General features: G+C 71.1%; 74 protein-coding genes and 1 pseudogene (1 of these 75 cut by a window edge). 50 read left to right on the forward strand and 25 right to left on the reverse strand.

The features are described from left to right. The 10 genes from ACFY15_RS00505 to ACFY15_RS00550 form a co-directional block, all read left to right on the forward strand. A protein-coding gene (locus ACFY15_RS00505) for a hypothetical protein (protein WP_390824783.1) crosses the window boundary here: on the forward strand, nt 1-397 show its 3' portion. It extends 38 nt beyond the left edge of the window; 397 of the gene's 435 nt are visible here — the last part of the coding sequence; its start codon lies off the left edge, out of view; it ends in the stop codon at nt 395-397. Next, nucleotides 394-615 (forward strand): WhiB family transcriptional regulator, encoded by a 222-nt coding sequence (locus ACFY15_RS00510; RefSeq protein ID WP_390824784.1) that lies wholly within the window; start codon nt 394-396, stop codon nt 613-615. The genes ACFY15_RS00505 and ACFY15_RS00510 overlap by 4 nt, the downstream gene beginning before the upstream one ends. Further along, a complete protein-coding gene (locus ACFY15_RS00515) occupies nt 612-917 on the forward strand; it encodes a hypothetical protein (protein ID WP_390824785.1) in 306 nt (101 codons plus the stop codon). Before ACFY15_RS00510 ends, ACFY15_RS00515 begins: the two co-directional genes overlap by 4 nt. Beyond that, nucleotides 914-1,150, forward strand: a complete 237-nt coding sequence (locus ACFY15_RS00520) for a hypothetical protein (protein ID WP_366454911.1) — start codon at nt 914-916, stop codon at nt 1,148-1,150. Before ACFY15_RS00515 ends, ACFY15_RS00520 begins: the two co-directional genes overlap by 4 nt. Before the next feature lie 101 nt (nt 1,151-1,251). Next, nucleotides 1,252-2,238: a hypothetical protein gene (locus tag ACFY15_RS00525; protein ID WP_390824786.1), complete on the forward strand. Its 987-nt coding sequence runs from the start codon at nt 1,252-1,254 to the stop codon at nt 2,236-2,238. After that, nucleotides 2,238-2,903, forward strand: a complete 666-nt coding sequence (locus ACFY15_RS00530) for a hypothetical protein (RefSeq protein ID WP_390824787.1) — start codon at nt 2,238-2,240, stop codon at nt 2,901-2,903. Before ACFY15_RS00525 ends, ACFY15_RS00530 begins: the two co-directional genes overlap by 1 nt. Nucleotides 2,904-2,912: 9 nt before the next feature. Then, nucleotides 2,913-3,179, forward strand: a complete 267-nt coding sequence (locus tag ACFY15_RS00535; protein ID WP_390824788.1) for a hypothetical protein — start codon at nt 2,913-2,915, stop codon at nt 3,177-3,179. Nucleotides 3,180-3,229: 50 nt separating this feature from the next. Beyond that, nucleotides 3,230-3,544: a hypothetical protein gene (locus ACFY15_RS00540; protein WP_390824789.1), complete on the forward strand. Its 315-nt coding sequence runs from the start codon at nt 3,230-3,232 to the stop codon at nt 3,542-3,544. Between the two features lie 57 nt (nt 3,545-3,601). After that, complete coding sequence (locus ACFY15_RS00545; RefSeq protein ID WP_390824790.1) at nt 3,602-4,324, forward strand: hypothetical protein; 723 nt, start codon at nt 3,602-3,604, stop codon at nt 4,322-4,324. A 91-nt stretch (nt 4,325-4,415) separates the two neighbouring features. Then, complete coding sequence (locus tag ACFY15_RS00550; RefSeq protein WP_390824791.1) at nt 4,416-5,072, forward strand: hypothetical protein; 657 nt, start codon at nt 4,416-4,418, stop codon at nt 5,070-5,072. On the opposite strand, the gene ACFY15_RS00555 is transcribed toward ACFY15_RS00550, so the two are convergent. The 4 genes from ACFY15_RS00555 to ACFY15_RS00570 all read right to left on the reverse strand — a co-directional run bounded on the left by ACFY15_RS00555 (nt 5,073) and on the right by ACFY15_RS00570 (nt 6,354). Then, nucleotides 5,073-5,321: a hypothetical protein gene (locus ACFY15_RS00555; RefSeq protein ID WP_390824792.1), complete on the reverse strand. Its 249-nt coding sequence runs from the start codon at nt 5,319-5,321 to the stop codon at nt 5,073-5,075. It abuts the gene before it with no gap. 9 nt (nt 5,322-5,330) lie between these two features. Beyond that, entirely contained in the window at nt 5,331-5,588 is a 258-nt protein-coding gene (locus tag ACFY15_RS00560; RefSeq protein WP_390824793.1) for a hypothetical protein, read from the reverse strand. A gap of 103 nt (nt 5,589-5,691) precedes the next feature. Then, nucleotides 5,692-6,015 (reverse strand): hypothetical protein, encoded by a 324-nt coding sequence (locus ACFY15_RS00565; RefSeq protein ID WP_390824794.1) that lies wholly within the window; start codon nt 6,013-6,015, stop codon nt 5,692-5,694. A 111-nt stretch (nt 6,016-6,126) separates the two neighbouring features. Next, nucleotides 6,127-6,354 carry a sigma factor-like helix-turn-helix DNA-binding protein gene (locus ACFY15_RS00570; RefSeq protein ID WP_390824795.1) on the reverse strand — a complete coding sequence of 76 codons (228 nt, stop codon included), beginning with the start codon at nt 6,352-6,354 and terminating at the stop codon, nt 6,127-6,129. Nucleotides 6,355-6,485: 131 nt separating this feature from the next. Between ACFY15_RS00570 and ACFY15_RS00575 the strand changes: the two genes are divergently transcribed. The 32 genes from ACFY15_RS00575 (at nt 6,486) to ACFY15_RS00730 (ending at nt 31,350) form a co-directional block, all read left to right on the forward strand. Beyond that, complete coding sequence (locus tag ACFY15_RS00575; RefSeq protein WP_390824796.1) at nt 6,486-7,553, forward strand: hypothetical protein; 1,068 nt, start codon at nt 6,486-6,488, stop codon at nt 7,551-7,553. 78 nt (nt 7,554-7,631) lie between these two features. Next, complete coding sequence (locus ACFY15_RS00580; protein WP_390824797.1) at nt 7,632-7,955, forward strand: hypothetical protein; 324 nt, start codon at nt 7,632-7,634, stop codon at nt 7,953-7,955. Next, nucleotides 7,955-8,104: a hypothetical protein gene (locus tag ACFY15_RS00585; RefSeq protein WP_390824798.1), complete on the forward strand. Its 150-nt coding sequence runs from the start codon at nt 7,955-7,957 to the stop codon at nt 8,102-8,104. Before ACFY15_RS00580 ends, ACFY15_RS00585 begins: the two co-directional genes overlap by 1 nt. A 154-nt stretch (nt 8,105-8,258) precedes the next feature. After that, entirely contained in the window at nt 8,259-9,314 is a 1,056-nt protein-coding gene (locus ACFY15_RS00590; RefSeq protein ID WP_390824799.1) for a hypothetical protein, read from the forward strand. Next, the gene (locus tag ACFY15_RS00595) at nt 9,311-9,853 is read left to right on the forward strand and encodes a hypothetical protein (RefSeq protein ID WP_390824800.1); all 543 of its coding nucleotides are present in this window, start codon (nt 9,311-9,313) and stop codon (nt 9,851-9,853) included. The genes ACFY15_RS00590 and ACFY15_RS00595 overlap by 4 nt, the downstream gene beginning before the upstream one ends. Then, nucleotides 9,850-10,353, forward strand: coding sequence for a hypothetical protein (locus tag ACFY15_RS00600; protein WP_390824801.1), 504 nt, complete (start codon nt 9,850-9,852; stop codon nt 10,351-10,353). Before ACFY15_RS00595 ends, ACFY15_RS00600 begins: the two co-directional genes overlap by 4 nt. Beyond that, nucleotides 10,350-10,907, forward strand: coding sequence for a hypothetical protein (locus ACFY15_RS00605; RefSeq protein WP_390824802.1), 558 nt, complete (start codon nt 10,350-10,352; stop codon nt 10,905-10,907). Before ACFY15_RS00600 ends, ACFY15_RS00605 begins: the two co-directional genes overlap by 4 nt. Nucleotides 10,908-10,982: 75 nt before the next feature. Beyond that, entirely contained in the window at nt 10,983-11,156 is a 174-nt protein-coding gene (locus ACFY15_RS00610; protein WP_390824803.1) for a hypothetical protein, read from the forward strand. 181 nt (nt 11,157-11,337) lie between these two features. Further along, nucleotides 11,338-11,754 (forward strand): hypothetical protein, encoded by a 417-nt coding sequence (locus ACFY15_RS00615; protein WP_390824804.1) that lies wholly within the window; start codon nt 11,338-11,340, stop codon nt 11,752-11,754. Between the two features lie 92 nt (nt 11,755-11,846). Then, on the forward strand, nt 11,847-12,131 hold the full coding sequence (locus tag ACFY15_RS00620; RefSeq protein WP_390824805.1) for an HNH endonuclease: 285 nt from the start codon (nt 11,847-11,849) through the stop codon (nt 12,129-12,131). Nucleotides 12,132-12,296: 165 nt separating this feature from the next. Beyond that, the gene (locus ACFY15_RS00625; RefSeq protein WP_390824806.1) at nt 12,297-12,542 is read left to right on the forward strand and encodes a hypothetical protein; all 246 of its coding nucleotides are present in this window, start codon (nt 12,297-12,299) and stop codon (nt 12,540-12,542) included. Further along, the gene (locus tag ACFY15_RS00630) at nt 12,499-14,046 is read left to right on the forward strand and encodes a terminase large subunit domain-containing protein (RefSeq protein WP_390824807.1); all 1,548 of its coding nucleotides are present in this window, start codon (nt 12,499-12,501) and stop codon (nt 14,044-14,046) included. The genes ACFY15_RS00625 and ACFY15_RS00630 overlap by 44 nt, the downstream gene beginning before the upstream one ends. Nucleotides 14,047-14,055: 9 nt before the next feature. Next, nucleotides 14,056-15,324: a phage portal protein gene (locus tag ACFY15_RS00635; RefSeq protein ID WP_390824808.1), complete on the forward strand. Its 1,269-nt coding sequence runs from the start codon at nt 14,056-14,058 to the stop codon at nt 15,322-15,324. Nucleotides 15,325-15,334: 10 nt separating this feature from the next. After that, nucleotides 15,335-16,006 carry an HK97 family phage prohead protease gene (locus ACFY15_RS00640; protein WP_390824809.1) on the forward strand — a complete coding sequence of 224 codons (672 nt, stop codon included), beginning with the start codon at nt 15,335-15,337 and terminating at the stop codon, nt 16,004-16,006. Between the two features lie 208 nt (nt 16,007-16,214). Continuing rightward, a complete protein-coding gene (locus ACFY15_RS00645; RefSeq protein WP_390824810.1) occupies nt 16,215-17,480 on the forward strand; it encodes a phage major capsid protein in 1,266 nt (421 codons plus the stop codon). A gap of 58 nt (nt 17,481-17,538) precedes the next feature. Continuing rightward, nucleotides 17,539-17,937: a hypothetical protein gene (locus ACFY15_RS00650; protein WP_390824811.1), complete on the forward strand. Its 399-nt coding sequence runs from the start codon at nt 17,539-17,541 to the stop codon at nt 17,935-17,937. Nucleotides 17,938-17,975: 38 nt separating this feature from the next. Beyond that, complete coding sequence (locus ACFY15_RS00655) at nt 17,976-18,242, forward strand: hypothetical protein (protein ID WP_390824812.1); 267 nt, start codon at nt 17,976-17,978, stop codon at nt 18,240-18,242. A gap of 9 nt (nt 18,243-18,251) precedes the next feature. Continuing rightward, on the forward strand, nt 18,252-18,845 hold the full coding sequence (locus tag ACFY15_RS00660; RefSeq protein WP_390824813.1) for a phage gp6-like head-tail connector protein: 594 nt from the start codon (nt 18,252-18,254) through the stop codon (nt 18,843-18,845). A gap of 9 nt (nt 18,846-18,854) precedes the next feature. Next, nucleotides 18,855-19,304, forward strand: coding sequence for a hypothetical protein (locus tag ACFY15_RS00665; RefSeq protein WP_390824814.1), 450 nt, complete (start codon nt 18,855-18,857; stop codon nt 19,302-19,304). 3 nt (nt 19,305-19,307) lie between these two features. Continuing rightward, nucleotides 19,308-20,042: a hypothetical protein gene (locus ACFY15_RS00670; RefSeq protein WP_390824815.1), complete on the forward strand. Its 735-nt coding sequence runs from the start codon at nt 19,308-19,310 to the stop codon at nt 20,040-20,042. Between the two features lie 6 nt (nt 20,043-20,048). After that, a complete protein-coding gene (locus ACFY15_RS00675; protein ID WP_390824816.1) occupies nt 20,049-20,459 on the forward strand; it encodes a hypothetical protein in 411 nt (136 codons plus the stop codon). Then, nucleotides 20,459-20,962 carry a hypothetical protein gene (locus tag ACFY15_RS00680; RefSeq protein ID WP_390824817.1) on the forward strand — a complete coding sequence of 168 codons (504 nt, stop codon included), beginning with the start codon at nt 20,459-20,461 and terminating at the stop codon, nt 20,960-20,962. The genes ACFY15_RS00675 and ACFY15_RS00680 overlap by 1 nt, the downstream gene beginning before the upstream one ends. A 10-nt stretch (nt 20,963-20,972) precedes the next feature. Further along, on the forward strand, nt 20,973-21,383 hold the full coding sequence (locus ACFY15_RS00685) for a hypothetical protein (RefSeq protein WP_390824818.1): 411 nt from the start codon (nt 20,973-20,975) through the stop codon (nt 21,381-21,383). Next, nucleotides 21,380-21,535, forward strand: a complete 156-nt coding sequence (locus ACFY15_RS00690) for a hypothetical protein (RefSeq protein WP_390824819.1) — start codon at nt 21,380-21,382, stop codon at nt 21,533-21,535. The genes ACFY15_RS00685 and ACFY15_RS00690 overlap by 4 nt, the downstream gene beginning before the upstream one ends. Nucleotides 21,536-21,539: 4 nt before the next feature. Next, entirely contained in the window at nt 21,540-23,864 is a 2,325-nt protein-coding gene (locus ACFY15_RS00695; protein ID WP_390824820.1) for a phage tail tape measure protein, read from the forward strand. Nucleotides 23,865-23,879: 15 nt separating this feature from the next. After that, a complete protein-coding gene (locus tag ACFY15_RS00700) occupies nt 23,880-27,224 on the forward strand; it encodes a hypothetical protein (RefSeq protein WP_390824821.1) in 3,345 nt (1,114 codons plus the stop codon). 9 nt (nt 27,225-27,233) lie between these two features. Next, complete coding sequence (locus ACFY15_RS00705) at nt 27,234-27,755, forward strand: hypothetical protein (protein ID WP_390824822.1); 522 nt, start codon at nt 27,234-27,236, stop codon at nt 27,753-27,755. An 89-nt stretch (nt 27,756-27,844) separates the two neighbouring features. Further along, nucleotides 27,845-28,657 carry an N-acetylmuramoyl-L-alanine amidase gene (locus ACFY15_RS00710; protein ID WP_390824823.1) on the forward strand — a complete coding sequence of 271 codons (813 nt, stop codon included), beginning with the start codon at nt 27,845-27,847 and terminating at the stop codon, nt 28,655-28,657. Nucleotides 28,658-28,673: 16 nt separating this feature from the next. Continuing rightward, nucleotides 28,674-28,904, forward strand: coding sequence for a holin (locus ACFY15_RS00715; protein ID WP_390824824.1), 231 nt, complete (start codon nt 28,674-28,676; stop codon nt 28,902-28,904). Further along, nucleotides 28,901-29,155: a hypothetical protein gene (locus tag ACFY15_RS00720; RefSeq protein WP_390824825.1), complete on the forward strand. Its 255-nt coding sequence runs from the start codon at nt 28,901-28,903 to the stop codon at nt 29,153-29,155. The genes ACFY15_RS00715 and ACFY15_RS00720 overlap by 4 nt, the downstream gene beginning before the upstream one ends. 240 nt (nt 29,156-29,395) lie before the next feature. Then, nucleotides 29,396-30,577, forward strand: coding sequence for a helix-turn-helix domain-containing protein (locus ACFY15_RS00725; protein WP_390824826.1), 1,182 nt, complete (start codon nt 29,396-29,398; stop codon nt 30,575-30,577). Between the two features lie 200 nt (nt 30,578-30,777). After that, nucleotides 30,778-31,350 carry a hypothetical protein gene (locus tag ACFY15_RS00730; RefSeq protein WP_390824827.1) on the forward strand — a complete coding sequence of 191 codons (573 nt, stop codon included), beginning with the start codon at nt 30,778-30,780 and terminating at the stop codon, nt 31,348-31,350. On the opposite strand, the gene ACFY15_RS00735 is transcribed toward ACFY15_RS00730, so the two are convergent. Further along, nucleotides 31,337-31,615 (reverse strand): hypothetical protein, encoded by a 279-nt coding sequence (locus ACFY15_RS00735; RefSeq protein WP_390824828.1) that lies wholly within the window; start codon nt 31,613-31,615, stop codon nt 31,337-31,339. The two genes, ACFY15_RS00730 and ACFY15_RS00735, sit on opposite strands and share 14 nt — an antisense overlap. Before the next feature lie 41 nt (nt 31,616-31,656). Here ACFY15_RS00735 and ACFY15_RS00740 point away from each other — a divergent pair, with 41 nt between their 5' ends. From ACFY15_RS00740 to ACFY15_RS00765, 6 genes are all read left to right on the forward strand, one after another. Further along, nucleotides 31,657-31,878, forward strand: a complete 222-nt coding sequence (locus tag ACFY15_RS00740) for a hypothetical protein (RefSeq protein ID WP_390824829.1) — start codon at nt 31,657-31,659, stop codon at nt 31,876-31,878. After that, entirely contained in the window at nt 31,875-32,084 is a 210-nt protein-coding gene (locus tag ACFY15_RS00745) for a hypothetical protein (RefSeq protein WP_390824830.1), read from the forward strand. The genes ACFY15_RS00740 and ACFY15_RS00745 overlap by 4 nt, the downstream gene beginning before the upstream one ends. A gap of 135 nt (nt 32,085-32,219) precedes the next feature. Next, a complete protein-coding gene (locus ACFY15_RS00750; protein ID WP_390824831.1) occupies nt 32,220-32,492 on the forward strand; it encodes a putative ATP-grasp-modified RiPP in 273 nt (90 codons plus the stop codon). A 3-nt stretch (nt 32,493-32,495) separates the two neighbouring features. Beyond that, nucleotides 32,496-33,494 carry an ATP-grasp ribosomal peptide maturase gene (gene tgmB / locus ACFY15_RS00755; RefSeq protein ID WP_390824832.1) on the forward strand — a complete coding sequence of 333 codons (999 nt, stop codon included), beginning with the start codon at nt 32,496-32,498 and terminating at the stop codon, nt 33,492-33,494. Next, on the forward strand, nt 33,472-34,671 hold the full coding sequence (gene tgmC, locus ACFY15_RS00760) for an ATP-grasp peptide maturase system methyltransferase (RefSeq protein WP_390824833.1): 1,200 nt from the start codon (nt 33,472-33,474) through the stop codon (nt 34,669-34,671). Before tgmB ends, tgmC begins: the two co-directional genes overlap by 23 nt. A gap of 20 nt (nt 34,672-34,691) precedes the next feature. Beyond that, a complete protein-coding gene (locus tag ACFY15_RS00765; RefSeq protein ID WP_390824834.1) occupies nt 34,692-34,955 on the forward strand; it encodes a DUF6087 family protein in 264 nt (87 codons plus the stop codon). Between the two features lie 228 nt (nt 34,956-35,183). On the opposite strand, the gene ACFY15_RS00770 is transcribed toward ACFY15_RS00765, so the two are convergent. Continuing rightward, nucleotides 35,184-36,155 (reverse strand): hypothetical protein, encoded by a 972-nt coding sequence (locus ACFY15_RS00770; protein WP_390824835.1) that lies wholly within the window; start codon nt 36,153-36,155, stop codon nt 35,184-35,186. Between the two features lie 165 nt (nt 36,156-36,320). Between ACFY15_RS00770 and ACFY15_RS00775 the strand changes: the two genes are divergently transcribed. After that, a complete protein-coding gene (locus ACFY15_RS00775; protein ID WP_390824836.1) occupies nt 36,321-36,518 on the forward strand; it encodes a hypothetical protein in 198 nt (65 codons plus the stop codon). Nucleotides 36,519-36,583: 65 nt separating this feature from the next. On the opposite strand, the gene ACFY15_RS00780 is transcribed toward ACFY15_RS00775, so the two are convergent. The 17 genes and pseudogenes from ACFY15_RS00780 to proS all read right to left on the reverse strand — a co-directional run bounded on the left by ACFY15_RS00780 (nt 36,584) and on the right by proS (nt 48,784). Then, entirely contained in the window at nt 36,584-36,901 is a 318-nt protein-coding gene (locus ACFY15_RS00780) for a helix-turn-helix domain-containing protein (RefSeq protein ID WP_390824837.1), read from the reverse strand. Between the two features lie 87 nt (nt 36,902-36,988). After that, on the reverse strand, nt 36,989-38,428 hold the full coding sequence (locus tag ACFY15_RS00785; RefSeq protein WP_390824838.1) for a recombinase family protein: 1,440 nt from the start codon (nt 38,426-38,428) through the stop codon (nt 36,989-36,991). Between the two features lie 35 nt (nt 38,429-38,463). Further along, nucleotides 38,464-38,721 (reverse strand): annotated as a pseudogene (locus ACFY15_RS00790) (magnesium chelatase domain-containing protein); the annotation flags it as partial. Beyond that, the gene (locus ACFY15_RS00795) at nt 38,721-39,092 is read right to left on the reverse strand and encodes a YraN family protein (protein WP_390688956.1); all 372 of its coding nucleotides are present in this window, start codon (nt 39,090-39,092) and stop codon (nt 38,721-38,723) included. The gene ACFY15_RS00795 and the pseudogene ACFY15_RS00790, both read right to left, overlap by 1 nt. Before the next feature lie 144 nt (nt 39,093-39,236). Next, entirely contained in the window at nt 39,237-39,545 is a 309-nt protein-coding gene (locus tag ACFY15_RS00800; RefSeq protein ID WP_014675276.1) for a DUF2469 domain-containing protein, read from the reverse strand. 55 nt (nt 39,546-39,600) lie between these two features. Continuing rightward, nucleotides 39,601-40,116 (reverse strand): NUDIX hydrolase, encoded by a 516-nt coding sequence (locus ACFY15_RS00805; protein WP_390688955.1) that lies wholly within the window; start codon nt 40,114-40,116, stop codon nt 39,601-39,603. Then, nucleotides 40,106-40,867 (reverse strand): signal peptidase I, encoded by a 762-nt coding sequence (lepB, locus tag ACFY15_RS00810; protein WP_390824839.1) that lies wholly within the window; start codon nt 40,865-40,867, stop codon nt 40,106-40,108. The genes ACFY15_RS00805 and lepB (ACFY15_RS00810) overlap by 11 nt, the downstream gene beginning before the upstream one ends. Before the next feature lie 60 nt (nt 40,868-40,927). Beyond that, a complete protein-coding gene (gene lepB / locus ACFY15_RS00815) occupies nt 40,928-41,824 on the reverse strand; it encodes a signal peptidase I (protein ID WP_390824840.1) in 897 nt (298 codons plus the stop codon). A gap of 113 nt (nt 41,825-41,937) precedes the next feature. Then, entirely contained in the window at nt 41,938-42,690 is a 753-nt protein-coding gene (gene lepB, locus ACFY15_RS00820) for a signal peptidase I (RefSeq protein ID WP_390824841.1), read from the reverse strand. 238 nt (nt 42,691-42,928) lie between these two features. After that, on the reverse strand, nt 42,929-43,672 hold the full coding sequence (lepB, locus tag ACFY15_RS00825; protein WP_390824842.1) for a signal peptidase I: 744 nt from the start codon (nt 43,670-43,672) through the stop codon (nt 42,929-42,931). Nucleotides 43,673-43,716: 44 nt separating this feature from the next. Further along, the gene (rplS, locus tag ACFY15_RS00830) at nt 43,717-44,067 is read right to left on the reverse strand and encodes a 50S ribosomal protein L19 (protein WP_030227407.1); all 351 of its coding nucleotides are present in this window, start codon (nt 44,065-44,067) and stop codon (nt 43,717-43,719) included. 132 nt (nt 44,068-44,199) lie between these two features. Beyond that, complete coding sequence (gene trmD / locus ACFY15_RS00835; protein ID WP_390824843.1) at nt 44,200-45,021, reverse strand: tRNA (guanosine(37)-N1)-methyltransferase TrmD; 822 nt, start codon at nt 45,019-45,021, stop codon at nt 44,200-44,202. Further along, a complete protein-coding gene (gene rimM, locus ACFY15_RS00840) occupies nt 45,021-45,605 on the reverse strand; it encodes a ribosome maturation factor RimM (protein ID WP_390824844.1) in 585 nt (194 codons plus the stop codon). The genes trmD and rimM overlap by 1 nt, the downstream gene beginning before the upstream one ends. A gap of 85 nt (nt 45,606-45,690) precedes the next feature. Beyond that, nucleotides 45,691-45,930, reverse strand: a complete 240-nt coding sequence (locus ACFY15_RS00845) for an RNA-binding protein (RefSeq protein ID WP_042810017.1) — start codon at nt 45,928-45,930, stop codon at nt 45,691-45,693. A 2-nt stretch (nt 45,931-45,932) separates the two neighbouring features. After that, nucleotides 45,933-46,370 carry a 30S ribosomal protein S16 gene (gene rpsP / locus ACFY15_RS00850; protein WP_042810018.1) on the reverse strand — a complete coding sequence of 146 codons (438 nt, stop codon included), beginning with the start codon at nt 46,368-46,370 and terminating at the stop codon, nt 45,933-45,935. 201 nt (nt 46,371-46,571) lie between these two features. Then, nucleotides 46,572-47,168: a hypothetical protein gene (locus tag ACFY15_RS00855; RefSeq protein ID WP_390688948.1), complete on the reverse strand. Its 597-nt coding sequence runs from the start codon at nt 47,166-47,168 to the stop codon at nt 46,572-46,574. A gap of 203 nt (nt 47,169-47,371) precedes the next feature. After that, a complete protein-coding gene (gene proS, locus ACFY15_RS00860) occupies nt 47,372-48,784 on the reverse strand; it encodes a proline--tRNA ligase (RefSeq protein WP_390688947.1) in 1,413 nt (470 codons plus the stop codon). 131 nt (nt 48,785-48,915) lie between these two features. Here proS and ACFY15_RS00865 point away from each other — a divergent pair, with 131 nt between their 5' ends. After that, on the forward strand, nt 48,916-49,623 hold the full coding sequence (locus tag ACFY15_RS00865; protein WP_390824845.1) for a methyltransferase type 11: 708 nt from the start codon (nt 48,916-48,918) through the stop codon (nt 49,621-49,623). Between the two features lie 3 nt (nt 49,624-49,626). On the opposite strand, the gene ftsH is transcribed toward ACFY15_RS00865, so the two are convergent. Beyond that, a complete protein-coding gene (ftsH, locus tag ACFY15_RS00870; RefSeq protein WP_390688945.1) occupies nt 49,627-51,558 on the reverse strand; it encodes an ATP-dependent zinc metalloprotease FtsH in 1,932 nt (643 codons plus the stop codon). Nucleotides 51,559-51,688: 130 nt separating this feature from the next. Beyond that, the gene (gene ffh / locus ACFY15_RS00875; protein ID WP_390688944.1) at nt 51,689-53,263 is read right to left on the reverse strand and encodes a signal recognition particle protein; all 1,575 of its coding nucleotides are present in this window, start codon (nt 53,261-53,263) and stop codon (nt 51,689-51,691) included. Nucleotides 53,264-53,269: the final 6 nt, after the last annotated feature.

Consider the following 53,269-nt stretch of genomic DNA (forward strand, 5'->3'; position numbering starts at 1 on the left):
CGGCCTCACCGACCGGCAGATCGAGAAGCAGGCCCACGTCTGCCACACGACCGTAGCCGCTGCTCGCAAGGATCTTGGGATCCCGGTCTGCCGTGGCGGAGCCCGCACGACCGTCAGCCTCGCCGAGGCCATCCTCATGCGCTCCGAGCCCGCCGGCGACGGACACCGCCGGTGGACGGGCCAACTGTCCGCCAAGGTGCCCGTGCTCCGCTGGCACGGCCGCCGCACCACCGCCTACCGGGCCGCGTTCATCGCACATAACCACCGGGCCCCCGTCGGGATCGTCCAGCCCGGATGCGGCAAATCCTGGTGCGTCGCCCCCGCCCACATGGACGACCGGCCCGCCCGCGAGCGGAACCGCGCCACCTACGCCGCCCTGCTCGGAGGTGCCTCATGAGCTGGGAAGACAGCGCCCTCTGCGCCGAAACCGACCCCGAGGAGTTCTTCCCCGAAAAGGGCGGAACCACCCGCGCGGCCCGGACGGTCTGCATGGCCTGCGAGGTCCGCGACGAGTGCCTGGATGCCGCCCTCGCCCGCCCCGAACGGTTCGGGATCTGGGGCGGCCTGTCCGAAAAGGAACGCCTCGCGCTCCGCCACCACGAGGAGGCGGCGTGAACTCGGCGGCCGCGGCCTGGATCCGCGACACCGTCCTCGTCCAGTCCGCAGAACTCGTCGGCCCGCGAGCTGGCGGCCCGTGCCCGTGCGACGCCCGCCGCCCCTGCGCGGCGTGCCAGGTCGGCAGCCACTACCAGTGCGGCGGCTACCTGGAGGACCGCGAGAAGAGCCTCTACGGGCCCGGGCTCGCCTGGCCCCCGCGCGCCGGCGTCTGGACCACAGGCCCGACATGCCGGGCCCAGTGCACCTGCCGCTCCTGCCACCCGCCGGAGCCCCCGCAACAGCTCGGGCTGTTCGGGTGAGCGGCCGCCGTCCGCGCCGGACCCCCACCGCGCTCCCCGCCTCCGGCGTCCTGGACTGGTCCGACAAATCCCACTGGGCCCGCACCCAGGCGCCCTGCCGGTACTGCCAGCGCCCCACCTTCCTCCGTGACGACGATGGCCGCCCCGCCGACAAGGTGTGCGCCGAGGACGCGCTCCAGCAGCAGGCCGCCCGCGTTGCTGCCGCCTACCGGAACGACGCGATCCAGCCCTAGCCCTCCCACAGCCCGCCCGGATCCCGGCCGGCGCCCGCGGTTCGACGCCGCGGGCGGGCGCCAGACCCACCCCCTGCTCCACCGAACGGAGATCACCCGAGATGCCCTGGTTCAACGTGGACGACGGGTTCGACACGCACCCGAAGGTGCGCAAGGCCGGCAACGCCGCGGCGGGCCTGTTCTGCCGCCTGGGCTCCTACTCCGCCCGGCACCTCACCGAGGGCCAGCTCGACGCCGACGTCGTCCGCGACTACGGAACACCCGCCACGGTGCGCAAGCTCATCACGGTCGGCATGCTCCACCCGGTCGGCCACGGCTGCGAAAAGTGCGAGCAGCCGATGGACGGCGGGTACGTCATGCACGACTACCTCGACTACAACCGGTCGAGGAAGCAGATCGAGGCGGCCCGCGAGAACGGCAGGAAGCGGCAGCAGAAGGGCCGTGACCGGGCGCGCGACGAGCGAAACGCGAGTGATTCCGACGCGAATCTCGGCGCAAACTCGCGTGAGAATGCGCCGAGTTCCTCGCCGAACCCGCACGAAAATGAACCCCTGTTTGGGGATGAACCCGCAGGTCAGGACGGTGCGTCACAGCGTGACACCCTCCAGGGTGCTACGGGTGTCCAATCCCCTCCACTCCAATCCGAGGTTCCTCCTACGGAGGAACCTCCCCCCTACCCCCCACACGCTGACGACCGTCTCCCCGCCGTCCGTGACGCAGGCGAGGCGGCGGTAGCGGGAGCACCCGCCTGGCTCCAGCCGCTCATCAGCGCCATGGGCCAGGCCGGCATGCACGTCCCGTGGAAGTTCAAGGGCGACGACTTGATCCGCATCCACAACGACATCCACCGGCTCGGCATCCCGCTGATGATCGAACAGGCCCGGCGGGGCTGGCAGTCCGCCCGGACGCCCGTCATCTCGTCGCGGTTCTTCTACGACAGCTGGCACGCCGTTCCCACCCCCGAGCCCGCAACCGACGGCCGCCCCAACCTCCGCGCCGTCGGCGGCCCGAGCAAGACGTCCGAGTACCTCGAAGACATGGCGGCCATCGCCGAAGAGCTCCGCCAGCGAAAGACCGGAGGCGCCTGATGGAACCCGAGCAGATCCCCGAGCTGATCGCCCAGATCGCCCTCGCCGACCCCCGCGTGAAGCGGGACGACAAGGTCGAGCGCCGCGCCCAGATCCTCATGTGGGCCGGCATCCTCACCGACGTCCCATACGACTTCGCCATCCGCGCCGCGCAGCAGCACTACGCCGAGAAGGTGTGGCCGGTCCTCCCCGCGGACATCGCGACCCGGTGGGCGGCCACCGTACGAGACCGCATGAACCGCGACGCCGACCCCGAGCCCCACGGAGTCGACCCCGACGACGAGCAGGCCTACCGGGCCCAGCTCGCCGCCCGCCGCCGGGCCGTCGCGCACGGGCACACCGCCCCCGTCGAGGCCCACGAACTCACTGCCGCCCCCGACGAGGTCCAGGAGCGGCTCAGCCGGATCGGCCGCTACATCCCGGACCACGCCCGGGATGCCCTCGCCTCATACCGCCCCGTGCGCGCGGCCCGCGAACGCCTCGTCCGCACTGGCCAGCCCGACCCCCTCGCCGTCTCCTGCCCCTGGTGCGGCGCCACCGTCGACCAGGCCTGCCGCGGCCGCCGAGTCACCCCCGGCCGCGACCCCGAAAGCAAGCGTCAAGGCGCCCGCGCACCGCACCCCTCCCGCCTCGAGGCCGCCCGCAGCCACCCCAACGCCGCCTGAGGAGACCCCATGCAGCCCTGCCACTGGTACGACGACGGCCACGGCGGCCGCTACCTCGTCCCCGGCTGTGCCACCCGCGCCCACGACCCCGACGGCGAAACCTGCACCTGCCCCACCCTCGCCGACCAACTCGCCAAGGCCCGAAGCGAGATCGCAGCCCTCAGGAAGGCAAAGAAGAGCTTCGACCACTGGCACACCGCCATCCTCGTCGCCGTCCACGCCCACCCCGACGGCGTCCAAATCATGAAAAGCGCCGCCGCCCAAGCCGGAGTCTGACCGGCGCACATCCGGATCGTCTGCCCTCGCACACAAGGAGACCCGCCCACATGAGCATCTGGACCACCGCCTATCTCGCCTACGGCCTCGAAATCCCCGCCCGCGACACCGACGAACTCGACCGCACTCTCGGCCCCCTCAAGAGCAACGTCGGCCACCTCGAAGCCGGACCGTACGACCGCGATCGGCTCTACCTCGTCACCGCCTGCCACAGCGCCGACCTCCGCATGTCCGAAACCCCCGACATCCCCCGCAACGACGCCCAGTACCTCACCTGGGACGACCAACTCCGCACCGCCCTCGCCGCCCTCGGCCTGGCGACCGACCAGCAGTTCACCTGGCACCTCATCGCCAACCAGAACTGACCTGCCGGGTCCAACCTGACCCGGTTCCCGCCCTCTCGCGCGCAAGGAGAAGCCCTCATGTACCCCACCCTGTTCACCACCCCCGGCCTCGCCGCCTTCGCCGAGGAGGTCGACGCCGAGCGCTCCCGGCAGCTGGCCAAGTTCGGCGACCAGCGGCACCCCGACATGACCGGCGACGCCACCGCCCAGTGCGACGCCCGGCTGATGTTCGACGAGTGGGCCGAGCAGTACCGGCAGATCAACAACGGCCACCTCGACCAGCGGGACACCGATCCACGCCTGGACTGGACCGGGATCCTCCTGGAGGAGGTCTACGAGGCGCTCGCCGAGCCCGACCCGGCTCGGCTGCGCGCCGAGCTGATCCAGATCGCGGCCATCTGCCAGGCCTGGGTGTCCGACATCGACCGGCGGCCGCTTGCGCTCGCCTGCCAGTGCCTGCCGGCCACAGCGACCGAAGGCCCACTGCGCTGCGACGAGCACCTCGTCCAGCGGGCCAGCACCAAGGAGGCCCGGCCTGCCCGGCGCACCGCGGACACGATCACCGACAACGACCTCGACGAGCTGTACGCCCGCATCGACACCCTCACCGCCGTCTGCCGCAGCAACCGGCGGGCCTACGCCGGCGCCATCCAGGACGTACAGGCCGCCGAGCAGCGCGCCAAGCAGGCAGAGGCCGCGCTCGGCCGCGTCCGCGCCGAGCACGACCGCATCGCCGCCCTACCGACGGTCGACCGGATCCGCGCCGCCATCGACGAGCCCCAGGCGATCCGGCCTGCCTGAGCATGCGCGAGGGGCGCATCCACCGTCCGCCACAGACCGGATGCGCCCCCAGGTGGCCACCACCGTACCCCTACCGCCCCAGGAGTCTCACGTGACCGCCATTGCCGCCCTTCAGCTCGTCGTCCGCCACTGGGACGACCTCCACGAGCTGCGCACCGCCCGCCCGCACGACGCATGGCCGCCGGCCAGCCTCCAGGCCTACCTCCGCACCGTTGAGGAGTACGACCCCGCGGACCGGTCCGCGCCCGTCCGCCTGCACGTCGTCGACACGATCCGCGTCGTCGAGGCCGTCCTCGTCGCCCTCGCCGACCAGATCGCCGCCCGCGTTCAGTCCTCCCCCGTCGGCCCCGCGCCGGCCGATTGGGCCGCCCGCGGCTGGACCACCGCCGACCGCGACCGGCGCAACGCCCTGTCCGCCGCAGACGCGGCCGATCCGGCCCGCTGGCCGTTCGTCGGCACCCGCACGGGCCGGCAGGCCGCCGTCTGGCTCGCCGCCCGCGTCCGTGGCGACGTCGGCCCCTTCCGGCCGCTGACCGGGGCCGAGCTGGACGAGGTCACCCGGGTGGCCGCGGGGGCCGCCGAGCGGGTCGAGCACGCCCTCGGGATCCGCCGGCGCAGCGTGGGCACCGGCCGGGCGTGCGGCTGCGGGAACGAGCTGCTCCTCGAGGGCGGCGACGGGCGGCCGCCGAGCCTGGTGTGCAGGGCCTGCGACCGGTCGCTCACCCTGGCCGAGTCCGCGGCCGCGTAGCTACTCGGTACCGGCCCCGTCCGAACCCTCGGGCGGGGCCTTCGCCGCAGTCTTGAGCGCCTTCTCCACCTCGTGCCGCGAGAGATCCTTCTCCTTCGCGTACTTCGTCACTGCGGCATGCACCGCGTCCACCGCGTCCAGCCAGGGCTTCCACCCGGCCGGGCTGTACTCGCTGCTGGTTGCCACCTGGCGAGCGAGGTTGGCCTCGCGCTGGAGATTGATCAGTTCGCTGGGGAGTTCGATTGCCACCGCGCGATCCTACGGTCCGGCGCCCGGCGCCTCGCCGGGGCTCGCGGCCCACACCTCGGGACCGCCGCCGCGCCACTCCATCAGCGGGTCCCCGGCCGCGAGGACGGCGTCCGGATCGTCCACGCCGATTCTCCGGAGGAACTCCGCCACGTCCGCCAACGTGTACGCGGTGCCGAGGACCGAGTCCTCAGCGTGAATGTGCGCGACGACCCGCCGGCCGCCGGTCGAGGTGGGCGGGTGGACGACGATCCGAGCACGGTCGGGCATGCCTCTACGGTGCGCCCGGACGACCGCGGACGCACCCGGACAGCACGGAGCCCCCGATCCGCAGGGATCGGGGGCTGCCCTGTCATACCTGGCGAGCCCACTTTCAGCTCTGCCACCCAAAGCGAACGCTGCTACTGCCCGGCTTCGGCGGCACCTCGACCCTCGCCTCATGCTCCGAATACGGGAAGTAGTCCTCCGTCGCGGCCACGGTCGGGTGCTCGTCGAACACGGCGCTTTCCAGAGCCCTTCGCGCCTCACGCAATGCATCACCCGCCGCGCCAAGCTGCTTCGCCGGGAAGGCCCTCTCCCCTGACCGCGGGTAGGCGTTCTCCAAATCCACTTCCGCCTGCAACAACGCAACTTGAAGGCCGGCGAGGATCTGACCCAGCCGCAGATGATCGGAGTGGGAGAGACCGCGCTTAGCCATCGTGATGCTCCTCCGTTCGGGGAGCCGCAGCCTACCGCTCACCACACGGGGCCCGGCTTCGCGCAGGCAGGAAGCCGCCGACCCGCCGGGGATCGGGGCTCTGCCGTGCGACTACTCGGCGACCGGCGCCATGGCCTCAGCGTCGGCCGCGGCCATGATCTGGCGGACCCGCTCCCGCGACCACCCGATACGCCGGGCCACCTCGGCTTGGGCGCCGCGCTCATCGGTGGAGCGCAGGCAGGCGACCGCTTCGGCTGTGAGTTCGGCGCGCGCCTTGTCGAGGGCCGCCTCTGCGCGCCGGTAGCGCTGGGCGGCTGCGTCAAGGGCGGTGGTGTCCATGCCGCCATGATGCCACGCGATCAGCCAACCGAATAGGCCAACACACTTGGCCAAGCCACTTGACAACGTCAAGGCGGTTGGCCAAGCTAGTTGACGTAAGGCAGTGGAGAAGAGCCCAGGAGGACACCCTCATGACCGAGTACGGAATCTTCGAGGACAGCGCCTGCATCGAGGCTGGCTTCCACGGCGACCACGGGAAGGCGACGGCCGACGACAGGGTCAACCAGTGGGTGCAGACGAACCCCGAGATGGTCGGCGCCTACGCGGTCCTGGAGCTCTGCCCCGACCACGAGGAGCAGCCGAAGCACGGCTGCGAGGAGTGCGCCACCGACGGCGACGAGCCGGTCGAGGACGACGACGAGTCCGAGGAGGACGGGGACGCAGAGAGCGCCGCCACCGAGACTGACGCCCTCCTCAAGTCGTGGGTGCCGTCCCGTGAGGCGTGCTTGCGTGCGGCGCGCGTCGCCCTGACGGAGATGCCCGTCAAGTGGCGGGACGACCCCGCGTACTGGGTGGGCCGTCTCGGGCAGGCTCTCAAGGGCGTCATGCATCACGTGGACGCCCCGGCGGCCGAGGTTGGGGAGACGGGGGACGACCGGGAAAGTGCCAGCGAGGAAACGCCCGAGTTCGCACCCGTCGCCTTTCACGACGTGCACGAGGGCGACCGCGTCCGGTTCGTCACCGCCAACAACGGGTTCGGCGGCGGCGACGACGTGTGGCGCACCGGCACGGTGGTCAAGGTCACCGACAAGACGGTCACGGTCGAGATCACGGGCCCCAACCCGCTCGCCGAAAACGTCTTCGTGGGCGGCAAGTCTCGCAAACTGGGCCGCACCGCCAGCCTGCGCCGGACCGATTGGCAGCGCCGATGCGTGAGCAAGGCCGTCGCCGAGCAGCCCTCCCGCCGCCCCTACAACGCTGAGAACGTGCGGATCGTCGACGAGGGTGCCGTCGTCACCGCCGTGTGGGTCTCCGACCCCACCATCGACCCGTCTGCCGCCCTGGAGAACATCCTCCGCCGCGACCTCCCCTACGAGGTGGAGGTCATCGCCGAGGCCAGCCGCTTCTACAAGCGCGACGGCGCCGACTTCTCCGGCTGGGTCGTTGCAGGTAACGGGGGGAACAGCGACGGCATCCCCAACAAGCGAGAAGCCATGAAGAACCTCGGCTACGCGATCCGCGACCACTTCACCCGCTGAACACAGCGGCCCCGGCTGGAGGTGCGAACTCCGGCCGGGGCCAGGACCACCCACAACCTCACGAAGGAGCGGTCCGCCATGGACCTTACCCAGCTCAGCCAGGCCGAGGAACACCTCCGCCGCGCCCGCGAAGGCCTGACCGTCGCCGCACAGCTCCTCCACGCCGTCGCCGACCTCATCAGCGACCACCAGCCCGAGCAGCCCATCAGCACCATGGCCCTCGGACTCGCCTTCAGCGCGGCTGGCGCCGACATCCTCGCGCCGTACCCCCGCGCCGTCCGCGACCACGCGCTCCTCAAGGCCCTCGCCGTCGAGCCCATCACGGACCAGGACGTCATCACCCAGGGCATCACCGGCGGCGAGTACGCGCTCCGGCTCCGCCAGGCCGCGAGGACCGTCTGATGCAGGACTACACGCCGAGCACCACCGAGCCGGACCGGACCCCGCGCGAGAACACCGTCCTCGCCGAGCCCGCCACGGTCGACGCCTGCGCCCGCGACTACGCGGACGCCGCCGACGTGCGCGCCACCCTCACCAAGCAGGGGAGGTGACCATGCGCGCCCTCTACATCCTCGCCATGGTCTGGCCGCTGATCATCCTGGCCTACCTCGTCGGCCGCCACTTCGGCTGAGCCCCACCCTCGACCGGCCGGGCCCGCGCTGACCACCCGCGCGGCCCCGGCCCCGCACACCCCGGAGCACCCCCTTGATCAGCGACCGCCTCACCCGCGGCCAACAGTGGATCCTCGCCGCCACCGCGCTCCCCATGATCGGAGCAGGCATCGCCGGCGGCCTCGGCACCTACACCAACATCCGGGCGGAACTCGGTCGTTCCGAAACCGCCCTCGGCGTCGTCGCCGCCGGCGAGGGCGTCGCTCTCACCCTCGCCCTCCTCGTCGTCGGCCTCACCATGCTCGGCCAGGCCGTACCCGCCGTCGTCCGCCTCGGCCTGTGGGCCGCACCCCTCGTCGCGTCCGCCACGGGCATCAGCGCCGCCGACGACCTCACCGAGGTCGCCGTCTACGCCGTCACCCCCATGGCCATGAGCGCGGCCGCCGAGGGCCTCGGCCTCCTCGCCCGGCGGATCGTCATCCACCGAACCGGAATCGACGCCGAAGCCACCCGCCGCAACGCCGAGACCGTGCAGCGCCTCGCCACCCTCAGGGCCATGGCCGCCGGCCACCCCAGCAGCGTCGTCCGCTGGACGTCCGAACGGCGCGCCTGGCGGCTCATTCACCGTGTCGGCGTCGGCGATGCGCAGCTCGGCACGCAACTCGTCGGAGTGCAGCGCACCCGGCTGCACTCCGGCGCAGACGCAGCCCTCGCAGCCATGCTCGGCGGCACGGCTGCACCCGCACTCCCGCCGGTGCAGCCGCAGCCGGAGGCCGGATTCGAGGCCGCAGCCGACGAGGCGGTCGCCGTCGCTTCGCCGCCCCAGCTGCCCCCGGCGCCCGTGCCGCCGCAGCCGCCCGCCGCAGCCGCCCCGAATGCAGCAGCGCAGCCGGATGCAGCCGCACCCGCCGCAGGTCAGACCCCGGATGCAGTCGAAACCGCAGCCGCCCCGGATGCGCAGTCGGTCACCACCATCCCCAACCCGGATGCGGATGCGCAGCTTCTCGCGGACGCAGCCGACTTGAACACGGCCGCACTCGCAGCCACCGGCCGCCCCGCATCCCTGCGCGCACTCCAGTCCGGGCTGCGCATCGGCCAGCGTCGGGCGCAGCGCATCCAGGCGCAGCTCAACAAGAAGGCGGCGTCATGACTCAGGCCCACATCACCCAGATCATTCCGCCCGGCGCGCCGCTCCCCGAACGGCCGCCGGAGCCCGGCGAAGTCCCGCCCTGGCGGGTAGGCCCCCCGCCTCCTCCGCCCCCGCCGCCGGCGGAACCGCGTTGGTACTCCGCGCCCGAGCCTGACCCGGCCCCGCTCGCCGTCCGCGTCACCCTGGACCTCGTCTACCCGGAGCCCGAACCCAAGCCCCGCTACGACTGGTCCTGGCTGTGGGCCTGGGCGCGCCCCTGGGCCTCCCTCGCCGGCGCCGCCCTCGCAGTGATCCCGCTCGGGCCCCACGGCTACAGCCTCGCCACCGGCTGGGCCGAGGCCCTCACCGAGTGCCGCACCGAGGCCGGCCTCGCGCCCGCGTACATCCTCGCCCTCGGTTCCGTCGGCGGCGCCTTCCTGGTCGACCTGCTTCGGCCCCGCTTCCTGACCCGCACAGCCCTGGTCGTCGCCCTCATCGGCACCGTCGGCATGGCCCACCCGTACGACATCGTCACCGCCGTCACCGGAGTTCACCCGTGAGCACACCTCTGACCCTTGCCGGCTCGGCAATCAGCCTCGCCGTCCTCTATGCCAATGTCCGCAGCTGGAAGAAGGCCAGCTGGGACCCGAAGGCCATCGGCCCCTTCGCCTCGTACTTCGCGCTCGGCGCCCTATCCACCGTGTGCACCGGCGGGCTCCTCGGCGCGCTGGCCGGGTGCACGGTCCAAGCCTCCAACGGGGTCGGATCCCGCGCGGTACCAGGCGCCACTGGCACCCCGAGCGCCACCATCGCCGCAGGCTCCATGGGCCAGCTCAGCCCCGAGGGCGGGCTGGTGGTCTTCCTCCTCGCCGTTGCCCTCGTGCTGGCCTGGAAAGCCGCCAGCAAGATCGAGAAGAAGCGCATGGCCGGTGGGGGATTCTGCGGCGCCACCCTCTGCGCGACCGCCGGAGTGGCCGGCCTCCTCAACGGGTTGCCCGACATCGCGAACGGCATCGGAACCGCGGCCGCGGCCGCCCTCGGCGGGCAGGGCATCCTGTGACCCGCCTCCAGCCCGCCGCCGAGCGACTGTGCCGCGGCGCCGCCATCGTCCTGACCCGCTACACCTCCGGTGCGGCCGGGTGGGTGCGCGCCAGCGACTCCCCCGGCGGCCGCGCCCTCCGCGCCGCCCTCCTGGCCCTGCCAGCCCTGCTGGCGTGGCGGATCGTGCGCGCCGCCCCGGCCCTCCTGTGGCTGGCCGTCCCCTGGTGGTGCTGGGTCATCTGGCGGGCCGCCCCCAAGGCGCCGGAGGGCACCCCCGGAGAGACCGCCCCCAGCGACCCGGCGGAAGCTGTACGGGTGCTCCTCCGGGAGCTGATCGGGGACGCCCCCGGGGTCCACCTGTCCACCGTCCTGGCCCACCTCCACGAGCAGGGCCACCACCCCACCTGGCGGGTGGCCGATCTGCGCCGCCACATCGAGGCCCTGGGCATCCCCGTGGACCCCAAGCTGAAGTTGGCCGGGATCCCGACACGGGGGGTTCGCAGGGAGGCCGTCATGGCCGCTCCCCGACCGGAGCCCGTGGGTACCGCTCCCGCCCCGTCTCCCGCCGTCTGACCTGCACGTCTACTGCCTCATCTACCGCCGTCTACCGCCCGATCTCCCGGACGTCTACCACCGATTGGAACCCCCATGGACCAGCAGCAGGCCGTAGCCGCAGCCGCCCGCGCCGTCATCGAGCACGACGGACCCGCCTGCCTCACCGACCCGCGGATCCCGTGCGACGCGATGGCCCGAGCGCTCGACCTCGGCGCCACACACGAGGACATCCACGCCGAGATCCAGCGCCAGCGCGCGGACCAGTAGAGCCGCGAGGCCGCCGCTTCTGCACCCAGTTGCAAAAGCGGCGGCCGTGCCCCATCCTGAGGGAGCGCGACATCAACGCGCCCAAAAACAAACCGAGGCCCCGCCACCGTGCGGGGCCTTCGTGCGTCACAGACCCATCACGACCACCACACGCCACCGCCAGCCCCGCGAGCATGAGTCGATGCGCACACACCACGCCATCACCATCCTGGCCGCCGCCGGGATCCTCACACTCACCAGCTGCTCCAGCAGCACAGACACAAGCAAGCCCAAGGCCGACGCGAGCCCGCCCCCCGCCGCATCCCCGGCGGCGCCCAGCCCGAGCCCTGGCTCAGCCCGGAAGGCGGCCGGTCTACCCGAGGATCCCCAAGGGCCCGCCCGCGCCAGCTACCTGACCGCGCTGAAGACGATCCACCCCTCCCTCGTCACCGACGAGAAGAAGGCCGTGGACAACGGCGTGAACCAGTGCTCCAGCCTGACCGGCAAGGATCCCAACGCCTCCGCCGCATCGCGCTTCACCACGAGCCAGCACGAGGTCACCCAGCCCGAGGCCATCGCCATCAACACCGCGGTGAAGACCTTCATCTGTCCCAAGTAACAGGGGCACCAAGACCACCCGGGGCGGGTGGACGCGGGAACGGCCGCCCGGGACGAGGGCCCCGGGCGGCAACCCGCCAGAGAGGAGCGGACATGGCCGGCCGCCGCGACCTCACCACCTACCACTACCGCAAGGCCCGTGCCCGCCTCCTCGCCGAGTCCGACGTCTGCCACCTATGCGGCCACCCCGGCGCCGACGTGGTGGACCACGTCATCCCGGTCGCCAGCGGAGCCGACCCGGAGGACACCGCCAACTGGCTGCCTGCCCACGGGGTACGGCGCTGCCCGACCTGCGGGCGGAACTGCAACGGGGAGAAGGGGGCGGGCACCCGAGGTCCCGGCCTGGCCACGTCGAGAGACTGGTACACCGCCCCCTGACCCGAGCATCGCAAGCCTCCGACCTGCACAAATGCAGCGATCGCAAAGCCGCAGGTCAGCGAGGCGTCCGATTTTTTGGGGAGATCATCTTCCCAGCCCCGCGCCCAGCTTTTATTTTTCTCCCCCCGGCCCGGATGCCACCGGAATGATCTTGGAGGTGGCCGGATGGGCCCCGTCGAGAAGGCCGTCCGCGACGACGTCGAGGCGCTCGGCGACCTGGCCGGCGTCGAGCCGTCCCTGACTGAGCTGGCCTACCGGCTGGCCGCCGAGGTCGACCTCCTCCCCAGCGAGGACACCAAGCTGCTCCCCAACCTCTCCCGCGAGCTGCGGCTGACGCTCGCCCAGCTGCTGGAGGGACGGGCCGCCGATGACAACGACGACGGCCTCGGAGACCTGGCAGCCCCCGAGTGAGTTCGCCGAGCAGCTGCTCGACCGGTACGGGCTGACCTGCCCGCCGCGCTGGGGGACGCCACGCCGCCCGGAGTGGCCGAGCCTCGGGCCAGCCGCGTGCCGGGTGATGGAGGCCTTGGGCTTCACCCCCATGCCGTGGCAGCGCTACGTGCTGGATGTCGGTCTGGAGATCAACCCGGCCACCGGGTTGTTCGCGCACCGCGAGGTCGGGCTGTCCGTGCCGCGCCAACAGGGCAAGACTCAGCAGATCCTCGCGCTGATGACGCACCGCATCGCGGCGTGGCAGCGACAGAACGTGGTCTACGCGGCGCAGACCCGCGGCATGGCCCGGCAGAGGTGGGAGGACGAGTTCCTCGTCACCCTCGAAGGGTCGTCCCTGGCGCCCCGGGTCCGGGCCCGCAAGAGCAACGGCAACGAGGCCATCCTCTGGACTCGGACCCGGTCGAAGCTCGGCATCACCGCGAACACAGAGAAGGCGGGCCATGGACCGGCGCTCGACCTGGGCGTCATCGACGAGGCGTTCGCGCACGAGGATGACCGGCTGGAGCAGGCGTTCTCTCCGGCCATGCTGACCCGCCCCATGGCCCAGCTGTGGTGGGCGTCCGCCGGCGGCACCGAGAAGTCCGCCTGGCTGAACAAGAAGCGGGCTGCCGGGCGCGCCCTCGTTGAAGAGATGTGGGCCACCGGCGCCCGGCCGTCCGTCGCCTACTTCGAGTGGTTCGCTCCGGACGATATGCCGCGCGACGACCCAGCAACGTGGGCGGCCGCACTGCCCGCGCTCGGCCACACCGTCACCGAGGCCGTGATCCGTTCCGAGCTGGAGAAGCTCGACCCGGGCGAGTTCGACCGCGCGTACCTGAACCGCACGCGGAAGGCCGCGCCGCCGAGCGATCCCAACGTCCCTAAGGCGGCGTGGCCGGGTCTCGCCGACGAGCGGTCCCGCCCGGGCGCCGAGCTGGCCCTCGCGGTCGACGTGTCGCAGGACCGGAGCACGGCGACGATAGGGCTGGCCGGGCTGCGGCCGGACGGCAGGGTGCACCTGGAGGTCATCGACCGGCGGGCCGGCACGGATTGGGTGGTCCCGGCGGTCGTCCGGCTGCGGACGCTGCACAACCCGGTGGCCGTGGCCATCGCGTCTGCCGGGTCCCCGGCCGGGTCCCTGGTCGATGACCTCGTGGCCGCGGGCGTGGACGTCCCGGCCGACAAGGAGAACCCGGAGTACGGGCACCTCGTCGTCGCCCGGACCGGCGACATGGTCGAGGCGTGCGGCCAGCTCGCCGACGCGCTGAACCAGGGCACCGCCGTGCACATCGATCAGGCGCCGCTGACGGCCGCGGTGAACGGGGCGATGACCCGCCCGGTCGGAGACGCGTGGGTGCTGGACCGGCGCCGCTCCATCGCCGACGTGTCGCCGCTCGTCGCGGTGACGCTCGCCCGGTGGGCGCTGCTGACTCGAGGGCCGCTCGTCCGCGACGACTACGACGTACTCGACTCAGTGCTGTGAGGAGGACCCATGCCGACTCTCGGCCCTGACGGGGTCTGGTACCCCGGCACCCCGCCGGAGAGTTCGACCGGCGGATGGCGGCGCCTAGGCCAGGCTCTGGCGGCGCCGTTCCGGTGGATGGGCGGCGTCAGCAAGCGGGCGATCACCTCGCTGCCCTGGCTCGGCGGGAACGGCTCCTCGACCTCGTCGGCGTCCGCCGCCCGCGCACTCCAGCTGATCCCGCTGTTCGCGTGCGTGCGAATCCTCGCCGACTCGATCGCGTCCCTGCCACTCCAGACGTACCGGAAGAACGGCGCCTCCCGGGAGATGCTGACCTTCGTCCCGTCGCTGCTGTTCCAACCGGCGGCCCGGGACAACCTCTTCGAGTGGCTGCACAAGGCTGTCGTGTCACTCGCGCTGCGTGGTAACGCGTACGGGCTGGTCACCGCGTGGGACGACTTCGGGTTCCCCACCTCCATTGAGTGGCTGAACCCTGACGACGTATGGGTGGACGAGGGCAAGCCCACAATGCCGATCTACTACTGGAAGGGCGTGGAAGTCCCCCGCGAGCAAATCGTCCACATTCCGTGGGTGGTCATGCCCGGGAAGGTCGTCGGCCTTTCCCCGGTGGCCTACTTCGCTCACACCATCGGGGTGGGCCTCTCGGCCACGGAGTACGGGCTGTCCTGGTTCGACAACGGCGGCACCCCGCCATGGACCATGAAAAACGGGGCCAAGGCCCTCAACCCCGACGAGGCCGACGAGATCAGCGACCGGCTGGCCGCCCGCGTTCGCGCGCGAAAGCCGCTGGTGTTCGGCTCGGACTGGGATTTCGAGGCGCTGAAGGTCAGCCCCGAGGAGAGCCAGTTCATCCAGACGATGCGACTGAACGCGAGCCAGATCGCAGCGATCTATGGTGTCCCGCCGGAGATGGTCGGCGGCGACTCCGGCGGCAGCATGACGTACGCCAACGTCGAGCAGAACGCGATCAACTTCGTCGGGTTCACACTGCGGCCGTGGCTGTCCCGGCTAGAGGCCAAGCTGTCCGCGCTCATGCCGGGCCGCGAGTTCGTCCGCTTCAACGTAGACGCGATGATCCGCGTGGACCTGCGCACCCGCTACGAGGCCCACCGCATCGCGCTCCAGGACGGCTGGCGCAACCGCGACGAGGTCCGAGCGATCGAAGACCTGTCGCCCCTACCTGCCGGCCAGCACGGCGACACCTACCTCCCCGTGGCCCTGCTGGCCGCGACCCAGCCCCAGCCCGGGAACCCCGCGGGCAAACCCCAACCCGAGTGAGGAGGCCCCGGTGAGCGACACCGAGCGGCGCTTTACCAAGGTGCCCGTCGAGCTGCGGGCCCAGAGCGACAAGAAGACCATCGGCGGGTACGCGGCCGTCTTCAACCGGCAGAGCAGCAACCTCGGCGGGTTCGTCGAGGTCGTCGACCCGGCCGCGTTCAACGCGTCCCGCGGCGACGGCTGGCCGGACGTGATCGCCCGCTACAACCACGACGACAACATGCTCCTCGGTTCGACCGGGTCCGGGACGTTGCGCCTCATGCTCGACGGGACCGGCCTCGACTACGAGGTGGACCCGCCGCGGGCGCGCGCCGACATCCTCGAACTCGTCCAGCGCGGCGACGTCCGGAAGAGCTCGTTCGCGTTCCGGACCATCGAGGACGAGTGGGGCACCACCGACCAGGGTTTCCCGATGCGGACCCTGCTGCGAGTACAGCTCGTCGACGTGGCCCCGGTCAACACCCCCGCGTACCCGGACAGCTCGGCCGGCCTGCGGTCGCTGGCCCGGCACATGCACGCCGACTTTGAGGAGGTGCGCAGGATGGCCGACGAGGACGAGCTGCGCCGCTTCTTCGTCCGCACGGACCGCACCACGGGCAAGCCGGTGGTGCAGGAGAAGACGAGTTTCGGTGCGGCCGCCCGCATGGCGCTCCTCGCCCGCAAGCAGGATCCCTACGCCTGAGCGTGGGGCAGCACGAGCACGAGGTGTGCCCGCCTAGCGGTGGGGGCCCGGCAACCGGCCGGGCCTGCCGATTGGAAACCCCGTCGGCACACGCAGCACGGAGCAGTGATCAGACGACCGCCGATTGCAGCACGCGTCGGCCATCGGCACCCACGGGTGCGGGGCGTCGTGGGCTCCCGTTCGGATACATCCCGACGGGAGTATTTCCATGTCCGAAGTGGCGAAGAAGCTGCGCGAGCGGCGCCTGAACGTGTGGGAGCAGGCCAAGGAGCTGGCCGACCGCGCGGCCGACGAGAACCGCCAGTTCTCCGGCGAGGAAGAGAAGACCTGGATCGCGCTGAACAGCGAACTCGACGCGCTCGACGTCCGCATCAAGGCGGTACTCGACGGCGAGCAGCGCGCGAAGGACGCCGAGGACGCGATGGCGCAGCTGCGGGGCGAACCCCGCAAGCAGGTCACCCAGGGCGGCGGCGCCGGCGGCGAGCAGGCGGACGTGGCCCTCCGCTCGTTCCTGCGCGGCGAGGGCCCGCGCGCCATCGACGTCCGGCCCTCGGGGCCGGTCAACTTCCGTGACCTGTCCAAGCTGTCCTCGGGCGCGGGCGGGGCGACTGTCCCGACGAGCTTCTACGACCGGCTCGTGGCTCACCTCATCGAGACCTCGGCGATCCTCCAGGCCGGGGCCACCGTCCTGAACACCTCGGGCGGCGAGGTCATCCAGGTGCCCAAGACCACCGCGCACAGCTCGGCCTCCATCGTCACCGAGGCGGGAGCGATCGGCGAGTCCGACCCGGCGTTCGGCCAGGTCTCGCTGGGGGCGTACAAGTACGGCACCCTGATCCAGGTTTCCCGCGAGCTCCTCACCGACACCGGCGTGGACCTGGAGGGCTACCTCGCGATGCAGGCTGGCCGTGCGCTCGGCAACGCGTTCGGCGCGCACTGCATCACGGGCGACGGCTCGTCCAAGCCCCGCGGCATCCTGACCGACGCGTCCGCCGGCGCCACCGGCCCGAACGCGGCCACCCCGGTCGGCGGGTTCGGTGTCCAGGCCACCGCCGGGCAGGGCGCCGACCTGCTGATCACCCTGTTCCACTCGGTGATCTCCCCGTACCGCATGTCGTCGGCGTGCCGCTGGCTCATGGCGGACGGCACCGCAGGCGCGGTCCGGAAGATCAAGACCAGCGAGGGTCAGTACATCTGGCAGCCGTCGGTCATCGCGGGCCAGCCGGACACCATCCTCGGCAAGCCGGTCCTGACCGACCCGAACATGCCTGCCATCGCCGCGAGCGCCGAGAGCATCGCGTTCGGCGACTTCTCGCAGTACTTCGTCCGCCTCGCCGGCGGAGTGCGCTTCGAGCGGTCCGACGAATTCGCCTTCGGCAACGACCTCGTGACCTTCCGGGCGCTGATGCGCGCGGACGCCGCGCTCGTTGACCTGACCGGCGCCATCAAGACCTTCACCGGCGGCACCGCCTAAGAGCCCGCGGCAGGGCGGCCCCCGTCCCCTGGGCCGCCCTGCCCGGATAGGAGACCTCGTGTCCACGTACAACAACACCTCCTTCCAGCGCAGCCTGTCCCCTGCCGCGCGCACCGACGGCACCGCCAATGGGGTGGCCGTCGACCGGGCCGTCAACGGCGGCATGCAAGACGCGGTGGTCCTCATTTCCACCGGCACGATCACCGACGGCTCGCATGCCGTCGCCATCCAGGACTCCGACGACGGGTCCACCGGATGGGCGCCCGTGGCCGCCGCCCAGCTCCAGGGCTCGCCGCCCACGATCGTCGCTGTCAACGACGACACCGTGTTCGAGGTCGGCGTCCTCGCCTCTCGGCGGTACCTGCGCGTCGTGGTCGTGACCTCCACCTCGACGACTGGCGGTGTGTTCGCCGCGGGCATCCTCCTCGGCTCGCCGCGCTACGCGCCGGTCCACTGAGAGGGGCACACCCGATGCGCATCCGTATGACCGTTGAAATGTCCGGCACCCGCAACGGCGAGCCGTGGCCCCGCCGCGGCGAGGTCACCGAGCTGCCGACAGCCGAGGCCGCACACCTTGTCGGGGCCGGCATCGCCGAGCGCGTCGCCGACACGCCTCCGGTCGAAACCGCGACCGCACCGGCAGCGGAGTCCGCCCCGGCCCTGGAGGCCGAGAACGCGGGTGTCCCGCCGGCCGGGGAGCGGCGCGGCCGCGGCCGCCCCCGCAAACCGCGCGACGCGGACGGCAACATCATCCGAGAGTGAGGACCGCCCGTGGCCAACGAGTACGCGGCCCTGTCCGTGCTCAAGCAGATGCTCGGCATAGAGGATGCCGACATCTCTCGGGACGTCCTCCTCACGTCTGCTCTGGCCTCGGCGTCCCGCAACATCGACACCGCGACCGGTAGGCGCTTCTACCTCGACCCCGTCGCCAGCGCCCGCACGTACCGGCCCGCCGACCGCACCGTGAACGACAGCGGCGGCGCCCGGCTCCTCCTCGACGACGCAGGCGCCGACCCTGTGACGGTCGAGACCGGGTCGGCCGGGACCTGGACGGCGCTCAGCGAGTACGAGACCGGCCCAGACAACGCGCTCGCGCGCAGCCGCCCGATCACCTCACTGATCCGTGCGTCTGGCGGGTGGGGCACCGGCCCGGCCCGGGTGCGGGTCACTGCACGGTGGGGGTGGCCGGCCGTACCGGACGAGATCGCGCAGGCCACCCTCATCCAGGCCGCGCGCCTCTTCAAGCGCAAGGACAGCCCAGAGGGCGTGACCGGCTCTGCCGAGTGGGGCGTCGTCCGGCTGTCCCGCCGGGACCCGGATGTGTGGGCGCTGATCGAGCACTTCGTCTTGCCGGGCTTCGGATAGGGGGCAGCGATGCAGATGTCTGCCATCCGCGAGGCCATCGCGGCCGCGGCCCGTACGGTCGTCCTACCAAGCGCGGTGGGGAAGCTGACTTGCTTCGGCTACACGCCCGACTCGGTCCCAGCCCCCTGCTTCTTCGCTGCGGAGTTCAGCCTCGAATTCGACAAGGCGATGGGCCGCGCGCTCGACGAGGCGGAGCTCACCTGCCGTGTCCTCGTCGGCCGGGCAGACGATGCCTCCGCGCAGCGCACCCTGGACGCGCTGCTCGCCGGGGCCGGGCCGGCGTCGCTGAAAGCCGCGATCGAGGCGGCCCGCGGGGCGCCCGGACAGTACGCGCTCGGCGGCCTGGCCCACGACCTCCACGTGACCCGTGTCCAGGGCTACCGCTGGTACGAGCACCAGGGCACGCAGTACGTCGGGGCCGAACTGATCATCCGCATCATCGGCGACGGAAGGAGCTGACCCGTGGGCAAGCTCGTGCTGCTCAACGCCCGGCTGTTCGCCGTGGGCACGGACCTGACCGGGGCCTCCAACAAGATCGAACTGTCCTCAGAGGTCGAGGATAAGGAGACCACCAACTACTACAGCGCCGGGTACAAAGAAGTCATCGGCGGCCTTGGGTCGGCCGAGGTCAGCGCCGAGGGCCAGTGGGAAGCCGCGGACTCGACGAAGGTCGACGACGCGATGTGGGCGCGGCTCGGCGGGGTCGGCCCGTGGACCTCGTGCCCCGACAATGCCAACGTCGGGGACCTGGCGTACATCACGCAGTGCCTGACCGCGAGCTACGCGCTCGGCGGGGCCGTCGGCGACGTCGCCCCGTGGACGGGCAAGGGCGCCTCGTCCTGGCCTCTCGTGCGCGGGCAGATGGCCCACCCGGCCGGCACCGCTCGCACCTCGACCGGCACCGGGACCGGGGTCCAGCTCGGGGCCGTCACCGCGGGGCGGCGGCTCTACGCCGCGCTGCATGTGCTGTCCGTCGCAGGCACCACCCCGTCCATCACGGCCCGGGTCGAGTCCGCGCCGAGCAACGCGTTCGCCGCGCCGACCACGCAGCTCACGTTCACCGCGGCCACGGCCGCTGGCGGCGAGGCGCTGCGGACGACGGGCGGCGCCATCACGGACACCTGGTACCGCGTGGCCTGGACCATCACCGGCACCTCCCCCTCCTTCATGTTCGCCACCTCGTTCGGAATCAGGTGATCCCGCATGGCCAAAATGGTTCTCCTCTCCCAGTACCTCGCGATCAACGGGGTCGACCTGTCCGACTACACCCGCAAGGCCGAGCTGACCGTCGAGGTCGAGGACAAGGACATCACCACCTACGGCAGCCTCGGGTGGAAGGCCGTCCTCGGCGGCCTGAAGTCCGGCGAGCTCGCGGTCGAGTTCCTCCAGGACGTGGCCGCTACGAAGATCGACAGCATCATGTGGCCGCTGCTCGGATCGGTCGTGAGCTTCGAGGTCCGTGCCGATCAGGCCGTGGTCGGCACGTCCAACCCGAAGTACACGGGCAGCATCCTGATCAAGGGGTGGAACCCCATCGAGGGCTCGGTCGGCGACGAGGCGTCCGTCGGCGTCACCTTCCCGACGAGCGGCGCCGTCACCCGCGCCACGTCCTGATGGCCGGCGGCCCGCCGTTCGAGGTCACCGTCACCCACGACGGGCTCGACGCGCTCGCCCGGGCGCTGCGCAAGGAGTCCGACGGGAAGCAACTCCGCAAGGAGCTGGCCAAAAACATGCGGGACGCGCTGAAGCCTGCGGCCGCGCAGGCCAAGTCCGGGATCATGGCGATGGCCAGCAGCGGCCCGGGCACCGCACCCGCGCTGCGCTCCGCCATCGCCAAGAAGATCCGGCCCGAGGTCAAGCTCGGGGGGAACTGGTCCGGGGCCCGGATCAAGGCGTTCAAGACCCGCAACATCAGGGGCTTCGCCAACGCGCCGAAGCGCACCAACCGCGCCCGGGGCTGGCGCCACCTCACCTACGGCCGCGAGCCGTGGGTCCAGCAGCACGGCAAGACGCTCTGGTTCGACCGCGCCATGGAGGGCGACACGAACCGCTACACGGCCGCCGTGCACGAAGCGATGGAAGCCATGGCCCGGCGCCTCGCCGACCGGGCGAGATAAGGGGACACCGATGTACCTGATCTACCAGCCCGAGGGCTCCGCCGAGCCGATCCGGTGGACGTACAACCCGAAGCGGCTGATGTCCGCGGAGCGGGAGGCCCTGGAGAAGCTGACCGGCCGGGACTTCTCCGACTTCACCCAGGCCGTTCTGAAGGGGAACGCCTTGTGCCGGCGCGCGTTGCTGTTCATCTTCCTGAAGCGGGACCACCCGACCACGAAGTTCGCCGACGTGGATTTCGCCTGGGACGAGCTGTCTCTGGAGCACACCCGCGGGGAGCTCCAGACGATTCGGGACCAGGCCGCCGAGCACGCGGCCCCGGAGCAGCGCGACGCGATCCTGGCTGGCCTCGACAAGGAGATCGCGAAGCTGCCCGAGGACCCCGAGGGCTCGGGAAAAGCAGAGCTGCCGATCGTCGCTTGAGACGTCTCGGCGATGCCTCGCACCTCCTCGGCATCCGGCCCTGGGAGTGGCGCCTCCTCGACGTCGAGGAGGCCGAGCACGTCCACGCCTGGCTCGACAGCTACGAGCAGGCCCAGCGGGACGCGAACGAACAGATGAAGAGAGGCAGGTGACGACGTGGCCTCGGACACCTCGCTCGTCTTCAATCTGATCGCCCGCGACCGGGCGTCCGGGGTCATGGACAAGGTGTCCGAAAAGTTCACCGCGTCGGCGGCCGCGATCGGTGCCGGCGTCGGGGCGGCGCTCGGGACTGGCATCGCGGCCAGCCTCGACACGGGCGCGGCGAACGCGAAGCTCGCGGCACAGCTGGGTGTGGGCTCGGAGGAGGCCGCGCAGCTGGCCGAGGTATCCGCGCACGTGTACGCGGGCGCGTGGGGCGAGTCGACCGCCGAGGTCAACGAGGCGATCAAGGGCGTCTACCAGCAGATCGGCGACACCAGCGACCTGCAAGGCGGCCTGGAGGGCGTGACCACGAAGGTCATGGCCCTGGCCCAGACGTTCGACCAGGATCTCGGCGGCGTCACGAAGGCCGTCGGCCAGATGATCAAAACGGGGTTGGCGAAGGACGCGAACGAGGCGCTCGACATCCTCACCCGCGGGTTCCAGTCGGGCGCCGACAAGGCCGATGACCTGCTGGACACCATGAACGAGTACGGCGTCCAGTTCAAAAAGTTCGGCCTGGACGGGCAGACCGCGACCGGCCTGCTGTCCCAGGGCCTCCGCGCCGGCGCCCGGGATGCCGACCTCGTCGCAGACGCGATCAAGGAGTTCTCGATCCGGGCCATCGACGGCTCGAAGGGTGCCTCCGACGCATACAAGGCCCTCGGGCTGGACGCCGACAACATGATGGCGAGGATCGGCAAGGGCGGCGACAGCGCCAAGGCTGCGCTTCAGCTGGTGCTGGACCGCCTGCGTGGCATCAAGGACCCGGTGGCCCAGTCCGCGGCGGCCGTCGGGCTCTTCGGCACGCAGGCCGAGGACTTGGGGCGCGCTTTGTACGCCCTGGACCCGAGCAACGCTGTTACCGCGCTCGGGAACGTGACCGGGGCCGCGGACGACATGGCCGCCACGATCGGGGAGACCCCGGCGGCCGCGCTGGAGAAGTTCAAGCGGGAGACCATGGCGAAGCTGACCGAGGTCGGCGGGGTGATGGTCGGGTTCGCGATGCAGCACCAGGGTGTGTTCCAGCCGCTGGTGTACACGCTGCTCGGGCTCGCCGCGACGGTCCTCGTCGTCCGCGGCGCCATGATGGTCTACTCCGCAGTGTCCACCATCGTCGCGGGCGCCAACGCGGTCATCTCCGCCAGCGCCTGGACAGTGATGGGCAACTGGCTGCGGATGAGCGCGATCGGGATCGGCGCGTACGCGCAGATCGCCGCGGGCGCAGTCGCCTCCGCCGCGACCACCGCGGCCGCGTGGGTGGGCTCCGCGCTCACCTCGATCGGGACGTGGGTCCTGGCCGTGCTGCGCGCCGGCGCGACGGCCGCCATGCAGTTCCTCCTCATGGCAGCCCGCGCGGTCGCCTGGGCAGCGGTGATGGCCGCTCAGTGGCTGATCGCCATGGGCCCGATCGGCTGGATCATCATGGCCGTGGCCGGGCTGGTCGCGCTGATCGTCGCGTACTGGGACCAGATCAAGGCCTGGACAGGCGCGGCCTGGGACTGGGTGTGGGCGAAGATCCAGAACTTTGTCAACTTCGTGATCCAGCTCTTCATGAACTTCACCCTCGTCGGGTTGATCGCGAGCCACTGGGAATCGATCAAGTCCACGGCGGTGGCCGCGTGGGACGGGCTCGTCGCGTGGATTCAGGGCATCCCCGGGATGATCTTCAATGCTCTACTGAACTTCACCCCCCTCGGCCTGATGATCAAGCACTGGGACGCGATCAAGGAGGGCGTGCGGAACAAGGCGCTCCAGATGATCATCTTCATCGCGATGCTCCCCTCGATGATCAGCGAGAAACTGTCGGGGCTCGGCAGCCTCCTCGTCGACAAGGGCAGGGACCTCGTCTCGGGCCTCTGGCGCGGAATCCAGGCCATGGGCTCCTGGCTCCGCTCCACCCTCATGAACTGGGCCCGCCGGCTCATCCCCGGGCCCATCGCGAAGGCCCTCGGCATCGCATCCCCGTCCAAGCTCATGGCGGACCAGATCGGCCAGTGGATCCCGGCCGGTGTCGTCCTCGGCATCGAGGCGCGCCAGGGCGACGTCGACGACGCGATGGCCGGGCTCGTCCAGCCGCCCGCCTCCGGGGTAGCAGTGAGCGCCGGTCAGCAGATGGGCGGCGGGGCCACGGCTCCGATGATGCGCCCCGGGTACGGCCAGCAGGCCGTCACGGTCCGCCTCGTCATCGATCCCACCGTCGAGTCCGCGTTCGCCACGGCGATCCGCAAGAGCGTCCGCCTCGTCGGGTCGGGCATCGTCCAAACCGCGTACGGCCAGTGAGAGGAGCCGCCCCCGATGGCGTTCCCCCAGACCCCGCTCGACCTCCTCGCCGAGATGCAAATCGGCGGGGTGTGGACGGACATCACCGGAGACCTGTATGCCCGGGCCCCGCTGAGCATCCAGCGGGGCCGGCAGGACGAGGGCGCCCGCGTGGACCCGGCGCGGGCCTCGTTCCAGCTCGACAACCGGCAGAACAAGTACAGCCCCAAGAACCCGCGCAGCGCCAACTACGGGCTGATCGGACGCAACACCCCGGTCAGGTTCTCGGTGCCCGCGGCGGAGTCGTACCTCGCGATGGCCGGCGGCCCGGGCGACATGGTGTCCACGCCCGACCACGTCAGCCTCGACATCACCGGGGACATCGACATTCGCATCGAGGCCACGGCCCGGTGGCAGGAGAGTGGCCCCCAGACGCTGATCGGGAAGTGGGGGGCCGATGGGCAGCGCTCCTGGATCCTGCGGTTCCAGGGCGGCAACGTCTTCTTCGTGTGGTCGCCGACTGGGCTGTCAGCCGACGCGATCAACGTGAGCTGGTCCCTGCCGCCGCTGCCGCGGCGCGCGGCTCTGCGGGTCGTCCTCGATGTCGACAATGGGTCGTCCGGCCGCACGGTCACCCTCTACTCCTCCGACTCGCTCGCCGGGACCTGGACCACCATCGGCGCCAGCACGGCGACGGGCACCACGTCCATCTTCAACAGCAGCGCGAACTTGGAGATCGGCCCGACCCAGGTCGTGTCCGCCCTTGTGACCCGCTCCCCATTCCGGGGCCGTCTGCACCGGGCCGAGGTCCGGTCCGGGATCGGCGGGTCTGTAGTGGCCGCGCCGGACGTCCGGGCCCTGTCCGCAGGCACTACCTCATGGGCTGACTCGGCCGGCCACACGTGGACGGTCATCGGGGCCTCGGTCGTCACCGCGCGCGAGTACCGGCTCTACGCCGAGGTGTCGTCGTGGCCGCCCCGCTGGGACGAATCTGGGCGGGACATCTACGTCCCCGTCGAGGCGTCCGGGATCCTGCGCCGCCTGGGTCAGGGCGCGAAGCCGCTTTCGAGCCCGCTGCGGCGGCGCATTTCCACGCTCATTCCGCCGATTGCCTACTGGCCGATGGAGGACGGCCGCGACGCCACCCAGGCCTACAGCCCCATCGCCGGGGTGGCCCCGCTGGCCACGACCGGCCTGGACTACGCCGCCGCCGACACGCTCACCGGGTCGGACCCACTCCCCAAGCTCCAGGCTTCGGCGAGCATCCTCGGCGTTGTCCCGGCCTACGCGTCCACCGGGGAGTGGATGGTCGGCTGCGTCTACAACTGGGCCGGGCCGCCCGCCAGCATCACCCCCCTGCTCGACTTCACGACCACCGGGACCGCACAGCGGATCGTCGTCTGGGTCGACAGCACGGGCGCCTACCTCTCTGGATACTCGGCGGCTGGCGGGTCCAGCCTCTGGGACATCGCCCTGCTCACCGTCGACTACGGCTTTTTTGGCCGGTGGAACCGCCTGGAGGTCACCGCGACTCAGGCGGGGCCGAACGTCACGTTCCACCTGGGCTGGGTCGACGTGAACGGGATCCGGCAGAGCGGGGAAACCACCGTCGCGGCGACTGCCGGCATCGTCACCGGGATCAGCACCGTGTACACGGCCCTGACCGAGGGCGTCGCGCTCGGGCATATCGCTGTTTTCGCCAGCAGCACCAACGCCTATGTGAACGTGTACGAGGGCGCGGACAACGGGTGGCTGTCGGAGCACGCCGGGGCCCGGGTGCTGCGCCTGTGCACCGAGGAGGGGGTCCCGGCTTCCGCCGACGAGGCCGACACCGCGATGGGCCCGCAGAAGTCGGCGACGCTGTTTTCCCTGCTCGGCCAGTGCGCAGACTCTGACCTCGGCATCCTCCACGAGGACCGCGAGCGCCTCGGACTCAGCTACCGGGCTAGGAACCAGCTCTACAACCAGCCGATATCACTCACCCTCGACTACGCCCAGAACGGGCACGTCGCCCCACCGCTGGAGCCGGTCGACGACGACCAGCGGGTACGCAACGACGTCACCGTGACCCGGGAGGGAGGATCGGCCGCGCGCGCCGTGGCCACCAGCGGCCCCCTGTCCGTCCAGGCCCCGCCCCTTGGGGTCGGCACGTACAACGAGGCACAGACGCTGAGCCTGGCCTCGGACGCCCAGACCGCGGACGTCGCGGGCTGGCTGCTGTACATGGGCACCTGGGACGGGGCCCGGTACCCGACGGTACACATCAACCTGGCTGCGGCGCCGAGCCTGATCCCGGCGGTGGTGATGCTGGAGATCGGCGACCGGATCCAGATCATCAACCCGCCGCCCTGGTTGCCCCCGGGGCCGATCGATCTGATCGTCGAGGGCTACACCGAGACGATCGGCCACCCCAACAGCTGGGACATCGTCCTGAACTGCTCGCCAGCCGGACCGTGGAACGTGGCCGTCGCCGACGTCCCGGCCTACGGGCGCGCGGACACCGACGGGTCGATCCTCGGCATGGACGCCACCTCGTCCGCAACGACGCTGCTCGTGCACACCACGCAGACCGTGGACAGCAGCAACCCGCGGTGGACGCAGGACCCGGCCGAGTTCCCGTTCGACGTGCAGCTCGGCGGGGAAATCGTCACCGCGACCGCGGCCGCCTCGCTGGCCGAGGACACGTTCGGCCGGACCGTGGCCGCGGGCGGCTGGGGCACGGCGTCCGACGGCCACCCGTACACGGTGACCGGCGGAACTGGGTCCGAGCGGTCCGTCTCCGGCGGGCTCGGGCTGATCACCGCGACGTCGGGTCAGACCACGCTGCGCATGCAGACCGTGGCCGAGACCTGCGCGGACACCGAAATCCGCTGCACGGTGTCCGTGAACGCGGTCGCGACCGGGGCGAGCATGGTCACGTCGCTCGCGATGCGCTGGTCGAGCGCCAGCTCCTGCTACCGGGCCCGCGTCGAGTGGGGCGTCGGCGGGGCGATCGGCCTGTCGGCCGTGGTCGGGTCCACGCTGATCGACACGTCCGTCAGCACCAGCCTCACCTACACCGCGGGCCAGCAGTTCGAGGTGCGCATCAGGCTGATCGGGCACCGCATCCTGATGCGCATCTGGCCCACCGGGACGATCGAGCCCGCAGGCTGGCAGCTCGACCGGACCGCGACCAGCGGCACGATCACGACCGGCCAGGTCGGGATCGGCGGCGGCGCGTTCTCCGGGAACACCAACGCGACCACGGAGTACCGGTTCGCGAACTGGACGGTCCTGTCCCCGCAGCGCATGACCGTGACGCGCTCCACGAACGGCATCGTCAAGGCCCAGGCGGCGGGGACCGACGTGCGTCTGGCCCAGCCTGCGATCACCAGCTACTGAGGAGGCCACGTGCCCTACCCGGTCATCTCCGCCGGCCAGCGCATCACCGCCGGCCTGCTCACGTCCATGTTGCCAGCCCCGGTGGTCAAGCCAGCCGACGAGAACCGGACGTCGACGACGACGAACACCGGTGATGCTCACCTCCTCGTCCCGGTCGCGGCGAACGCGACGTATCTCGTCACGGGGATGCTGCTGTACTCGGCGCGCACCGACACGGACATCAAGATCGGTTGGACGGGGCCGAGCGGCGCGGTGATGGACTGGATTGCCCACGGGCAGAGCCAGGACGGGACCGGCGGCATCGCGGCGGCCGGTGTCGTCGTCGACAAGCAGAGCATCGGCGCGACCTCGTTCCCGCTCGGCGGGTTCGGCGCGGAGAACACCACGTTCATGACCGCGCCCTTGTGGGGGAGGCTCGTGACCTCGGCCAGCGCCGGCACGCTCCAACTCAACTGGGCGCAGCGCGTCACCAACGCGACGAGCAGCATCATGCGCGCCGGGTCCTGGATCCTCCTCACCCGCGTCGCCTGACCCTGCACCACCCGTACGCCCCGCGCCATCGGCCGGGGCCATTTTCATGCCCTGGAGGCGTCATGGCTTGGTACCCAGGAGCCCGAAAGATGGAGCTCCAGCCCGAAAGCGACAACCAGCCCGCGATCCGGCCGACGCAGTTCATCATGCATTCCGTCGCCGCCCCGTGGGACGAGGAGCGGATCTACGAGTACTGGCGGGACTCCACCAACCTCGAAAGCCACTTCGGCCTCGACTACGACGGATCGATTGGCCAGTTCATCGGCACACAGACCCGCGCGGACGCCAACTACCGAGCCAACCTGCGCCCGGACGGCACCGGCGCCGTCAGCATCGAGACCGCCTCCGACGACGACGCGAGCGATCCGTGGACACCCGAACAGGTCGAGCAGCTGATCCTGCTCGGCGTGTGGCTCCACCAGGAGCACGGCATCCCGCTTCGGGTCTGCCGCAACGCCTCGGACCCGGGGTACGGCTACCACCGGCTGCATGCCGACTGGGCCGTCAGCGGCACGGACTGCCCCGGCGACCAGCGCGTGCAGCAGTTCCATGACGTGGTGTTCCCCGGCATCGTCGCCCGCGTCGGCGGGGCACCGTCAAGCCCGCCGCCGGCCGCACCCGGGGTGTCCCTGTCACGGCTGATCGCCGCGGCGAAGGCAGACCCGCCGAAGAGCGGCACTCCGGTCTCGTACACGGGCGTGAAGGTCGTGGAGGACGCCCTCGTCGCCGAAGGCCTCCTCTCGGCCGGCCTGGCGGACGGGCACTTCGGCACCGCCACCGTCAAGGCGTACGCGGCCTGGCAGCGCCGCCAAGGCTACGGCGGGGCGGACGCCGACGGCATCCCCGGTCGCGCCAGCCTCGCCGTGCTCGCCGCCCGCCACAACTTCACCGTCACCAGCTGATCGAGGAGAACCGCACATGCTCACCTACGCCTTTTGGACGGCCACCGCCGAGCGCGCCGTCCGTACCTTCGCCCAGGGCGTCCTCGGCGCGGTCGGTGCCGACCAGCTCGGGATCCTCAACGTCGACTGGGGACAGGCCGCGTCCGTCGGCGGTCTCGCGGCCGTGCTGGCGGTCCTCACCGCGATCGCCACGTCCGGCGGGTCGGAGGGCCCGGGCATCACCGAGACCGTCCGGGCCCGCGGGTGACCACTGAGGAGTCCACCCGGGTCGCGGTCGAGCTGGCGGAGATGAGGGGCGAGATCAGGACCGGATTCGCCGAGCTGCGTGGTCAGCTCGGCCTCGCGCTCCAGCGCACCGACCAGGCCGAGGCGGACATCTCCGCCCTCGAACAGCGCGTCGAGGCCCTGGAGCGCGCCCGCTGGCCCCTGCCCTCCATCGCCGCCGTGACCGCCGTGGCGGGACTCGGACTCACCCTCTACCAACTCGTCGCGAAGTAGACCACGTGCCCCCTCTCGCCTACGGGCGGGAGGGGGCGGTTTCGTGCGTTCAGGCCCGCCAATGACGCCGGGCCTGCCATCGTGGGCGACATGGCCGACGACACCGACACGCCTCCCCCGCCGGGTCGAGTTGTGTGCGGGGACTGCCTCGGCCACCTGCCCGGCGAGTACCCGTAGGGCAGTCGGGACTCCACCAACCGACCGGCGCCCGGTACCGTCCCAGTAGACGAAGGGGACGCTATGAAGTGGCACGAGCACACCACCGGCCAGCGGATCAAACTGCTCCGCGGAGCCGTCACGCAGGAAGCCCTTGCCGAGGTGGCCGGTCTGTCCATCGCCACCGTCCGCAAAGCCGAGCAGGACCGGGGCCAGCTCTCCTTGCCCACCCTTATGCGGCTTGCCCATGCCCTGGGAGCCGACATCTCCGTGATCGTGGGCCAGCAGGCCCCCAAGAGGGCGATGCTCGCAGACGACCGGACCACGTTGCGCGAGATGTCGCGGGTCGTCCACGACACCGCCGCCGGCATCAGCGCGGACAGGGAGCCCACCGACTTCGCGTCCGATCTGGCAGCGGGGTGGGACGCGTACCGAGCTGGCCGTGTCGGGGTGGCTGGACGTTTCGCCGCGTCCTGCGTCTCCGACGCTGCGGCTGCGCTCGCACACACTCCAGTAGAACGCCGGATGGCCGCGCACGGCCTTCTCGCCGACGCCTACCGCCTCTCCGCCTACGTCGCCAACCAGCTTGGCGCTCGTGATCTCGCCTACGCTGCCATCGGCCACGCTGCCGAGCAGGCGCGGCAGGCAGGGGATCCGGTACGGGAGGCCTCCGTGGCCTCGGGGCGATCCTGGGTCTACCTACGGGATGCCCGGCTCGGGGAAGCCGAGCGTGTCGCGGCAGTCTCGTACACCAGCATCGAGCCTACGTATGGCGACCGCGATCCCGCCCTCCTCGCCACGTACGGATGGCACGTCACCTTTGCGGCCGTCGTCGCGGCCCGCCAGGGCAACACGGTCGCCGCCGAGGAGCTGCTCTCCCAGGGGTCCGCTGTGGCCACCCGGCTGGGCCGCGATGTGATGGTCAACGGAACGGCCTTCGGCCCTGCCGCGGTCGCAGCACAAGCCGTCGGCATTGCCGTCTCCACTGGGAAGGCCGGCAAGGCCCTCGATCTGGCCAGGGGGGTGAACGACTGGTCTTCGCTGCATCAGGCGGCCCAGAACCGCCTCCAGTTGGACATCGCCCTCGCCCAGTGCGAAGTGAAGCAGTACGACACCTGCCTGGACACCCTGCTGACTGTCTGCCAGGAACACCCGGAATGGGTGCGCCACCAGACCCTGCCTGGCGTAATCGCCCAGCGGGCCGGATACGCCACCACTTCCCGATCTCGCAAGATCGCGAAGATCATTGGGGCCACGCTCGCCTGACTGCTACGGGGCGTAGCAGTCAGGCGAACACGGATCTCGGTAGTGCTACGCCCACGCTCTTCACTCTGTGCAACGGCACCAACACCATATGGAGGCATGCAAGCGGGCGGTTCCTCCGGGGACTACCCGCTTCCCCTCCTGGCCCCACCGCTGTCCACTCGCGGTGGGGCCGGGCACCACCTCATCGAAGGAGATGCCAGATGAGCGCGAAGAACATGCCCACCCCGGCTGAGGTCGCCAGCCGCGCGGCAGAGATCCTGGCCGCGGTCACGGCCGACGAGGAGTTCGACGCCTTCGAGGCCGCGACCCTGGAGTACAGCTCGGACTGGCAGTGCTTCACCGGGTTCCCCGTCATCGAGCGGTGGAACCTCGACACCGACAAGGCCCCGCTGTTCACCGAGGGCCTGCGGGCCCTGGCCCTCAAGAGCGCGGTGTTCGACCTGACCGGCGACGAGCTCCTGGCCGAGGTGCCCATCGCGGTCCCCGTGGACGAGATGACGCACGCGATGATCGCGCAGCCGCAGCTGTTCGCCCGGATCTCCGAGCGGGTTGGCTTCGCCCTCATCCACCAGACCGACCAGGAGCACACCGACTACGAGGCGGGCTGCTTCACCAACTTGGCCTACCGCCTCGCCTGGGGTGAGCCCTCGGCCCGGTACTGGCTCCAGGCCGAGGAGGTGGAGCGGCGGGTGAAGATTCTCAGCGCTCGGTACGCCTCCATCGGCATGGAGCGCGCCGGCCGCGAGCACGACATCTCGTTCACCGCCGCCTGAACCACCGGCGCCTGACCGGCTCCGGCTCGGTCCGGGCCGCCAGCGGCTCCGGCGGCGGGGCAATTCGGTCCGGCTCCACCCCGACCTTGTCGGGGTGAACGCAGGCAGGGATCCGGTCGGCGGTGTACCGGTAGCCGTCGGCCGGATCGAACGGGCACTCGCGACTCGGCCGGTCGTAGACCACGAACGCAGCCCGGGGCAGCCGGTAAGCCGGACAGATCGCGCACGCCGGATGGTCCTCGCCCTGGGCGAACGGCTCGCTCATGCCCCCGCACCGTACACCCCCTCTCGCTGAGGAGCAGCGCCATGGCCAAGTTGCCTCTCCCTCGCCGAACACCTGCCAACCAGCCGACCAAGAGCGAACCCGCCGAGCGCATCCCCTGGGACGCCTTTGCCGCCGGGGCCGACGTCACCGCGGCCTACGGGCAGCCCTCCCCGGCCCTGGTGGAGCGGGCCCGCCGCGGCTGGCGCCGACTCGGATCCATGCACGAGCGTCTCAGCCGGGCTGGCGAGGACGGTGCGCAGTGAGCCGCCGCCCGCGCTGGCTCTTCGAGGGAGCCCGCGTTCTGGATGCCGTCGAGGACCGCGAGGGCATCGTCCAATTCATCGGCGACTACGAAGATCCCGCCACCCGCCGTTTCACCCCCGAGGCCGTGTTCCTGCGGCCCGAAGGCGGCGGCCGCGAGTGGGTGGTCTCCGACCACCGAGCCCTGCGCCCTGTTGACGACCGCTGACCCCGAGCGCTCGGCACATCCCGTCCCTGCGCGCCGGCCCACAGCCCGCCAAGCCGCTCCGTGGGGGCTGTGTCCCGGCCCGCAGGGCCAACCAGCACCATGCACTACTCACACTTCATCGAGAGGAGCGCCAACATGCGCACTGCAACCCTCACGCCCTCGTCGCCCTGGGCGATGCAGCTGGTCACCGACCGGCTCCCGATCGGCGCACCGGCCTACGCGGCGGTGACGCTGGATCCGTCCACCCAGACCGCCCGCTACACCGACACCACCGGCCAGCGCGTGGAGATGGGCCAGCACGGCACCAACCAGACCAACCCGACCACCTCCCAGTCCGGCGGCAGCGACGGCAACAAGCCGCAGCCGCAGACCGCGGACGACTCCAACCCCGACTACAGCACGGACTGACCGATGACCTCCACCGTCCTGGTCCTCACCGCGCTTGAGGACGTCACCGCGGATCTCGTCATCAACGCGCTCAACGAGCGCAGCGTGCCGGTCGTCCGCGCGGACCCGGCCGACATCGGCGCGGGTCTGTCCTTCGCGGCCCGCATCGGGGGCGCCACCCAGTCCTGGGGCGGCTGCCTGGCCACGGGGAGCCGGGAGGTGGAGTTAGGGGAGGTGGCGGCGGTGTACTATCGCCGCCCCACCCCGTACGCCGCCCGCTACGGGCACCTGGCCGCCCAGCAGCGCGACTTCGCCACCGCCGAAGCCCGCCACGGACTCAACGGCGTTCTGCACAGCCTGACCGGCGCCCTCTACGTCAACCACCCCCTGGCCGTCGCCCGCGCCGAGTACAAGCCCACCCAGCTCCACCGGTTCACCGAACTGGGCCTTACCATCCCGGCAACGCTGGTCACCAACGACGTCGAGCAGGCGCACGCCTTCGCCGCCGAGCACGGCCCCATCATCTACAAGCCCTTTCGCGGCCTGCCCGTCGGCGAGGATGGCCACGCCGGAGCGATCTGGGCGCAGCGTGTTGACCCTGAGACCTTCGACGGCTCCCTCGCGGTGATGCCGCACCTGTTCCAGGCGGAGATCCCCAAGACGGGCGATGTCCGGATGACCGTCGTCGGCCAGCAGGTGTTCGCCAGCCGCGTGCAGGCATCGGACGGCGCCTTGGACTGGCGCCGCGGCGACTGGAACAAGCTGATTCACACCCCCATCGACGTCCCCGCGCCCATCGCCGCGGCCGTGCTCGCCTACCTGGACTCGTTCGGGTTGGTCTTCGGCTGCTTCGATTTCGCCCTCACGGGCGCCGGCCACGCTGCGAAAGACTGGACGGCGATCGAGTGCAACCCGAACGGACAGTGGGGCTGGCTCCCTGACGCGCCCGCCATCACCGAGGCGTTCGCCGACATCCTCACCAGGAAGGAGGCGGCAGGCCATGACCACGCCCGCCGACCCTGAGAACGACGCCGCCCCGCTCCGGCGCGCGATGGCCAGCACCCTGGCCGATACCGGTGTACTGGCCGATCCTGCGTGGCGGGCGGCGGTGGAGGCGGTTCCACGACACCGGTTCGTCCCCGGCTTCTACCTGCCCGTCGGCGAACCCGACCCCCACGGGCTCACGGTGTGGGAGCCCGTCACCGCCGCACTCGACTACGCCCGGTGGCTGGCCTCCTCCTACGCCGACACCACCCTGATCACCCAGTTCGACGGCGACGAACCCGACTGGAGCCAGGCCACCCCCCGCCACGGAGGAGCCCCGACGTCCTCCTCCACCCTGCCCTCCCTCGTCGTGCAGATGTGGGCTGACGCCGACCTCCACGAAGGCCACCGAGTTCTGGAGATCGGTACCGGCACCGGCTACTCCACCGCCCTCGCCTGCGAGCGGCTCGGCTCCAAGGCGGTCGCCTCCATCGAGGTCGACGGACACCGCCTGTCCCAGGCCGCAGGAGCTCTCTACGGCATGGGCTACATGCCTGCCCTCGCGGTGGCGGACGGCATGTACGGGTACTGGCCCGAGGCTCCGTTCGACCGGATCGTGGCCGCGTGCTCCTTCCGCGCCGTGCCGGCCTCCCTCCTCGCCCAGACCCGGCCCGGCGGAAAGATCCTCCTCACCCTGTCCGGCTGGCTCTACGGCTACGCCCGCGTCCTCCTCACCGTCGCCGCGGACGGAACGGCCTCGGGCCCGCTGCTGCCTGGCACGGTCTCCTTCATGTCCGCCCGCACCCACGCCGCCCCCTCGTTCGGCAACCCCGCCCACTGGGCGACTCGCGCAGACGCCCCCGCCCGCCCCGCCCGGCACGCACCGCAACGGATCACCGGCCCCACAACGGAAGCGTTCCACCTGCGCTTCCTCGCCCAAGCCGCCGTCCCCAGCGCCCAGATGACCACCCTCGGCGAGAGCGTGCTCTTGGCCGACACCGTCACCGGGTCCGCAGCCGTCCTCACTCCGCAGGCCGACGGCTGGCAGGTCCGCGAGGGCGGCCCGGTACGGCTGTGGACGGCCGTCGAAGACCTGCTCGATGCATACGATGCAGCCGACGCCCCGGCAGCGGAGTCCTTCACGCTCCACGTGCACCCGGCCGGCCAGCACCTGAGACACCCACAGATTCCCAGCCTCCCGCTGCCTCGCCCCTGAAGCCCTGGGACGATGGCCTCATGGCCAAGCACCGTCGCCCCGGACCGCCCAACCAGCCCTCCCGAGCTGTCCCCCGAATCGACTCCGCTGACCCACTCGCGGCGTACGACAAGCGCCGCCAGCCGCCCCTGGACGTTCACCGACGCCACCGGCCCGCACTCGGCGGCGGTAGCCACGTGAACCCGGACGCGCCGCGTGTACTGGAGGAATGGAACGGATTCGTCTACACCGTGGTCGGCACCGCGCCCGATCTCGCGGTGGCGAAGGCCTGGGCCAACGAGTGACCGCCCAGTGGGTAGGCCGCCTGAACGCTAGGCTCCGCTCCGATGGGAGGACTCATGCAGGAGTGGACAGACCCTCGGTACGCCGAGCTCGTCAAGGTCTGGCGTGAGACGCAGCAGCCGACATCCCGCGACCCGGAGGAACGCCCGGCCCGCGGGTTCATCACGCAGCCGCCGTCTCACGACTGACCGCAACCCCGGCCCGGCCGCCTCACGCGGCCGGGGCTCCGCTCACTGCTGCGAGGTCCGCTCTAGCCACCGCCCGTACCAGATCATCAGCTGGAAGGTGCTCCGGAGCCCGAGCCGTTCTCGGGCCTCCGCCAGGGCCCGATTCACCAACCTGTCGCTGATCAAGAGCCGCCGGCCTGCACCGTCCTGGGATTCACCTGCATGGAGCTGCTCCAGGATGTCCATCTGCCGGTCGGTCAGTACGACCTCATCGGTCACGGCCACGGCCTGAGCCCACGGCATGGCGTTCTCCCAGTAGATGTCGAAGACGTTCCGGGCCCACATCACGGAGCTGCGGTCTGCGACGTGCCAGCCGCTGTGGGCGTCGGGCCTGCGGGTGACGTGGTCGTCGACGAACAGGCTCTTCTGGTCCACGATGATCATTCGCGGGAATCGGCCAGCGACCGCCCGCACTTCTCCACCCGCCTCGATCAGCGCGGCCACGTATGCCTGCGTGGCCCGGTCGGCGGCCGCCGTGGACCGGTACAGCAGCCGCAGGGTTGCACCGCGCTCCAGCGCCGCCAAGGACCGGTCGTTGCCCAGCTTCCGGATCGCCGGGTCCCGGTCCGCGGGGAGGGCCGGCTGAGCCGCAAGGAGCTCGACGGCAGCTTTGCCCGTGATGGTGCCGATTCGATCGTTCATGAGGCTCGGGGTGGGCAGGAACTCGGAGCCCATGTAGTCGAATCGGCGGCTGCGCTCGTAGGCGGGGGCCAGGCCCTCCAGGACGGGGATGGCAGCCAGGCGTTCCAGGCTGGCCGTCAGCCGGGCGTGCTCCGCCTCCAGGAGCCGCTGAATCGCGGCCCGCGGGTCTGTGGCGATGTGGGATCCCGCGTCGTACGGGTCGTCATCGACCAGCCCGAGACTGGCGAGGCGGCTGAGGTCAGTCTCGGCTGGCAGGTGCTCGCCGGCTGCCAGTGCTTTGTAGTGGGCCTGGTCTTCGGTCGTGAGGTCGTGCGGGTCCTGAGAGTCCGTCACTGTGCACACCTATCCCCCTATTTGCCGTGTGCGGGATCCCGAAGTTCGGATTCCCGAAGGAGTCAATCTCTTGGATCGTGGCATGTGCTGCTGGCACGCTACATCTAGTCGTAGCGCGGCGGACAGGTGTTCGATACGGTCCACGGCATCACCGAAAGGATTGGAATGCGAAAGATCATTCGGCTCGGCGCAGCCGCACTTCTGGCAGCATCCGCAGTCGTCGGCACCGCAGCTCTCGCGACCGCAGACGCCAACGACGACACCACCAACCCCGGCATTCAGGCCGACGTCGGCTGGGGCACCGCTCCGGCCAACCCCACGCCCTCCGCCTCGGCCACCGCCACGGACGTCGGCTGGGGGTAACCCCACCATGCTTGGGGGGCCACGCCGGGAGCAGAGGCGCGGCCCCGCAGGCACGACAGTCCGACCTACTCGCGCACCAGGTCAGCGAGGGGTACGCCCAAGGCCTCAGAAATGATGATGAGCGTGTCGAGCAGCGGACTGGCCTGGCCCTGCTCGATACGGATGTAGGACGCCCGGTCGATGCCGGCGTGGAGGGCGAACGCCTCCTGCGTCCAGTTCCGCTTCAACCTGGCCGCTCGGATGGTGTCGCCGACCCGCTTTCGGCGGGCGATGACGTGAGGAGGCGGCGGTACGGAGCGTGGCACCTGTCCACGCTCTGCGCATCTTGATCGAATAGCTGTAGGGCAAAACCTACATTGTGTGATCACTGGGATCCCGGGCATCACACAGACCTCAGACCGGCCTCTCCCTGTCCTGCCCCCCAGGCGGCGGGAGCGGCTTAGAACGGGGCCCCACTACGGGGCCCCGTTCTACTTCTTCCAGGCGATCCGCACCGAGTCCGGGTCCCAGTACCCGCCACCCGGCTGACGTCCTCGCCGGGCTCGATGGATGGTGACCGTCATCAGATACGACAGCACTACGCGCTTCCGGGACAGGTCCAGGGCATTCCACGCGGCCTCGACGTCATCCGCCAGCACGAGCTCTGCCACCGGGTTCACCGAAACCGCGCGCGACAGCAGGGCCTCAGCATCCGCAATCCGCTTCTTCGCACCCTCGGAGGCCACCCGCCATGACCGGAGGTCCATCTCGCCACGGCCGAGCTCCGCCGACAGATCGTCGAGGAGTTCTCGGGCCTCCTTCATGTCCTCCTGCGCCCCACGGACGTCTACGGGCTCCTCGCGCTCCACCAACAGGTCGGCGGCGTCCGGACGCCCCAGACGCTCCAGCACGGCGAGCTGAACCATGTCGTCGATCAGGTCCCGCCGTCGGCTGATGTGGCCAAGGCAGCGATAGGCCGGCATCTGGTGCATCACCGGCCCGGACCCACATGTGCCCGAGATCACCGGCTTGCCACACTCGCCGCAGGTGTAGATACCGGTCCCCAGGGAGACGCGCGCCGTCCTGCCCACGTTGGTCCGGCGGGCGGGGTCCGTGAGGTGCCGGACGACGCTGCGCCACGTCGGCTCATCGAGCGCGGCCGGCCACTGGGCGGTGGCGACCTCCTGTCCGCGGTGCTCGCGGATGCCCGCGTTGCGCGGACGGATGAGCATCTTCTTGACCTCGTTGGGCCCCCACTCGCCGCCCGTGGAGGTCCTCACGCCCCGTTCGTTCCACTCGGCGGCGACGGCGCGCAGCGAGGCCCCGGCGAGGATCGCCTGGGCGGCGTGCTGGATCTGTGTGATCTCGTCATCAATGGGGGTGATCCCGTTGATTTCCCACCCGAATGGGCGACGCCCGCCGAAGTGCTTGCCGTGCTGCGCCATCTGTTCTCGGGCTCGCCTCTGCCGCTCGATCATGCGCTCGACCTCGTAGCGGGCCTGAACGCCGAGCTGGCGGGCGATCATCCGGCCCGTGGCCGTGGAAAGGTCGAGGTGGCCGGCCTTGACCGTGCGGGTGTCGATGCTGCGGGGTTCGCAGACGTCGATGTACTCCTCGAGCTCCAGGGGCCGCCGGTGGAGGCGGTCCGTGTGCCAGGCGAGGATGCAGTCCGTTCCGCCGTCGCGCATCCCCTGGAGCATGCGTAGGTAGTCGGGCCGCGGCTTGCCGGAGTAGGCGGAGAGGTCGTTGTCCTGGAAACGCTCGACGATTCGGAACTCGGCTTGCGGGGTGGACAGCTGCTCGGCGAGGGCGGTGATGTCCTCGAATTGGCGGGCCACGCCAAGGCCTGCGCCCTCACGGTCGGAGCTGATCCGGGCGTAGGCGAAGCAGCGGATCAGGCGGCGGCCGGAGGGCGTTGTGAGGGCGCTCATGGCTCCATGCTGGCACTTTAGTAGTGCCTTTGTCTGGCGTTTGCCAGGTCGAAATGGGCGCCGGATTTCGGCACGGAGGCCGGGCTGAGTCCGACCGTGAGCTTCTTCTGCGGCCAGGGCGCGCCGGAGTTCACCACCGCCGCCCGTACCCGGTCCCGGCTCTCGACCAGGGTCTTGTCGGGCAGGCCCACCAGGGTGAAGGCCGCCACCCCCGGTTCCAGGTCGGCCTGGACCTCCACCACGACGCCCTCGACGCCCACCAGGGCCACCGAGCAGGCCCGCGCGAACCCCATCACGCCACCCCCCGGACATGCTCGACGAGGGGCGCGCCGCGCCGGGGCAGCAGGACCCCGACCAGGTCGATCCGCACCCCGCCCGGGGGCGGTCCCCCGTGGTCGGCGAGCCAGCGGCCGGCCAGTCGGCGCAGCCGGTCGGCCTTCCCGGCCCGGACCGCGGCCATGGGGTGCTCGAAGTCCCCCATGCGGCGCGTCTTGACCTCGCACACGACGAGGGCGTCCCCGTCCCGCGCGACGATGTCGATCTCCCCGCCCCGGCACCGCCAGTTCCGGGCGATCACCGTCATCCCCGACTCGGTGAGCCTCCGCACGGCGAGCTCCTCGCCGTACCGGCCCAACGCCTGCCGTGCCACGCCCTTCGCGTCCATCCGGCACCACCTCCGGCACCGACGATCCCGCGGGCCGGCGCATCGAGTGGATCTTGGTGGACAACCCGGGCGCTGTGGACATCCGGCTCACCCGTGCGGGTGAACCGGCGAGCCCGGCGGGGAGCCTGGGGGATCTCGGCCGGCTCAGCCGCCGGGGAGTTCGAGGTCACTCTTGTTGAGCTCCTCGATGTTCACGTCCTTGAAGGTCAGAACCCGCACCTGCTTGACGAAGCGGGCGGGCCGGTACATGTCCCAGACCCAGGCATCGGCCATCGTGACCTCGAAGAACACCTCCCCCTGGACCGAGTGCACCTGCATCTCGTAGTCGTTGGTGAGGTAGAAACGGCGTTCGGTCTCGATCACGTACTTGAACAGCCCGACGACGTCGCGGTACTCCCGATAGAGCTTCAGCTCCATCTCGGTCTCGTACTTCTCGAGGTCCTCGGCGCTCATGGCATGTTCCCCTTCAGCCGTGCGTCCCCCTATTGTGCGCCAGCGCCGTGCGCCCCTAAACGATTTCCGGGGGCAGGACCACCGGAGCGTCCGGGGGACCGTCGTCGAGCAGCGTCCTCAGCAGCCCTGCGAGCTTGGTCGGGTACACCGTCTCACGGGCCGCGAGCAGTTCCTCGGAGGTCCACCATCTCGCCCCCGTGACGCTGCGCCGCTCGAGCGGGGTCAGCCCGTCCATCGCGGTCGCGGTCTGCGAGGTCCGGGCCAGGAAGTACCACTCGTCCTGCTCCCAGCGCAGGCCGTCGAAGGGGAAGGAGCAGTAGCGGTGCCACAGCACGGGACCCAGCTCCACCTCGGTGATCCCCGTCTCCTCCGCGAGTTCCCGCAGCGCGGCATCCTCGCGGGTCTCGTCGCCCTCCAGCCCGCCGCCCGGGGTGAACCACCAGTGGTCGGCGGGGTCGTCCGGTTCGAAGCCGTGCAGCAGCAGGATCCGGTCCGCCGGGTCCAGCAGTACCACCCGGGACACCTTCCGGGGCCGCCGCGCGCTCGGCTCCCCGGCTCGCTCAGCGTCCACCGGAGCGCCCCCGCGCCCGTCCGCGTCCCAGGACCCGGGCGACCGGCCCGTAGGCGGCCCCCAGCACCACCAGGGCGGCTCCGCCCAGCACCGCGGCCACCTGGAGCCGCAGCGGCCCGGGCTGCGAGATCCCGCCGGGGAGGGCCTCGAACACCCGGGGGCGTTCCAGCATCCCCGTGTTCGGCCAGGCCAGCGCGTCGACGCGGGCCACGACCGCCGAGCGGGGGACGGTCCCCTGGCCGGCGTCCTGGAGGTGCGCCCGCGAGTCGAGGGAGCCGGAGCGCCGGTCACCCATCAGGAAGAGGTTGCCCTCGGGCACGGTGACCTCGAAGGAGGTCGTGCCCGCGGCCAGCGCGTCGCGCCCGGCCTGGTCCACATAGGGCTCTTCGAGCGGTTTTCCGTTCACGGTCAGCTGTCCTCCCTGGCCGCAGCAGCCGACGGTGTCGCCGCCGACGGCCACGACGCGCTTGACCATGGGCGAGTCGCTCCACTGGGCGTCCTTGAAGACGACCACGTCGCCGCGGCGCACCTCGGCGCCGCCGATCCGCTGCGCCAGCACCCGGTCGCCCGGCTGCACGGTGGGGACCATGGAGTTCGTCGGCACCGTATAGGGCTGGTACACCAACGCCCCCCAGACGAAGCCGCCGAGGAAGAGCGCGAAGCCGATGGCCACGGCGATGCCCGACAACGTGTTGCCGAGGCCGCCGCGGCCATCTGTCGCGCTCGCGCGTATTGCCTGTGTTCCGCCCATTGGTGCGCCCCCATACCCGGAGATGGCCGCCACCCGGCGGTGTCCGGCCTGGGCGGCACCCTACCGGGCGGTACGCCCCTGGGTCAGCCTCCGTCGGCGCCACAGGACGAGGGGCACGGCACCCACGAGGCCCAGGGCCGCCGAGTTGACGTCGGCCACGCCGGGACCGGCGGCCTGCGGCGAGTGCAGGGGCGCCGGGAGCTGCTTGTCGATGCCCTTCTGGTCGAAGGTGTCCGGGACCGGCAGGGTGGCCCAGCGGGTGATCGGCCAGGCGACGACAACGGCCCGTCCGACGACGTCGCTGACCGGTACGAAGCCCTGGGTGGAGTCCTGCATGTGGTAGCGGGAGTCCTGGGAGTTCTGACGGTGGTCGCCCATCACCCAGATCTTGCCCTTGGGCACGGTGATCGGCCCGAAGGGCGCGTCGTCGCAGGGGGTGTTTCCGGGATAGATGTACGGCTCGTCCAGCGCCTTGCCGTTGACGACGACCGGGCCGCCGCGCTTGCACTCCACGGTGTCCCCGCCGATGGCGATGGTCCGTTTGATCAGGTCCTTCTCCTCGGCGGACGGCATCAGGCCGATCCAGCTGAGGACCTTCTGCACGACGTTGGGCTCGGGGGTGGGCTCCCCCTCCAGCCAGTGCGCCGGGTCGTGGAACACGACGACCTCGCCGCGCTCGGGCTCCGAGCCGAACCACGGGGTCAGTTTGTCCACGAGCACCCGGTCACCGCGCTGCAGGGTGTTCTGCATCGAGTCGGACGGGATCGAGAACGCCTGGACCAGGAAGGTCTTGATCAGCAGGGCCAGCACCAGGGCGATGCCGATGAGGAGCGGGAGCTCCTTCCAGAAGGAGCGGTGCTGACTCGCCTCCGCACCCGCCTCGTCGGTCTCGTGCGTGACGGCATCGTCCGGCCGCTCCTCGCCCTCATCGCGTCCGGATCGAGCGCCTACCGCCACATCCCCCACATCCACTCCTCACTCGGAAACCACCGCCCGCACCGGAACAGAAGCGGGCCCTCCCCTCCCTTAACGAGCGGGAGTTCCCTAAGGCGCGGGAGACCGGGAACACACTATGCGAACGCGGTGCCCCGACGGCGCCCGCCGGGCCGCTGGCGCCGCCCGGCGCGTACCGGATCCGGAACGTCGAGGAAGGTGGCGGGCTGCTCCAGCCGGCGCCAGTGGTCGAACGGCCAGGCGATCACCACGGCCTGTCCCACCACGCCCTTCTCGTCGATGGTGCCCTCGAACGCCTCGTCGAGGTGGTAGCGGGAATCGGCCGAGTTGGCGCGGTGGTCGCCCATAACGAAGAGCCGCCCGGCGGGTACGTGCACCTCGAAGGGGATGTCGGAGGGCGAGTTCCCCGGTGACACGTAAGGCTCATCGAGCGGCCTGCCGTTGACGGTCACCCGTCCCCGTTTGTCGCAGCACGCCACGGTGTCGCCGCCGATGCCGATGACCCGCTTGATCAGATCCTGCTCGTCGGCCGAGGGCAGCAGGCCGATGAAGGTCAGGGTCTGCTTGATCTGCTTGAGGCCGGGCGGGTCCTGGGCCGGCCGGGCCGCCTCGCCCTTGAGCCAGCCTCCGGGGTCCTTGAAGACGACGACGTCCCCCCGCTCGACCTTGGAGCCGAACCAGGGGGTCAGCTTGTCCACCAGCACCCGGTCGCCGATCCGGATCGTCTGCTCCATCGAGCCGGACGGGATGAAGAACGCCTGGACGAGGAAGGTCTTGAGGACCAGGGCTATGCACAGGGCCACCGCCACCAGCAGCGGCAGTTCGCCCACCCGCCGGGTGCGCCGGCGCCTGCGCACCTTGCGTGCCATCCGGCGCCGCTGGGCCCGCCCGCCGCCCTCCGCCGGATCCGCCGACGGCTCGGACCCGGCCCGGGAAGCGGGTCCGGGACCGGCATCGGGACCGGCATCGGGACCGGCATCGGCATCGGGCTGGGCACCGGGCCGGGAACCCGCCTGCGGCCGCGCCTTCGCCCCGGGCCCGCTCCCGCGCCCGGGTCCCGGCTCCGGGCGCTGCTCCCGCTCCCGGCCGCCCCGCGGCCGCCCCCGGCTACCCATGCGGGCCCCCGGGCGCGGCCGCCGCGGACAGACCGTCCCAGCGGGACGGCGGCCAGCCGATCCAGTCGGCCCGCCCGATCACCTTCTCCACCGGCACCATCCCCCCGCCCGGCTCCCCCAGGTGGTCCCGCGAGTCCCGGGACTGGGAGCGGTGGTCGCCCATGACCCACAGGGCGCCCAGCGGGACCACGATCCGGAAGGGCACCTTCGAGGGGGTGTCGCCGGGGTACAGGTACGGCTCGTCCACGGCGACCCCGTTGACCCGGATCCGGCCGCCCGCGTCACAGCAGACCACGTCGTCCCCGCCGACGCCCACGACCCGCTTCACGAAGTCGGTGTCCGAGGGCTCCGCCAGCCCCAGCGCCGAGAACACGCCGTGCACGGCGTCGCCGACCGGGTTGCCGCGGGCGGGCTCCCGTACGAAGGACCCGGTGCCGTCGAAGACCACCACGTCCCCCCGCTTCGGCGTCGAGCCGAAACGGTACGCCAGCTTGTTCACCAGGAGCCGGTCGCCGACCCGCAGGGTCGGCTGCATGGACCGGCTGGGGATCAGGAAGGGCTGGACCACGAAATTGCTGACCAGCAGCAGGAAGACCGTGCAGACCACGCCCAGCACCCCGGCCCGCCGCCAGGGGCCGGAGGTGCCGCGCGTCCTGGAAAACGCGAAGCGCGACCGCCCCTCCCCCTGTTCGGGGGAGGAGCGGCCGCGCTGTGTGAGCTCTGCTTCGGTGTCCATCGGGGGCGAGCCTATCCGGCCGTCCCCTGGACCCGGAGAGGAGATCAGCGGTCGCGCTTCTCCTTGATCTTCGCGGCCTTGCCGCGGAGCTCACGGAGGAAGTACAGCTTGGCGCGACGCACGTCACCGCGGGTGACGAGCTCGATCTTCTCGAAGATCGGGGAGTGGACCGGGAAGGTACGCTCCACGCCGACGCTGAAGGAGACCTTGCGGACCGTGAAGGTCTCCGAGACGCCGGAGCCCTGGCGGCGGATGACAACACCCTTGAACTGCTGGATACGGGAGCGGTTGCCCTCGATCACGCGGACGTGCACGTTGATCGTGTCACCCGGGCGGAAGGCCGGGACGTCCGTACGCAGGGAGGCGGCGTTGACGCCATCGAGCAGGTGAGACATGAGTTCGTCTGCTTTCTTCGCACGACGCCACAGGTCGCCGGTGCGGGTTTCCGTAGAGAATTCGAGAGCCGTGTCACCCGGCGGACGACGATCCCCCTGTGGCAGGGGCGTACGCGAGCACACAGCAGCCGCCTATTCTTCCACGGCCTCAGGCCTGCGCCAAAATCGGCCGTCTCCGGACGGTTTCCAGCCCAGGATGCTCAGGATCTCCCGGTCCTTCTTGTCGAAGGCGGAGGCCTCGCAGCGCTCGATCAGGTCGGGGCGGTTCTGCGCGGTGCGGCGGAAGGCCTCGTCCCGGCGCCAGCGGGCGATCTTCCCGTGGTGGCCGCTGAGCAGCACCTCGGGGATCTCCCGCCCGCGCCACTGCGGGGGCTTGGTGTAGACGGGGCCCTCCAGCAGGTTGGCCATCTCGCCGGGGGCGAAGGAGTCGTCGCGGTGCGATTCGGCGTTGCCGAGCACCCCGGGCAGCAGCCGGGCGACCGCCTCGGTGACGACCAGGACGGCGGCCTCGCCGCCCGCCAGGACGTAGTCGCCGATGGACACCTCGTACACCGGCATGCGCGTGGCGTACTCGTCCATGACGCGGCGGTCGATGCCCTCGTACCGGGCGGGGGTGAAGATCAGCCACGGGCGCTCGGAGAGCTCGACGGCCAGTTCCTGGGTGAAGGGCCGGCCGCTGGGGGTGGGGACCACCATGACCGGGCCGTGGGCGCCGGACTCGTAGCCCTCCGCCAGGGCCGCGTCCAGGGCCTCGCCCCACGGCTCGGTCTTCATCACCATGCCGGGACCGCCGCCGTACGGGGTGTCGTCGACCGTGTTGTGCCGGTCGTACGTCCAGTCCCGCAGGTCGTGCACGTGGACGTCGAGCTGCCCGCGGGCCCGCGCCTTGCCGACGAGGGAGACGTTCAGGGGCTCCAGGTACTCCGGGAAGATCGTGACGACGTCGAGCCTCATCAGGCGTCGTCCCCGGACTTCGCGGCCTCGGCCGCCTCCGCCGCCTCGGCGTCGCGGGCGGAGGCGATCTCGGCGCGGTCGTCGATCAGCCCCGGCGGCGGGGTGATGACGCAGCGCTGCTCCTCCAGGTCGATCTCGGCGACGATCTCCTCGACGAAGGGGATCATCACCTCGGAGCCGTCCGGCCGCTCGACGATGAACAGGTCCTGCGAGGGGAGGTGGGAGATCTCGGTGATCCGGCCGATCTCCGTGCCGTCCTCCAGCACCACGTCCAGGTCCATCAGCTGGTGGTCGTAGTACTCGTCCTCCTCCTCCGGCAGCTCCGCGGGGTCCACGTCCGCGATGAGGAGGGTGTTGCGCAGCGCCTCGGCGGCGGTGCGGTCCTTGACCCCCGCGAAGCGCAGCAGGAGCCGGCCGCTGTGCACCCGGCCCGCCTCGATGGTCAGCGGGCCCGCCGACGCCGGGTCGGTGCGCAGCACGGCACCGGGGCTGAGCCGCAGCTCGGGCTCGTCCGTGCGCACCTCGACGGTGATCTCACCCTTGATGCCGTGGGCGCGGCCGATCCGCGCGACTACCAGCTCCACTGTGTTTGTGCCTCTCCTGTTCAGACGACGACGGGCCGGGGCGGGCACGTATGCCCTCCCCGGCCCGTGCCGGTGATTCAACTGCTCAGCGGACCTGGTCCACGTCGACGAGGTCGACGCGGATCCCCCGCCCGCCGATGGCGCCCACGACGGTACGCAGCGCACGTGCGGTGCGGCCGTTGCGGCCGATCACCTTCCCGAGGTCCTCGGGGTGCACCCGAACCTCGAGCACCTGCCCGCGGCGCAGGTTGCGCGAGGCGACCTGCACGTCGTCGGGGTTGTCCACAATGCCCTTTACGAGGTGCTCAAGAGCCTCCTCGAGCATGATCAGGCCTCGGTCGACTCGGCGGCGGCGTCAGCCTCGTCCGCCTTCTTGTCGGCCTTCTTCTTCTGCGTGATGGCCTCGCCCTTGGCCTCGCCGATGCCCTCGAGGGCCTTGGCGAACTCGTCGAAGGAGCGACGCTTGTCTTCCTTCGTCGCCGGCTGCAGCAGCGGCGCGGGGGCCGGGAGGCCCTTGTGCGCCTGCCAGTCACCGGTGAGCTTCAGAATGGCGAGAACGGCGTCGGTGGGCTGGGCGCCCACGGACAGCCAGTACTGCGCGCGCTCGGCGTTGACCTCAATGCGCGAGGGGTTGTACGTCGGCTGGTAGATGCCGATCTCCTCGATCGCGCGACCGTCCCGGCGGGTGCGGGCGTCGGCGACGACGATGCGGTAGTGCGGGGAACGGATCTTGCCGAGGCGCTTGAGCTTGATCTTGACTGCCACTGGAGTGGTGTCTCCTGAACTTGACGTGGTTGGGCACTTGAGATGCCACGTGGGGTTGCGGTACTCGGGTGCCCGACGGACGCGTCAGCCGGAGGAGAGAGGGGTCCTGTGCGACTGTCGAGTACAGCTGCCCATTGTGCCACATGCCCGCGGCGCCTCCGAGCGGGGAGGATCACCACACCGCCCGCCGGGGGCGCCGCTTCAGGAGGCCGCCGCGGTGGCGACCTCGGGGATGCGGAACGGCTTCATGCAGCCGCCGCAGACGATCGGAGCCTGGGCGAGCACGGAGGGGACGACCCGCACGTTGCGCCCGCAGTCGCAGACCGCCTTGACCCGCACGCCGCCGCCCGAGGAGCCGTGCCGGGCGGCCGGACCGCGGAAGCTGCGCTTGGTGTCGGCGGCCGTGGCGGCCGTGTGCGCCTTGAGGGCGCGCTGGAGCCGCTCGATCGTGGGCCGGTAGCGCTTCTTGGCCTCGGAATTGAGGAAGACCAGCGAGAACCCGCTGCTGGCGTGCGGCTCCTCGGAGTGGTCCAGCCCCATCTCCTCGGCGATCGCGAGGAATCTGCGGTTGTGGTAGCGGCCCGCTCGCGAGGTGTCACGGACCCCGCGGGCGGCCGCGATGCCGTGGACTGCCTCGTGCAGCAGTCGCTCGAAGGAGAGTTCGGCGCCACAGGCGGACGAGGACTCTCCGATCAGGGACTCGGGCGCGGCAAGGTCAGGCAGCTCGGGGTGGTACCGCTGAATGTCGGCCCACGCCTGCGCCAGCTCTGCGGCGAGAACAGGTGGTGTCGTGCTCACGTCGTGACAACGAGCCGGGGTGCCCCGGTGTTCCGATTCCGGGCCATTCCAAATTTTTTGCACGTACCAGTCAGTTCAGTCTCATGCGTCCCGACGAGGACGGGTGCGCCGATCCCAGGAGGAGTCGGTACGTAACGCCGACCAAAAAAACCAGCCCCCGGCGCACGGCCGAAACCGCGCGCCGGGGGCGTGGAAGCTGGGGCTCAGTACGAGCGCGCGACGATCGCGAGAGTACCCGGGGCGTCGTCAGCCTCCGGAACCGACCCGTCCTCGGCCACCAGGCAGCGGACGGTCACGGCCTGCTCGCCGAGCTTGGCCTCGCCCTCCGGGCCCAGGACGCTCCACGGGATCCGCGCCCAGCCGCCGGCGAGGGCGGCCTCGGCGGCCTCCTCGACGGTGGCGACGTCGGTCGTGCGGGACACCCGGCGCTCGCGGGACTCGCGCAGCAGCTGGGCCTGGTCCTCGTCGAGCACCTTGGGCAGCAGGTCGGCCAGCGCGTCGATCTGCACCGGCTCCTTCCCGCCGGGGATCCGGCGGGCCAGCATCGCGGTGCCGTTCTCCAGGTCGCGGGGGCCGATCTCGATGCGAACCGGTACTCCCTTGAGCTCCCAGTCCACGGCGCGGCGGCCGAACGGGGTGTCGACGCGGTCGTCGACGTGCACGCGCAGGCCCGCGGCCTTCAGCTGCGCACCGAGCTCGCGGACCTTGGCCACCGCCTCGTCGCCCTTGATCGCCATGACGACGACCTGGACGTGCGCCAGGCGCGGCGGGACGCGCAGGCCGTTGTCGTCGCCGTGGGACATGATCAAACCGCCGACCATGCGGGTCGAGACGCCCCACGAGGTCTGCCAGACCAGCTCCTGCTGCCCCTCCTTGGAGAGGTAGGAGGTGTTGAAGGCCTTGGCGAAGTTGGTGCCGAGCTCGTGGCTCGTACCCATCTGCAGGGCCTTGCCGTCGCCCATCATGCCCTCGAGGGTGAGGGTGTTGATGGCGCCGGCGAAGCGCTCCTTGGGGGTCTTGCGGCCGAGCACGACGTCGATGCCGAGCACGTTGGTCATGAAGTCGCCGTACACGTTCCGGTGGATGTGCGCGGCGTAGTCGCGGGCGTCCTCGTACGTGGCGTGGGCGGTGTGGCCCTCCTGCCAGAGGAACTCGCTCGTCCGGAGGAACACGCGGGGACGCATCTCCCAGCGGACCACGTTGGCCCACTGGTTGATCAGCAGGGGCAGGTCCCGGTAGCTCTGGACCCACTTGGAGAAGTAGTCGTTGATGATCGTCTCGGAGGTGGGCCGGACGACGACCGGCTCCTCGAGCTCCTTGCCGCCGCCGTGGGTGACGACCGCGAGCTCGGGGGCGAAGCCCTCGACGTGCTCCGCCTCCCTGGTCAGGTACGACTGGGGGATGAACAGCGGGAAGTAGGCGTTCTGGGCACCGGCTTCCTTGATCCGGGCGTCCATCTCCTGCTGCATCCGCTCCCACAGGCCGTAGCCGTACGGTCGGATGACCATGGTGCCGCGGACCGGACCGTTGTCGGCCAGCTCGGCCTTGTTGATCAGATCCTGGTACCAGCGGGGGAAATCCTCCGCCTGCGGGGTGAGAACGGGTGCCTTTGCCATGGCGCGAATGGTACGGCGCCGGGCACCGGATGCGTGAATCGGGTGGCGCACTCCTCTGGACGCGGGGGCCGATGGGGAGTTCTCTGGCAACGGGGGCAAGGGGGCGAGACGGAATCAGGAGCGCTCTTTCGATGACACCGACGCCGACGGCGACGCTCGTCGCCCGTGACTGGGCGGAGATCCAGGAACGGATGCTGGTACCGCTGTACGAGGCGGTCTACGACCGGCTGGAGGTCGGGCCCGGAACCCGGCTGCTGGGGCTCGACTGCGGGGCCGGGCTGCCCCTGCTGCTGGCCGCCGGACGGGGCGCCGTCGCCACGGGCGTGGAGGCGGACCCGGCCCGGCGGGCGCTGGCCCGCGAGCGGCTGCTGGAGGTGGCGGCCGCTCCCCCGGTGCCCGCGGCCCGCCCCTACGACGTGCTGCTGGCCTTCTCGCCCGCCGCGGGCGCCCTGGAGGCGGCTCTGCCCGCGGTCCGGCGGGGCGGGGCGGTGGTGCTGGCCGGATGGGGTCCGGCCGAGCGGTGCACGGTGCCGGCGGTGCTCGGCGGCGGGCCGGTGGTCCGGGACCTGGACGCGGTGGTGGAGGGTGCCGGGCTGGTGCCGGACGGGTCGGGGCGGGTGTTCTGCCCCTTCGGGTACGCCGACGCGGACAGCGCCGTGCGCGGGCTGCTGTCGACCGGCATGTACCCCGTCGCGGGGACCGGGTCCGGGCCCTGCGCGGCGGCCGACCCGGCGCTGGCGGAGAAGGAGCTGGCGGAGGCCCTTCACCCGTACGAGCGGTCCGACGGCGCGGTGTGGCTGCCGAACATCCTGCGGTACGTCATCGCCCGGGTGGCGTAGCGCTCAGCGTGTGCCGTGGTCCTTGGCGGTCCGGGGGATGCCGGCCGCCTCGTACGCGGCGTGCTCGTCGAGGGTCTCGGCCGCCAGGAGGGCCTCCGCCAGGGCGTCGAGCCTGGGGCGGTGCTCGGTGAGCAGGCGGCAGGCCTCCTCGTAGCACTCGTCCACGATCCGCCGCATCTCGTGGTCCACGGCGTCGAGGGTGGCGGGGGCGGCGGTCAGGCCGTAGGGGCCCTGGCCGTCGGACGGAATCGCGGTCAGGCGGCCGACGCGCTCGCTCATGCCCCAGCGGCCGACCATGCCGCGGGCGAGGTTGGTGACCTGTTCGAGGTCGCTCTCGGCGCCCGTGGTGATGACGTCGTAGACGACGTGTTCGGCGGCCATGCCCCCGAGCGCGCCGATGATCCGGCCCCGCAGGTAGGGCTCGGTGTACGCGTAGCGGTCGGCGTCGGGGGTGGAGAGGGTGACGCCGAGCGCGCGGCCGCGCGGCACGATGGTGATCTTGCGGACGGGGTCGGCACCCGGCTGGAGCATGCCCAGCAGGGCGTGGCCGCTCTCGTGGTATGCCGTGCGGCGGCGCTCCTCCTCCGGCATCACGAGGGGGCGCTCGGCGCCGAGCTGGACCTTCTCCAGGGCGTCGGAGAGGTCGGCCTGGGTGACCGCGTCCTGTCGGCGCCTGACGGCCAGCAGGGCGGCCTCGTTGGCGAGGTTGGCGAGCTCGGCGCCGGTCATCCCGGGGGTGGTGCGGGCGACCTGGGCCAGGTCCACGCCGGCCGCGAGGGGGATCTCGCGGGTGTGGATGCGCAGGATCGCCTCGCGGCCGGCCTTGTCGGGCGGGGCGACGACGACCGTGCGGTCGAAGCGGCCGGGGCGGGTCAGGGCGGGGTCGAGGACGTCGGCGCGGTTGGTGGCGGCCACCACGACCACGCCCTCGGAGCCGGAGAAGCCGTCCATCTCGGTGAGGATCTGGTTGAGGGTCTGCTCGCGCTCGTCGTGGCCGCCCATGGCGGCGGAGCCGCCGCGGACCCTCCCGATGGTGTCGATCTCGTCGATGAAGATGATCGCCGGGGCCACCTTGCGGGCCTCGGCGAACAGCTCGCGCACGCGGGAGGCGCCGACGCCGACGATCATCTCGATGAACTCGGAGGCGGACGCGGAGAAGAACGGCACCCCGGCCTCGCCCGCGACGGCGCGGGCCAGCAGGGTCTTGCCGGTGCCGGGCGGGCCGGCGAGCAGCACGCCGCCGGGCATGCGGGCGCCCAGCCGGTGGTACTGCGCGGGGTTCTTCAGGAAGTCCACGACCTCGCTGAGCTCGCCCTTGACCTCGTCGATCCCGGCCACGTCCTCGAAGGTGGTGCGTCCGGGGCCCTCCAGCTCGACGGGCCTGGGCGGCGCCTTGCGGCCGAACCCGCCGGGTCCGCCCAGGGCGGAGCCCATCCGGCGGGCGATGAGCAGCCACAGGGCCACCAGGATCAGCATCGGGGCGAGGGAGAACAGCAGGTTGGCCAGAAAGCTGCGCTGCTCGACCACCGGGGAGGCGGTGACGGTGACGCCCTTGGAGGTGAGGCCGGCCCACAGCTGGTCGTCGGCGAAGGCGGGGCGCTGGGTGACGAACTTGGTGTAGTCGCCCTCGCCGCCGGGGACGGGCTGCTTGGCCTTCAGCTCGCCCTGGATGGCGTCGCCCTTGGAGTAGATCTTCTCGACGTTGCCGTCGGCGACCTGCCTGCTGAACTCGGTGTACGAGATCGTCGGCCCGTCGCCCTCGTTGAAGAAGGACAGCACGACGTTGGCGATCAGGTAGACGATCAGGGCGGCGAGGATCAGCCCGCGCCAGCCGCCGGGCGGCCTCCTGCGGGGCGGCGGGCCGGGCGGGGCGCCCTCCGAGCGCCAGGGGGTGTCGGCCCGGTCGCGCGGCGGTACGGGGGTGGGGCTGGGCACGGGGGCGCCTCCTTATGCCGTCCCCCCGGCCGACCCTAAGCGACGCGGCACCCCCGTGCCCGCCCAGCGGAAGGGGAACGGGAAGGGCCCCGCGGTGCGTGCACCACGGGGCCCCTGGCCGTACGGACCGCTACTTCATGAACTTCTTGAACTCGTCCGGCAGGTCGAAGTCCTGGCCGGGCTGGCCGCCGCCCGCCGGGAGCCCGAACGGGTTGCCGCCGGCGGCGGGGAGGGCGGGCTGGGCGCCCTGCTCGCGCCGGGCCGCGGCCGCGGCCTCCTCTTCCTTGCGCTTCATCGGGTTGCCGCTCTTGCGCTTGCCCTTGGCCTGCTTGACCTGCTTCTTCTGCCGGCCGGGGCCGCCGCCCATCCCGGGGATGCCGGGCATGCCCGGCATGCCGCCGCCCTGGGCCATGCGGGACATCATCTTGCGGGCGTCGAAGAACCGCTCGACGAGGTTCTTGACCGCGCTGACCTCGACGCCGGAGCCCTTGGCGATACGGGCGCGGCGCGAGCCGTTGATGATCGTCGGGTCCTGGCGCTCGGCCGGGGTCATCGACTTGATGATCGCGGCGGTGCGGTCCACGTCGCGCTCGTCGATGTTGTTGATCTGTTCCTTGATCTGGCCCATGCCCGGCAGCATGCCGAGGAGCTTGGAGATGGAGCCCATCTTGCGGACCTGCTCCATCTGGGCCAGGAAGTCGTCGAGCGTGAACTCCTTGGGGCCCTTGGCGAGCTTGGCCGCCATCTTCTCGGCCTCGGCCTGCGAGAAGGTCTTCTCGGCCTGCTCGATGAGGGTGAGCATGTCACCCATGTCGAGGATCCGGCCCGCCATGCGGTCCGGGTGGAAGGCGTCGAAGTCGTCGAGCTTCTCGCCGTTCGAGGCGAACATGATCTGCTTGCCGGTGACGTGCGCGATGGAGAGCGCGGCACCGCCGCGCGCGTCGCCGTCCAGCTTGGAGAGCACGACGCCGTCGAAGCCGACGCCGTCGCGGAAGGCCTCGGCGGTGTTGACCGCGTCCTGGCCGATCATGGCGTCGACGACGAAGAGGATCTCGTCGGGGCTGACGGCGTCGCGGATGTCCGCGGCCTGCTGCATCAGCTCGGCGTCGATGCCGAGGCGGCCGGCGGTGTCGACGATGACGATGTCGTACTGCTTGGTGCGCGCGTACTCGATCGAGTCCTTGGCGACCTGGACCGGGTCGCCGACGCCGTTGCCGGGGGCGGGGGCGTAGACGGCCACGCCGGCCCGCTCGGCGACGACGCTGAGCTGGTTGACGGCGTTGGGGCGCTGGAGGTCGCAGGCGACGAGGAGCGGGGAGTGGCCCTGCCCCTTGAGCCAGAGGCCGAGCTTTCCGGCGAGGGTGGTCTTACCGGCACCCTGGAGACCGGCCAGCATGATCACGGTGGGCGCGGTCTTGGCGAACCGCAGGCGGCGGGTCTCTCCGCCGAGGATGGAGACCAGCTCGTCGTTGACGATCTTGAGGACCTGCTGGCCGGGGTTCAGCGCCTTGCTGACCTCCTCGCCGCGGGCCCTTTCCTTGACGTTCGCGATGAAGGAGCGGACGACCGGGAGCGCGACGTCGGCCTCGAGGAGGGCGATACGGATTTCCCGCGCCGCAGCGTCGATGTCCTGCTCGGAGAGGCGGCCTTTGCCCCGGAGGGACTTGAAGGTCGCGCTGAGGCGGTCGGAAAGCGTATCGAACACGGTGGT

Origin of the sequence: Streptomyces sp. NPDC001373 (assembly GCF_042895815.1) — a bacterium.
Taxonomy (GTDB): domain Bacteria; phylum Actinomycetota; class Actinomycetes; order Streptomycetales; family Streptomycetaceae; genus Streptomyces.

Coding starts and splice junctions, on each gene's coding strand:
- ACFY15_RS00510 (WP_390824784.1), top strand. CDS start 394: ATGAGCTGGGAAGACAGCGCCCTCTGCGCCGAAACCGACCCCGAGGAG.
- ACFY15_RS00525 (WP_390824786.1), top strand. CDS start 1,252: ATGCCCTGGTTCAACGTGGACGACGGGTTCGACACGCACCCGAAGGTG.
- ACFY15_RS00530 (WP_390824787.1), top strand. CDS start 2,238: ATGGAACCCGAGCAGATCCCCGAGCTGATCGCCCAGATCGCCCTCGCC.
- ACFY15_RS00535 (WP_390824788.1), top strand. CDS start 2,913: ATGCAGCCCTGCCACTGGTACGACGACGGCCACGGCGGCCGCTACCTC.
- ACFY15_RS00540 (WP_390824789.1), top strand. CDS start 3,230: ATGAGCATCTGGACCACCGCCTATCTCGCCTACGGCCTCGAAATCCCC.
- ACFY15_RS00545 (WP_390824790.1), top strand. CDS start 3,602: ATGTACCCCACCCTGTTCACCACCCCCGGCCTCGCCGCCTTCGCCGAG.
- ACFY15_RS00560 (WP_390824793.1), bottom strand. CDS start 5,588: ATGCCCGACCGTGCTCGGATCGTCGTCCACCCGCCCACCTCGACCGGC.
- ACFY15_RS00565 (WP_390824794.1), bottom strand. CDS start 6,015: ATGGCTAAGCGCGGTCTCTCCCACTCCGATCATCTGCGGCTGGGTCAG.
- ACFY15_RS00570 (WP_390824795.1), bottom strand. CDS start 6,354: ATGGACACCACCGCCCTTGACGCAGCCGCCCAGCGCTACCGGCGCGCA.
- ACFY15_RS00575 (WP_390824796.1), top strand. CDS start 6,486: ATGACCGAGTACGGAATCTTCGAGGACAGCGCCTGCATCGAGGCTGGC.
- ACFY15_RS00580 (WP_390824797.1), top strand. CDS start 7,632: ATGGACCTTACCCAGCTCAGCCAGGCCGAGGAACACCTCCGCCGCGCC.
- ACFY15_RS00585 (WP_390824798.1), top strand. CDS start 7,955: ATGCAGGACTACACGCCGAGCACCACCGAGCCGGACCGGACCCCGCGC.
- ACFY15_RS00595 (WP_390824800.1), top strand. CDS start 9,311: ATGACTCAGGCCCACATCACCCAGATCATTCCGCCCGGCGCGCCGCTC.
- ACFY15_RS00610 (WP_390824803.1), top strand. CDS start 10,983: ATGGACCAGCAGCAGGCCGTAGCCGCAGCCGCCCGCGCCGTCATCGAG.
- ACFY15_RS00615 (WP_390824804.1), top strand. CDS start 11,338: ATGCGCACACACCACGCCATCACCATCCTGGCCGCCGCCGGGATCCTC.
- ACFY15_RS00620 (WP_390824805.1), top strand. CDS start 11,847: ATGGCCGGCCGCCGCGACCTCACCACCTACCACTACCGCAAGGCCCGT.
- ACFY15_RS00625 (WP_390824806.1), top strand. CDS start 12,297: ATGGGCCCCGTCGAGAAGGCCGTCCGCGACGACGTCGAGGCGCTCGGC.
- ACFY15_RS00630 (WP_390824807.1), top strand. CDS start 12,499: ATGACAACGACGACGGCCTCGGAGACCTGGCAGCCCCCGAGTGAGTTC.
- ACFY15_RS00635 (WP_390824808.1), top strand. CDS start 14,056: ATGCCGACTCTCGGCCCTGACGGGGTCTGGTACCCCGGCACCCCGCCG.
- ACFY15_RS00645 (WP_390824810.1), top strand. CDS start 16,215: ATGTCCGAAGTGGCGAAGAAGCTGCGCGAGCGGCGCCTGAACGTGTGG.
- ACFY15_RS00655 (WP_390824812.1), top strand. CDS start 17,976: ATGTCCGGCACCCGCAACGGCGAGCCGTGGCCCCGCCGCGGCGAGGTC.
- ACFY15_RS00665 (WP_390824814.1), top strand. CDS start 18,855: ATGCAGATGTCTGCCATCCGCGAGGCCATCGCGGCCGCGGCCCGTACG.
- ACFY15_RS00675 (WP_390824816.1), top strand. CDS start 20,049: ATGGCCAAAATGGTTCTCCTCTCCCAGTACCTCGCGATCAACGGGGTC.
- ACFY15_RS00680 (WP_390824817.1), top strand. CDS start 20,459: ATGGCCGGCGGCCCGCCGTTCGAGGTCACCGTCACCCACGACGGGCTC.
- ACFY15_RS00685 (WP_390824818.1), top strand. CDS start 20,973: ATGTACCTGATCTACCAGCCCGAGGGCTCCGCCGAGCCGATCCGGTGG.
- ACFY15_RS00700 (WP_390824821.1), top strand. CDS start 23,880: ATGGCGTTCCCCCAGACCCCGCTCGACCTCCTCGCCGAGATGCAAATC.
- ACFY15_RS00710 (WP_390824823.1), top strand. CDS start 27,845: ATGGAGCTCCAGCCCGAAAGCGACAACCAGCCCGCGATCCGGCCGACG.
- ACFY15_RS00715 (WP_390824824.1), top strand. CDS start 28,674: ATGCTCACCTACGCCTTTTGGACGGCCACCGCCGAGCGCGCCGTCCGT.
- ACFY15_RS00725 (WP_390824826.1), top strand. CDS start 29,396: ATGAAGTGGCACGAGCACACCACCGGCCAGCGGATCAAACTGCTCCGC.
- ACFY15_RS00730 (WP_390824827.1), top strand. CDS start 30,778: ATGAGCGCGAAGAACATGCCCACCCCGGCTGAGGTCGCCAGCCGCGCG.
- ACFY15_RS00735 (WP_390824828.1), bottom strand. CDS start 31,615: ATGAGCGAGCCGTTCGCCCAGGGCGAGGACCATCCGGCGTGCGCGATC.
- ACFY15_RS00740 (WP_390824829.1), top strand. CDS start 31,657: ATGGCCAAGTTGCCTCTCCCTCGCCGAACACCTGCCAACCAGCCGACC.
- ACFY15_RS00750 (WP_390824831.1), top strand. CDS start 32,220: ATGCGCACTGCAACCCTCACGCCCTCGTCGCCCTGGGCGATGCAGCTG.
- tgmB (WP_390824832.1), top strand. CDS start 32,496: ATGACCTCCACCGTCCTGGTCCTCACCGCGCTTGAGGACGTCACCGCG.
- tgmC (WP_390824833.1), top strand. CDS start 33,472: ATGACCACGCCCGCCGACCCTGAGAACGACGCCGCCCCGCTCCGGCGC.
- ACFY15_RS00765 (WP_390824834.1), top strand. CDS start 34,692: ATGGCCAAGCACCGTCGCCCCGGACCGCCCAACCAGCCCTCCCGAGCT.
- ACFY15_RS00775 (WP_390824836.1), top strand. CDS start 36,321: ATGCGAAAGATCATTCGGCTCGGCGCAGCCGCACTTCTGGCAGCATCC.
- ACFY15_RS00780 (WP_390824837.1), bottom strand. CDS start 36,901: ATGCCCGGGATCCCAGTGATCACACAATGTAGGTTTTGCCCTACAGCT.
- ACFY15_RS00785 (WP_390824838.1), bottom strand. CDS start 38,428: ATGAGCGCCCTCACAACGCCCTCCGGCCGCCGCCTGATCCGCTGCTTC.
- ACFY15_RS00795 (WP_390688956.1), bottom strand. CDS start 39,092: ATGGACGCGAAGGGCGTGGCACGGCAGGCGTTGGGCCGGTACGGCGAG.
- ACFY15_RS00800 (WP_014675276.1), bottom strand. CDS start 39,545: ATGAGCGCCGAGGACCTCGAGAAGTACGAGACCGAGATGGAGCTGAAG.
- lepB (WP_390824839.1), bottom strand. CDS start 40,867: ATGGGCGGAACACAGGCAATACGCGCGAGCGCGACAGATGGCCGCGGC.
- lepB (WP_390824841.1), bottom strand. CDS start 42,690: ATGGCACGCAAGGTGCGCAGGCGCCGGCGCACCCGGCGGGTGGGCGAA.
- lepB (WP_390824842.1), bottom strand. CDS start 43,672: ATGGACACCGAAGCAGAGCTCACACAGCGCGGCCGCTCCTCCCCCGAA.
- rplS (WP_030227407.1), bottom strand. CDS start 44,067: ATGTCTCACCTGCTCGATGGCGTCAACGCCGCCTCCCTGCGTACGGAC.
- trmD (WP_390824843.1), bottom strand. CDS start 45,021: ATGAGGCTCGACGTCGTCACGATCTTCCCGGAGTACCTGGAGCCCCTG.
- ACFY15_RS00845 (WP_042810017.1), bottom strand. CDS start 45,930: ATGCTCGAGGAGGCTCTTGAGCACCTCGTAAAGGGCATTGTGGACAAC.
- proS (WP_390688947.1), bottom strand. CDS start 48,784: ATGGCAAAGGCACCCGTTCTCACCCCGCAGGCGGAGGATTTCCCCCGC.
- ACFY15_RS00865 (WP_390824845.1), top strand. CDS start 48,916: ATGACACCGACGCCGACGGCGACGCTCGTCGCCCGTGACTGGGCGGAG.